Origin of the sequence: Veillonella parvula (assembly GCF_032472435.1) — a bacterium.
In the GTDB taxonomy this organism is placed as follows: domain Bacteria; phylum Bacillota; class Negativicutes; order Veillonellales; family Veillonellaceae; genus Veillonella; species Veillonella parvula_N.
This window is the reverse complement of sequence record NZ_JAWEGM010000001.1, coordinates 1-57,671: the sequence shown is the minus strand read 5'-3', so window position 1 is coordinate 57,671 and position 57,671 is coordinate 1. Positions and strand designations below refer to the sequence as shown.

Here is a 57,671-nt window from a genome sequence, read left to right as displayed (position 1 = left end):
CCTTTCACAAATATAAAATTGTTAGATGACGTGGCGCAGCCACGTCATACAACACTTGGTATTAGCCAAGAACAACCATGTCGTCACCAGTGGATACAGTTTGGTTAGCAGATACGCGAACTTCGGAAACTACAGCATCATGTGGAGCTGCGATTTCATTTTGCATTTTCATAGCTTCAAGGATCAACAAAGTTTCGCCTTTTTTAACTGCTTGACCAGCAGATACTGCTACAGATAAGATTTTACCAGGCATTGGAGCTTTTACAGTTTCAGCACCTGCTGGAACTGGAGCTGCTGCTGCAGCAGGAGCTGGTGCAGGAGCTGCTTTAGGAGCTGGAGCTGCTGCTGGAGCTGCTTTAGGAGCTGCTGCAGGAGCCGCTGCTTTTACTTCATTAACTTCTACATCATATGCTGTACCATTTACTGTAACGTTGAATTTTTTCATCTTAAATTCCTCCAAAATGTGTAGTTCCTACACAAAACTTATAAATATTTTTACACATATAAATTGAGTAATCCCACGGATTATCAAAATAGCCAATTATCTTATCGATTACCACGCAAACGGCCTTCCATTTTCCAATTGTAGCTTACGATTGGACGGATATGCGCGATTTGATCAGCGGAATAACCCATTGCCGCTAATGCACCAACGATTACTGCTACTACATCTTGAGATGGAGCTTTACCGTTAGTTGTTGTAGCATTGCTCATTACAAATGCCTCCTAAAAATATTTTAACCTCTACCGCTTAAGCGACCTTCCAAGCGCCATTTAGCACTGGTTGCTGTAGGTCGAATAGATGCAATTTGTTCAGATGAGTACCCCATCGCCACAATGGCACCTACGATAGCTGCTACTACTTCATCCTCATTTTGAGCAGATGCATTTGCTGGAGCTACAAAAGTAGCTGTTGGAGTAACAACAGGAGCAGTTGCTGCTGGTGCTTCTTTTTTCTTCCTAGTAGGATCGATTAAATGTACGATTTCCATAAGAATACCTAAAGCTATCAATACAGCAAATACAACTGTCATATTAATCGCCATGATTAACCAAGGATTGGTAGTAACTGCTTGTCCTTCCATAATCATTCCCCTTTCTAAAAAAGTAGTAAAGAAAGGTATCTCCCAAATTCGATGATATGTTTACCGAATCGAATTATAATGGAATATTACCATGTTTCTTTGGAGCACGGTTTTCGCGTTTACTTGCAAGCATTGCCAAAGCGTTGATAACTGCTGGACGAGTTTGTTTAGGTTCGATTACAACATCTACGAAGCCACGTTCTGCAGCTTTATAAGGAGTCGCAAACTCTTCTACATATTTAGCTGTTTTAGCATCTTTATCTTCGTCTTTCTTGAAGATAATATTAGCTGCACCAGCAGGACCCATTACAGCGATTTCGGATGTAGGCCAAGCATATACTTGGTCTGCGCCTAAATCTTGGGAACACATAGCGAGGTAGGAACCGCCATATGCTTTACGAGTGATAACAGTAATTTTTGGTACTGTAGCTTCAGAGTAAGCATACAACATCTTAGCACCATGACGAATGATACCGCCCCATTCTTGATTTGTGCCAGGCAAGAAACCAGGAACGTCAACGAAGTTAACGATTGGAATATTGAAAGCATCACAGAAACGGATGAAACGGGAAGATTTGTCAGAAGCGTTAATGTCCAAGCAACCAGCCATTACCTTTGGTTGGTTAGCGATGATACCAACGGATTGACCATCAAAACGAGCGAAACAAGTAATGATATTTGTAGCATAGAATGGTTGTACTTCATAGTATTCGCCATTATCTACAGTAGCTGCGATAACATCTTTCATGTCGTAAGGCATGTTACTGTTATCTGGCAACAAGCTATTCAAGCTTTCATCTTCACGAGTTGGATCGTCACCAGTATCTACCAATGGAGCATCTTCCATATTATTGGATGGCAAGAAGCCTAATAAGTAACGAATTTGAGCGATACAATCATCTTCATTTTCAGCTGCAAAGTGAGCAACGCCAGACACGGAGTTGTGCGCCATTGCACCACCAAGATCTTCAGCTGTTACTTCTTCACCAGTTACAGATTTGATTACTGCAGGACCAGTGATGAACATTTGAGAAGTGTTTTTAACCATGTAGATAAAGTCAGTCAATGCTGGAGAATATACAGCACCGCCTGCACATGGACCCATGATTACGGAAATTTGTGGAATAACACCAGATGCATTTGTATTTTCAAAGAAAATTTTACCGTAACCAGCAAGGGCATCTACTGCTTCTTGAATACGAGCACCGCCAGAATCGTTGATACCAACAATAGGAGCACCCATTTTCATTGCTAAACGTTGTACTTTAACGATTTTAGCAGCATGCATTTCACCAAGAGAGCCACCTTCTACAGTGAAATCTTGTGCAAATGCATATACTAAACGACCATCGATAGTACCATAACCTGTTACTACACCTTCGCCTGGTAATTCTTTCTTTTCTTGACCGAAGTTAACACAACGATGTTTAACGAATTGATCAAGTTCAACGAAGGAATTATCATCGAACAATTTAGCCAAGCGTTCGCGAGCAGTCATTTTACCTTGAGCATGTTGTTTCTCAACGCGTTTTTCACCGCCACCAGCTTTAACTTTAGCTAGTTTTTCGTGCAATAACTCGATTTTTTCCTGCACTGTTGCCATTATAGCACCTCCAAATAAAACTTGTTACAGTATCATTTTATTTCATAAATGAATAAAGTTCAAGAAGCATACATATTTAATATATAACGTAGGATTATATGTATATGTATATCTACAACTCATATATAATGATGTGAATTGGATACTGTATTATTTCATACGTTGACATAATTCAAGCAAAACACCGCCAGTTGCTTTTGGATGTAAGAAAGCAATTGAGGAGCCGCCTGCACCATAACGAGGTTTTTCGTCAATCATACGAACGCCTTTAGCCATCAAATCAGCAATAGCATTTTCAATATTATCAACGCGCAATGCAACGTGTTGGATGCCATCACGACCGCCATTTTTTTCGATAAATTTACCGATAGGGCCATCTGGAGTTGTAGTTTCTAAGAATTCAAGTTCAGCATCACCACAAGGGAAGAAGGATACTTTTACCTTTTGTTCTTCTACGATTTCGTCTTCAGGAAGATGTTCAATGCCTAATGCATTTTTATAGAATTCTTTAGTTGCTGCTAAATCATTAACACCAATACCGATGTGGTCCACTTGTAATACTTTAAAAGCCATTTTGATTATCTCCTTTTATAAGGCTAAATCTCTCATGCTATGTAGTCGCCGTCTACTTTAGCACATTTGACATAACGCCGTTAACAACTGTATATGGATCGCTCATGCGTTCATTTACAGCTGCCACTTGGCTATTAAATTCATCGCTAGTGACTATTTTTTCCGCCACATAACGACCAATTTGCTCATTAATCATTGCGATGATTTCATCACGCGTACGTTCTGCCCGGCGAGCATCCAACTCACCAGAGTCTTCAAGATACTCAAAATGTTCATCCAAGGCTTCGATGAGTTCATCTACACCTTGATCTTTGCTGGCAACAGTACGCTTAATCGGAGGTCTCCATTTGACTTCGCGAGAATCGAGATCAAGCATCATCTCGATTTCAACATTCAAACGATCGCAACCGTCCCGATCCGCTTTGTTGATAGCAAATACATCGCCAATTTCAAGAATACCCGCCTTGATAGCTTGGATATCATCACCGAGACCAGGAACTAGTACAACCAATGTAGTATCAGCATTTTTTACAATATCTACTTCAGATTGACCTACGCCTACAGTTTCAATAATTACTAAATCCATGCCAAAGGCATCCATGAGTTTTACAACGTCTGCAGTCTTTTTAGATAATCCACCAAGACTACCACGCGTGCCCATGCTTCGAATGAATACATTTTCATTTAATGTTAAATCATTCATTCGAATACGGTCCCCCAAGATAGCACCTCCAGAGAATGGGCTAGTTGGGTCGATGGCAACGATGCCGATTTTTTTACCTTGATCTAAATAATGTTTAACTACCTTATCGGTCAAAGTACTTTTACCAGCACCAGGGGCCCCTGTAATACCGAGAATACGTGCGTTCCCCGTTTTAGGGTAAATTGCCTTCATAATATCGATGGCATTATCATACTCGTTTTCTACAGCTGTTATGGACCGTGCTAAGGCTAGTCTAGAACCTTCAAAAAGGCCTTTAACTAAATCCATTCGCCTCACCACCTATCTTCGAATATGGGAATAGAGGGGAGCCAACTATTCGAGTTGCACCCCTCTTTGCCCAAGCAATTATTTTACGTTTTCTTTAATAAAGTTAACGATATCGCTAGTTGGTGTGCCAGGTGTGAATACTGCCGCTACGCCAGCTTTTTTCAAGCCAGGGATATCAGCGTCAGGAATAACGCCACCACCGATTACAAGAACATCCCCCATGCCTTTTTCTTTCAAAAGTTCAACAATTTTAGGGAACAATGTATTGTGAGCACCGGAAAGAAGAGATAATGCAACTACATTAACGTCTTCAGAAAGCGCTGCTTCAACGATTTGTTCTGGTGTTTGACGAAGACCAGTGTAGATTACTTCGAAACCAGCATCGCGAAGTGCGCGTGCTACTACTTTTGCACCACGGTCATGACCATCAAGACCTGGTTTTGCTACAATTACTCTAATACGTTTTTCTGCCATGATATATTACCTCCGAAATCAGCCGATATTATAATGTGGAATGAGCTTCGTATTCACCGAATACTTCGCGCAATACATTACAAATTTCACCCAAAGTAGCATATGTTTTAACTGCTGCAAGAATTAATGGCATCAAGTTAACAGATTCGTCAGCTGCACCAGCTTTCAAATCAGCTAAGGCTTTATCAACTGCGGCTTGATCGCGGTTAGCACGAACTGCTTGAGTTTTCTTAGATTGGTTAACACCTACGGAAGCGTCTACGCGAAGCAAGTCTTTTGGAGCTTCTTCTTCAACTTGGAATTTGTTTACGCCAACGATTGTGCGCAAGCCAGATTCAACTTCCATTTGCCATTTGTAAGCGGATTCTTGAATTTCTTTTTGGATGTAGCCTTTTTCGATTGCTACTACAGCGCCGCCCATTTCATCAATTTTCTTGATGTATGCCATAGCTTCGTCATAGATAGCGTTAGTCATAGCTTCAACATAGTAGGAGCCGCCCAATGGGTCAACTACGTCAGCCAAACCAGATTCGTAAGCCACGATTTGTTGAGTACGAAGGGCTACTTGTACAGATGCTTCTGTAGGAAGAGCCAAAGCTTCGTCACGGGAGTTTGTATGTAAGGATTGAGTACCGCCCATTACAGCAGCTGCAGTTTGAAGAGCAACACGAACGATGTTGTTATCAACTTGTTGTGCAGTCAACATGGAACCAGCTGTTTGAGTATGTACACGAAGCATCATGGATTTTGGTTTTTTAGCACCAAAACGTTCTTTCATGATTGTTGCCCACAAGCGACGAGATGCGCGGAATTTAGCAACTTCTTCAAGTACGTTATTATGAGCATTCCAGAAGAAGGAAAGACGACCAGCGAATGTATCAACATCAAGACCAGCTTTCAAAGCTGCTTCTACGTATGCGATACCATTAGCAATTGTAAATGCGATTTCTTGCACTGCCGTGGAACCTGCTTCACGGATGTGGTAACCGGAGATGGAAATAGTATTCCATTTAGGAACGTATTGAGAACAATATTCGAAGATATTAGTGATCAAACGCATGGATGGTTTTGGAGGGAAAATGTAAGTACCACGAGCTGCATATTCTTTCAAAATATCATTTTGAATTGTACCTTTCAATTCAGTGGAAGGTACGCCTTGTTTTTCAGCTACTGCAATATACATTGCCAACAAAACAGACGCCGGAGCGTTAATTGTCATGGATGTGGATACTTTACCAAGGTCGATGCCCTCGAACAAGATTTCCATATCTGCCAAGGAGTCAATAGCAACGCCTACTTTACCAACTTCGCCTTCAGCCATAACATCATCAGAGTCATAACCGATTTGTGTAGGCAAGTCAAATGCACAGGAAAGACCTGTTGCACCAGATTCGATTAGGTAGCGGTAACGTTTGTTAGATTCTTCAGCTGTAGCGAAGCCTGCATACATACGCATTGTCCAGAAACGGCCACGGTACATAGTAGGTTGTACGCCACGAGTATAAGGGAATTCGCCAGGCATTCCCAAATCGCGTTCATAATCAAAGCCTTCAATATCAACTGGTGTATACACACGGTTGTATTTTAAGTTTTGACGTTCTGGAGTTTTTGCGCATTTTTCGTCACAAAGTTTGTTGTACTCAGCAATTTGGGCTTTTAAGTTTTCGTAAGCCATGTTTTCATCATCCTCCTAAAAAAACAGGTTATTTTTTCATGCTTCCAGTTTCTGTGAAGCGTTTATGCCAAGAAAGAGCTTCATCAAGCAACATTGGTGTATGGGCATCCTTTGTTGCAGCTAATGCTTTTTCTAGGTATTCAGTTAACATAGGTTTGTAGTCTGGGTGAGCACATTTTTCAATAATCAAACGAGCTCTTTCCACTGGGCTCAAACCACGACAGTCAGCAACACCTTGTTCTGTACAGAAAATCATAGTGTCATGTTCTGGATGATCCACATGGGATACATATGGAACGATAGAACTGATGTCGCCATTTTTAGCAACGGAGTTGGTACAGAAGATAGTGAGATATGCACTACGTGCAAAGTCACCAGAACCACCAACACCATTCATCATTTTGCTACCCATAATATGAGTAGAGTTTACATTGCCAAAAATATCAAATTCGATAGCAGTATTCATGGCAATGACACCAATACGACGAGCAATACCAGGGTTATTGGAAATTTCTTGCGGACGAAGAATAATTTTTTTACGATATTCATCAATATTCGCATAGAAACGTTTCAATCCATCTGGAGAAGGACTCAATGCAGTACCGGAACATACAGTTACTTTACCAGCATCGATCAAGTCAAACATACCGTCTTGAATTACTTCTGTATAAATAGATAAATCTGTGAAAGGCCCTTGAGCCAAGCCACTGATTACCGCATTTGCTACAGAACCTACGCCGGATTGCAACGGAAGCAAGTTTTTAGGCAAACGACCTTCTGCAATTTCTTGTTCAAAGAATTTGATAAGATGTTGACTCATTGCCTTTGCATCATCATCAATAGCAGCTAAAGGTCTTGTTGTATCAGGTACATCACTTGGAACCACAGCAATAATTTTGCTAGGATCACAAGGTATTGCTTCTGTACCGATGCGATCGCCGGCCTGTTCCAACGGAATTGGTTTACGATGTGGCGGATCCAACGGTTCATAGATATCATGCATACCAACTAAGGATAATGGTTGAGATACATTTACCTCTACGATAACCTTTTTAGCTTGACTAACAAATGTTGGAGAATTGCCAACAGAGGTAGTCGGTACTAAAGAACCATCTTCGTTGATTTGACATACTTCAATAATTGCTACATCTAAATCTCCGAAAAATCCATAACGAATATTTTGTGCCATTGTGCTTAAATGCATATCGATGTATTTAACATCTCCACCATTTAAAGCCTTTCTCATATCTTTATTGGTTTGATATGGAAAACGGCGATTAATACCATTAGCACGAGTTAACGCACCATCAGCTTCATCACCTACAGAAGCACCTGTCCACAAATCGATTTTGAATGGTTCTTTTTCCATTCTTTCTGCCAATGCCAATGGCACAACTTTTGCATAACCCGATGGTGTAAAGCCGGAAATACCAACTTTATCATTAGGGTTAATCAACTGAGCTGCATCATAAGCAGTGACAATTTTACCTTGCAGGTCCACATTTTTTACGCGGTCTTTGATGTCTATCACCATAACCATCTCCTTTAAGAGTAACATTGTTAAACGACAATTGAATCTCTTTGGTCTAATACGTTCCTTAAACCGACTTCATCGTAGTCCACATCCAATGTATTGTCAACTTATATGACTAAAATGTATTTTTTATCACACTTCGGCTGTGCATTATGACTAAAACGCATAGGTTTTTACATTTTCACATAAGTTTTATTCACACCGATATAACTCACAGGAATTATCATTTTAATAGTATATATTGTTGTTTTTTATGCATATCGAACTATCTCAATACAACATATAGAGCCTTATCAATATAAAAAAAATAATATATACAAAACTGACTGCTACACCTCCTATAAAAATATAGATATACAAAAAACCGGTTTTCAAATGCAAGCAATAATGTTCAATTATCCTAACATTAGAAAACCGGTTAAATATACTTAAGCTTACCCTGCTAAGGTATATATAAATTATACCATACTATGAAATTATATCTCTACCATAAAACTTACTGATTATACAAAATGTACCTTTTACATATGTTTCTTTGTGGAAAGTTGTACTTTCACAAAGGCCCCAACCCAACCAAGGAGTTGCCAAAAAACAATAGTAACTTGATGGCTATAGAGCTCAAAATCAGACAATCCACTAAAAAGGACTCCGATAGCTAAAGCACCTATACCTATCTGTGCAGCTTGTCGGAACATATCCCCTTTCAAACGAACAGATGTAATAACATGACCGACGATAACTGCTAGGAATGATAGCAAGCCAGGAATACCTGTTTCAGCCAATATATTTAAATATAAATTATGGGCATGATACATCAACACATTAGGACCTTGAATGTAATAGTTATACTCTGGATAAACTAAGTAGAATGTATTCCACCCTATACCAAAGATTGGATTTTCTCGTACGATATACATTGTGCTGTCCCATAGAGCCCAGCGAAGATCTGATGACGTATCATGACCTTGGAATATAGACCAAAGTCGCGAAGCAACTTCCCCTTCATAGAAGTATAGAATTAGCGGTACCACTAACAAAGATAAGAATAGTCTTCGTTCTACGAAAATAGCCCAATACAGAATCATGGCCGCAAAACTAATCCAAATACCACGCGAATAGGTTAATAACATCGTTAAAAATAATACAATACCAATAATCAGCATTGTAACAACTTCACGAGTACGATTCTCTTTCATATAAACAAGAATATAGCTAATACATACACTTAATACCATCAATAGATAAGCCCCTAACAAGTTAGGATTTTGCAATGTAGACGCCATTCGACGCATCAATTTAGGAAATTGTGCTGCATCAACCCATTCTTTTATATGTATATTAGGAACAAATATATACTGATAGGCCCCGATTATGCATACAAGAAGGGCTGTACCTAAAAAGGCACGAAGAAAATAGTTCCACTGTTTAGGTGTTCGAATATAGGTACGAACTAAATAGTACATGCCCCCACCCGCCACAATTTGGTAGAACCAACTCTGAATAGACCAATCCCAGTTTGGTGACATTAACGACGATATACCTGTCCAGATAACAAAGATCATAACAGTCCAAGATAGATAACCGGTCGGCAGACTCAATGATTTACTAGAAATTAAATCATATAATGCTAGACCTATGGCCAACCAGAGAAGTACATCTCCCACCATTGGCTGAAGTGGCATCGCAATGACAACACCATAGATTAATCGTTCAATATAAAAAGTAATTCGTTTCTGATTAGGAATGAGTGAGAGCTCCATAATCTCACCTCAATGACTCATCTCATGGAAAAACCACTGACGAGCATCCCCTAGAATATATAAAGAACCACATACAGCAATGATATCACCATTCTTTGTATGTTTGTATGCTAAGGCTAACGCAGCCTCAACAGATTCTGCAGTTTGAGCCGTCACCTTAGGCACAGTACGGCGAATCACTTCAACCAAGCTCTCAGGTACCTCTGTTCTATCTGTTGGTGCAGGTACAACGAGGACTGTGTCGCCAGATTTAACCACTTCACGAATAATAGCCTCTTGGTCTTTATCTTTAAGGATAGCCATTACCACCGTTTTCGGTGTGTCCTTAAATAGTTCATTGTACGTCATGGCAAAAGACTCAGCCCCTGCCGCATTGTGAGCACCGTCAAATATAAAGGTACGATCTAAGCCTCGTTTAACTTCAAAGCGCCCCGCCCACGTAGTGCGGGCAAATCCTTCACGCATTGTTTCTTCACTGATGTTCGTATCCTCTTTCATCAACAGGCGTACGGCCATCAATGCACAAGCGAGGTTTACAGATTGATGAATGCCAGCCATCGTCGTAAACAACATAGCAGGTGCAGCATTGTTAGAACTAACCGTAATCATTTGACCACCCATTACAGCGCTGCGGCTATCAATACCAAAATCTTTATTAAAAACATAAAGCTTGGCATGTCGTTTTTTAGCTACGTCCTCAATGATATTAAGAGGTGTATCTTGTGCAGCTGTCACTACAGGCACCTTAGGTTTAATAATCCCCGCTTTATGGCGTGCAATTTCCTCGACAGTATCACCACAATATGCTTGATGATCTATTGTTACATTAGTAATAACAGATACTTTTGGAGTCACGATATTAGTAGAATCTAGTAAGCCCCCTAAACCAACTTCTACTACGGCATAGTCTACACCTTGCTCCTTAAAGAATAAAAATGCGGCAGCTGTTAATATTTCAAATTGTGTTGGCGCTTCTATTCCATTGTTAATAATAGTATCTACGGCAACCTTTACGCGACTAATTAATGTCCCAAAGGCTTCCTCTGTTATATTTCCATCATTAATTTGAATACGCTCCGTATAGGATTGAAGGTGAGGCGATGTAAATCGCCCCACCCGTAATCCACTTGTAAACAGTGCGTAGGAAATATATGAGGTAACCGAGCCCTTACCATTTGTACCTGTAACATGAACAATTTTATAATCTTCTTGTGGATTCCCTAACACATCCATAAGAGCCGTAATTCGTTCAAGGCCAGGTTTAATACCAAATGAAGATGCCTGCTCCAAATAGGCTAAGGCCTCCTGATATGTCATATAAACCTCCTATTATAAGGTTTCAAGGAACGCTTCACGTTCCAATAACGCTTGTTGTTTTTGTTTATATTCTTCTAACTTTTCTTTTTCTTTTGCTACTACAGCTTCAGGAGCTTTTGCTAAGAAGCCTTGGTTAGACAATTTACCTTCCAAACGAGAAATTTCTTTTTCCATTTGGATTTTTTCCTTTGCAATACGCTCTCTTTCTTTTTCACCGTCAATCAAGTCTTTAAGTAAGAGATATACTTCCATACCATTGACAACGGTTACAGTCGCATTTTCTGGTTTTGGATCATCGGTACCAAGAATTGTTACTTTCTCAGCCCAAGCCAATGTTACGAAGTAGTCACTATGTTCTGCTACAGTTTTAGCTAATGCTTCATCTGTTGGCGCTACGATAACCTCAGCTTTTTTACCTAAAGGCACATTCATTTCAGCACGCATGTTACGAATACCTTTGATAGCATCCATCATAACTTCCATTTGACGTGCTGCCCCTTCAAGATTATCGAATTTCAATGCTTCAGGCCATTTAGTAACAACGATGCTGTCCCCTTCGTGTGGCAAATGTTGCCAAATATGTTCAGTTACGAACGGCATGAATGGATGTAATAATTCGAGCATATGACGTAAGATTGTTACAAGTAAATATTGAACTGTACGACGATCACGTTCGTCGCTTTCACTATACAAACGAGGTTTCGCTAATTCAATGTACCAATCGCAGTACGTATTCCAAATGAAATCATATACGGAACTTGCCGCTTCACCAAGTTCGAATTTATCGAGATTAGATGTTACGCTTTGTACTGTTTCATTGTATTTTTGAACAATCCATTGGTCTGCTAATGTCAAATCATCTGCTGTTGGAACGAAACTTTCATCATAATTAGTAAGGTTCATCAATACAAATTTTGATGCATTCCAAATCTTATTGGCAAAGTTACGGTTAGCCTCAACACGTTCCATATAGAAACGCATATCGTTACCAGGTGTGTTGCCAGTTACAAGAGTAAAGCGCAATGCATCAGCACCATATTGGTCGATAACTTCAAGCGGATTAATACCATTGCCCAAAGATTTACTCATTTTACGGCCCTGGCTATCGCGAACAAGACCATGAATAAATACATGTTTAAATGGAATTTCATGTTCAAACTCAAGAGCCATAAAGATCATACGAGCAACCCAGAAGAAGATAATATCGTAACCAGTTACAAGCACACTTGTTGGATACCATTGTTTAAGTTCTGGAGTTTGCTTAGGCCAACCCATTGTGGCAAACGGCCATAAACCAGAGCTAAACCATGTATCAAGAACATCTGGATCTTGTGTAACATGACCGTGGCAATGAGGACATTCTGTAATATCTTCACGGCTAACGATAGTTTCACCACAGTCATCACAATACCATGCAGGAATGCGATGGCCCCACCACAATTGACGAGAAATCGTCCAATCGCGGATATTTTCAAGCCAGTTCACATATGTTTTTGTAAAACGTTCAGGAACGAACTCTACTTCGTGGTCTTTAACAACCTTAAGAGCGGGCTCTGCCAATGGTTTCATATCTACGAACCATTGTTTAGATACCATTGGTTCGATGATTGTATTACAACGGGAGCAATGACCTACTGCATGGTCATGATCATCAATTTTTTCAAGTAGGCCTAATTCTTTAAGTTCTGCTACTACTTGTTTACGCGCTTCTTCACGAGGTAAGCCATTAAATTTGCCAGCACCTTCATTCATTGTTGCATCATTGTTCATAACAACGATGGATTCCAAATTATGACGTTGGCCCATTTCAAAGTCATTAGGGTCATGAGCAGGTGTAATTTTTACACAGCCTGTACCGAAGCTAGCATCTACATAGTCATCGGCAATTACAGGAATTTCTCGATTAACAAATGGCAAGATCAATGTTTTACCAATGAGATCTTTATAACGATCATCATCAGGATTTACTGCTACTGCTACGTCACCAAACATTGTTTCTGGACGAGTTGTAGCAACAACAACAAAACGATTATCTTCACCTTTTACAGGATATTTAATATGCCATAAATGGCCATGTTCATCTTCATGCTCAACTTCAACATCAGATAACGCAGTGGCACAACGAGGACACCAGTTGATGATGCGTTCACCGCGATAGATCAAACCTTTTTCATAAAGACTTACAAATACTTCGCGCACTGCATGGTAATACCCTTCATCCAAAGTAAATCGCTCACGGTTCCAATCACAGGATGCGCCAAGGCTACGGATTTGTTTTACAATAGTATCACCATATTCTTTTTTCCATTCCCACACGCGCTCTACGAATTTTTCACGGCCCAAATCATAGCGAGATTTTCCTTCTTCTTTAGCAAGCATCTCTTCTACTTTGATTTGTGTAGCAATACCAGCGTGGTCTGTACCTGGCATCCACAATACATTGTAGCCTTGCATGCGTTTGAAACGGATGAGGATGTCTTGTAATGTGTTATCAAGGGCATGCCCCATATGCAACATACCAGTTACATTAGGAGGTGGTAATACGATACTAAATGGCTCTTTATTCGTGTCTACTTCTTCGTGAAAGTATCCTTGATTTTCCCAATAAGAATACCATTTGCCTTCTATTTCACCAGGATTATATGTGGTTAAATTTTCGTAGGTTTTCATCGTTCCTCCTAAAAGACTCCTTAGCGCTTCATAATTTTAGCCAATACAAATAGGCTTGTTTCATATAGCAATATCATAGGTAATGCAATCATCGTTTGCGAGAACATATCCGGTGTAGGTGAAATGACAGCACCTATGATAAAGGATATAAGAATAAATATCTTTCGCTTCGTTTTTAAAAAGCGTGATGTAATTAAGTTGAAATATCCCAAAATAATTAAGATCAACGGCAACTCAAAGATAAATCCAAAGGGCAGTACAAAGGATAATACAAAGTCCATATACTGACCAATAGAAAACATCGGCTGTAATTCATCTGTAGCAAAGCCCATAAAGAACCTCACTGCTGCAGGCAATACGAGAAAATAAGAAAATACAATACCTATCCCGAATAGACCAATTGCTACTGGTAAGATCCAGTTAGATAGCTGCTTTTCTCGCACAGTTAGTGCAGGCTTAACAAATAGCCAAATCTGATGCAATATAATGGGAGCGGCTATGACTAAGCCACCTACAACAGACACCTTCATATATGTAAAAAATGCTTCAGTAGGTCTCATATAATAGAGCTTGCCAGCCGGTTTTAGGAGTATTTCCAATAATAAGTCTACATAATAATAAGAAATACAAGTTCCCACAATAACTGCTACAGCTATTATAATCAATCGTTTTCGCAGCTCTGAAAGATGTCCTACAAGAGACAATTCCCTTGCTTCATCCATCATCTTCTGCTCTATAGCCGTATAAACTGGTTCATCTTCCACATCCTCAGGAATGTGTTGAGTTGCCACCTTATATCGTTCTTGCTCAGACTTTTGTTCTGCTTCACGCCGTTTTTGACGAACTACACTATCAAAAGAAGGTTTTTGCATGGGATATTCGAAATCCGATTTTGGTTCGAATGGTTCCATATTATACCTTTCTATCAGCCAGATTTTCTACAGCCATCACAAGAAATTCCTTCCCTGGGAAATCACGCACTGCAGCGAGTGCCGCTAGAGCATCTTTACAATATTTATCAGCTACAGCTAATGTATTATCAATTCCACCTTGAGCAATAACATAATCAATAATGTCTTGCTCATTACCACCATTATTTAAGCCTTTAATATCTTCAAGCAATTTATCTTTATTACCATCGTTAACGATGCTTAATAACGGATACGTCAATAGTCCCTCTCGAAGATCATTCCCTACAGGCTTTCCCGTTGTTTCCGCTGTTTCACGATAATCCATAATATCGTCTGTAATTTGGAATGCCATGCCTAATGCATGACCATATTTTTTCAACTCTATAATTTCATCCTCTTGCCAATCTCCTAAGAGACCACCAAGCTCCATACAGCCTTCCATGAAGTCTGCTGTTTTCTTTTGCGTCTTTGTCATATAACGCTCTATGCCTTGATCGATGCGATATACATCTTCCATTTGCATGAACTCACCTTCTACGAGGCATGTAATAATATGAGAGAATACTTGAAGATACTTCATATTCGTCATTTCAGATACGATTTTAAATGCTTTAGCAAATAAATAATCACCACTAAGGATAGCTACCTTATTACCTTTATGCATGTGAATTGTATCCTCCCCACGGCGAATTTCAGCTTGATCTAAAACATCGTCATGGATAAGTGTTGCTAAATGAAGCATTTCAACAGCCTCAGCAATTTTAATGCGTTGACGCTCTATAGATGTACCTGCATTAGCAATCAATAGACACAATTGAGCGCGCAAACGCTTACCACCTGCTGCTGATAACGGTCGAATCAGTGCATTGAAGTCCTCTGCACCGGTATTAAAAGATGATGCAAGAGACTCTTCGACATGCTCTAAATCTAGAGCAATGCGTTCCATAATCTCTAATTCGTTCGTTTGACTCATGCTTCATCTCCTACCAAAATTTTATTGATTCGTTGTTGTAAAAGCTCACGCCCAGTATGCTTTAAAGAGCTGTACAAAATCGGCGGGGTAGCCGTTGGATATAGCTCTTTAATAATAGACAAGTTTGCAGACTTTTCTTTAGCCGTCAATTTATCGGCCTTGGTCACTACAATTTGTAACGGAACACCAGCTTCGACGAGCCAATCAAAGGCCACCTTATCAATGGCCATTTCAGGATGGCGACCATCGATAAGTAAACACAACAACATCAATCGTTCAGAATGTAAAATATAATCGGCAATAAAGGAAGACCACAGATTGCGGTTTCCTTTATTTGTCTTTGCAAAACCATAACCAGGAAGGTCAACGAGAAACCAGTTATATCTGCGTTCCTCGGTTTCAGAAATATCCTCTTTTGATTCAATATCAAAGTAGTTTATCGTCTTAGTCTTACCTGGCTGACCACTAACGAGGGCTAACCCACGATAGTTACATAAAGAATTAATCAACGAAGACTTGCCCACATTAGAGCGTCCAAGGAAGGCGATTTCTACAGTATCCCCTTCAGGATATTGATCCGCCTTCACACAGGAAGTATTATATTTTGCAGCTATAATACGAGGCCCCTTTGGTTCTTTTCGTGTATATTGTGGTTTTGGGCCCATTGGTTTAGTGGATTTTTTCTTCTTTTGCATTACACAAGTGCCTTTGCTAATACTTCATCCATTGTCTTAACTGGCGTAATGATGAGGCCTTCTTTCACAATGTCAGGTAATTCTGCAATATCCTTTTCATTGCCTTTTGGAATCAACACCTCTTTTATACCATGAGACAAGGCTGCTAATAATTTTTCTTTTAAGCCGCCTATTGGTAATACACGGCCACGCAATGTGATTTCACCAGTCATGGCAATATCAGAACGAACCTTGCGGTTAGTCAAAATAGATACCATAGCTAATGTCATTGTAATACCTGCAGAAGGACCATCTTTAGGGGTTGCCCCTTCTGGCAAGTGAACGTGAATATCAAGCTTTTTATAAAAATCTTCTTCAATCTTTAAAGCTTTTGCATTATGGCGAATATAACTCATAGCCGCTTGACCAGACTCTTGCATAACCTTGCCGAGACTACCAGTTAAAGCCAATTTACCGGTACCATTCATAGTTGTAGCTTCACATGGTAATACTACACCACCAACAGATGTCCAAGCTAATCCATTTACATAGCCAACTTGTGCTTTCTTTTCTCGCTCTTGGTCAACAAAGATTGGTGCGCCTAAGAATTCGTGAAGATTCTTAGTAGTGACTTTTGGTGCGTCTCCGCCTTCTTCAACTACTTTGAAAGCAATCTTACGGCAAATCTTAGCAATTGTTTTCTCTAAAGTACGAACACCTGCTTCGCGAGTATATTCGGAAATTACCTTTCTTAACACAGCATCAGATAATTTAACCTTGTAATCTTCAAGGCCATTTTTCTTAATTTGCTTAGGTGTTAAGTAACGCTTAGCAATTTCTAGTTTTTCTTCTTCCATATAGCTGGACAACTCAATAATTTCCATACGATCTAACAATGGACCAGGAATATTAGATGCTACATTAGCCGTAGTAATCCAGAAAACTTCAGAGAAGTCGAACGGTACTTCGATAAAGTGATCACTAAATGTGCTATTTTGTTCTGGATCCAATACTTCTAATAACGCTGAAGATGGATCGCCTTTATAATCAGATGCTAATTTATCAATTTCATCCAATAAAAATACAGGATTCTTAGTACCTACATTTTTTAACCCCTGAATCATACGACCAGGTAAAGCACCAATATAAGTACGTCGATGTCCACGAATTTCAGCTTCATCACGAACACCACCTAAGGATGCACGGATAAACTTACGATTCATTGCTTTAGCAATAGAGGTAGCCAAAGAGGTTTTACCAACGCCTGGTGGGCCTACTAAACAAAGAATAGAGCCACTATTTTTACCGGTTAATTTACGAACCGCTAAAAATTCTAAAATGCGTTTCTTAACCTTTTCAAGGCCATAATGATCGGCCTCGAGCATAGCATAAGCGCCCTTGATATCTAAACGGTCTTCCGTTAATTCGTTCCACGGTAATGCCAATACCCAATCTAAGTAGTTGCGCAAAATTGTTGCTTCCGGCATCAATTGAGGCATGCGGCTGTAACGAGAAATTTCTTTATCAATACGCGTATGTACGTCTTCACTTAGGTTAAGTGCTTTTAACTTAACTCGTAGTTCTTCTGCCTCCTCCTCGGGATCTCCTTTATCACCCAACTCATCGTGGATAACGCGGATTTTTTCGCGCAAGAAATATTCCTTCTGCGCTTTTTCCATAGATTGACGCACTTGATTATTGATGGAATTTTCCAAATCAGAGATTTGTAATTCCATATTTAAAATGCCTACAATCATGTTAAGACGACGAGCCACAGATAATTCTTCAAGTAACTCTTGACGTTTCAAATTATTAATAGGCAATAGAAATGCAACTTGGTCAGCTAATTCACAAGGATTGCGTAATTCCATAACGCGCGTTACACCTTCATCAGTAACTGATTTAGCTTCTTCTGCCCATTCGCCAAATTTAGCTTGAACCAAACGACGATAAGCTTCAAGCTCTACATCGTCTTCAAATTCAGACGCCACTCGTTCATAGTCTCCTATATAATAAGGGTCCATGCTAGTAATATTCATAAGACGAATACGAGTGATGCCCTCTACAAGAACACGTACTATACCACCTGGTAAGCGCAACATTTGTTTAATTTTTACTAATGTACCCATTTGGGCTAAATCATGAACTGTTGGCGCATCTACAGCATCATCTTTTTGAGTTACGACGGCTAAAATGCGGTCCTCATTCATTGCGGCTTCCACCGCCTTAATGGATTTGTCTCGACCGATATCGAGGTGAATCACGATATTCGGGTATACTACCATGCCTCTGAGAGGTACGGTAGGGATCCCAACTTCGAGTAAATTCATACTTCCTCCAGGTATATATATTATGAAAAGAAACTCATTCCTACACAGAAATGAGTTTCTTCGAATTACGATTTCAACTGGATGTCTTGGTCTGCCTCATTTTTGAGTATAGGTTCACCTGTGCTTAATACGGATTCACGATTCACAATGCACTTAGTTACTTCCGGCATGGAAGGAACCTCAAACATTACGCGTTTCATCACCTTTTCAATGATAGCACGCAAACCACGAGCACCTGTTTTTCGCTGTAAAGCTTCATCAGCGATTTCTTCTAATGCATCTTCAGTGAAAGTTAATTCTACACCATCAAGGGATAGAATTTTTTCATATTGTTTTGTTAATGCATTTTTAGGCTTTGTCAAAATTTGAATTAACGCATCTCTGTCTAATTGATCTAATGTCACCATTACTGGCAAACGTCCAATAAACTCAGGAATCAAGCCAAATTTTAATAAATCTTCAGGTACAACATCTTTTAAGATAGCCGATACATTGCGTTCTTCTTTACGCTGTACATCTGCACCAAAGCCAAGTGTTTTCTTAGCGGTACGCTTAGTAATAACCTTATCCATACCATCAAATGCACCACCACAAATAAAGAGAATATTCGTAGTGTCAATTTGAAGCATTTCTTGATTAGGATGCTTCCTACCACCTTGTGGGGGAACAGAAGCGACAGTACCTTCTAAGATTTTGAGTAATGCTTGTTGTACGCCTTCACCAGACACATCACGTGTAATGGAAGGGTTCTCAGACTTACGAGCAATCTTATCAATTTCATCGATATAGATAATGCCACGTTCAGCCCGAGCTATATCATAATCTGCAGCTTGGATAATTTTGAGTAAGATGTTTTCTACATCTTCCCCTACATACCCAGCCTCAGTTAAGCTTGTAGCATCTGCAATAGCAAATGGTACTTCTAGCATTTTCGCTAAGGTTTGAGCCAATAGTGTTTTACCACTACCAGTAGGACCAATGAATAAAACATTAGCCTTTTGTAATTCTACGTCATCAACTACATTATCTGTTTGTAAACGTTTGTAGTGATTATATACAGCCACGGCTAAGGAGATTTTAGCATCATCTTGACCAATGACATATTCGTCAAGATGAGCTTTAATTTCTCTAGGCGTTGGCAATTCTTTTAAATTAAAGTCGTCCGTCTCAACCGCACCCAACTCATCTGCAATGATGCGTTCACAAACTTCAACGCATTCATCACAAATATACACGTTAGGCCCCGCCACTAATTTGCGGACTTCCTCGCTTGTGCGTCCACAAAAACTGCAGCGCATAGTGTCTTTATCTTTTGCCAAGGGGCGCCTCCATTACTTGCTTTCTACAGGTTCTCTTGTGAGCACCTCATCAATTAAGCCGTATTCAACGGCATCCTGAGCACTCATGAAGTTATCGCGGTCTGTATCGCGAGCTACTACTTCAATATCTTGTCCACTGCGAGAAGCTAAGATACCATTTAACTCTTCACGCATGCGAAGAATCTCACGGGCATGGATTTCAATTTCAGATGCTTGTCCTTGTACACCACCTAATGGTTGGTGAATCATGATGCGCGCATGAGGCAATGCATATCGTTTACCTTTAGTGCCAGCTGTTAAAAGCACAGCGCCCATGCTCGCTGCAGAGCCTACACAAATAGTAGACACATCTGGTTTAATATATTGCATCGTATCATAAATAGCCATACCTGCGGTTACAACACCGCCAGGGCTATTGATGTACAAATGGATATCCTTATCAGGATCCTCTGCTTCTAGGAATAACATTTGCGCAATAACCGCATTTGCCACATTATCATCGATGGGGCCACCAAGGAAAATAATGCGATCCTTTAACAAGCGAGAGTAAATATCATAGGAACGCTCTCCGCGTTCACCTTGTTCAACTACGATTGGTACATACATGTAATCACCTTTTCATGTACCCAGTTGAGCAAACTATTATTCAGCCGCTTCAGCGCCTTTTGCATTATCAATAATGAATCGAGCTGCTTTTTTGCGAGCTACAGAGCCTGCCAACATAGCTACACGACCTTCTTTTGCAATAATATCCCAAACTTCTTTAGGATCTGCCCCAAAGTTTTGAGCCATAATGAAGATTTCACGGTTCATATCATCTGGAGTTACTTCGATACCTTCAGCAGTTGCAATAGCATCCAATACTAAATCAGCGCGTACGTTTTCAGCTGCGGAATCTTTGTATTCAGAGCGTAAATCTTCGATAGTTTTATTGGAGAATTTCAAGTAGTCATCAAGTTTCAAGCCACGGCCTTCCATATTCATAGCCAATTCTTGAATCATTTGTTCTACGCGATCTTTAATCATTACTTCTGGGATTTCTACAGTTGCATTTTTAACAGCTGTTTGAATCAAGTCAGCATTGTAAGTATCGATTGCACGACGGGAAGCTTCTTCCTCCATTTTAGTGCGAAGATCTTTTTTCAATTCTTCAATAGTTTCGTAAGAGCTTGCTTCTTTTGCGAATTCATCATTCAATTCAGGCAATTCTTTACGTTTAATATCATGGATATGAGTTTTGAATTCTGCTTCTTTACCAGCAAGTTCTGCTACGAAGTAGTCTTCAGGGAATGTTACTTTTACAGTTACATCATCACCAGCTTTAGCGCCAATCAATTGATCTTCGAAGCCAGGAATGAAGCTACCAGAACCGATTTGTAATGGATAGGATTTACCTTCACCACCATCAAAAGGTTTACCATCAACGGAACCAGCAAAGTCGATTACTGCGAAGTCATCTTTTTGAATTGTAGCGCCTTCTTCAGCAACAACCATTTTTGCTTGTTGTTCACGAATATTGTTCAACTGTTCTTCGATTTGTTCATCAGATACTGTAGCATCTTGTTTATCTGCTTCTAAGCCTTTGTAATCGCCAAGTTTAACTTCAGGGCGTTTAGTTACAGTAGCTTTGAAAATCAAATCTTTGCCTTCTTCGAATTGTTCGCGTTCGATTTCAGGTTCAGATACAGGCACGATATCATTTTCACGAAGTGCAGCACTATAGTTTTGGCTAGCCAATACTTCAAACGCTTCTTCCAAGATAGCTTCTTTACCGAAGTTCATTTCCAAAATACGGCGAGGCGCATGTCCTTTGCGGAAGCCAGGGATGTTCACTTGACCTGCAATGCGTTTTACAGCTTGTTTAATGCCCTTATCTACTTCTGCTGCAGGTACTTCAATAGTTAACGTTACTACGTGTTGATCAACAGGATTTACAGTTGCTTTCATTTAAAATATGTCCTCCTCGAAGGGCAATATGCCCAAATTTCTGTAGTATATTATGCACTCCTAATAATAACATAAATGCAAGGTCAATGCAATTCTTCTCAATATACACTAAAAGACCACCCCAAAACGGGTGGTCTTTACATATTTAACATAATTATGCCAATTAGTTATCTTTAGCAATCAATTTGATAATGTCCCGACGAGACAAAATTCCAATCAAACGGTACTCTTTATCTACAACTGGCACATTTTTCAAATGTTGGTCAAGCATAACAGATACAATTTCTTCTACATCTTTATCCGGTGTGGTTGTAATTACTTCATCAGTCATCAACTCATGAACGTGAGATGCCAATAATTTTTTAAATTGAGCATTGTATTCACCGATGCCATTGTAATAGATGCTAGCGCCTAATACATTAACATAATGAGGCACATGAGGACGTACTTTTTTATAAAGTAAATCACCTTCAGAGATAATACCTAACAACTTATTATCATCATCCACTACGGACACAGCTGTTAAATTATATTTAACCAATAAATCAGCTACATCAGAAATCGGCGCATCTTTGCCAACAGTAACAGGGTATTTATTCATTACTTCTTGGATTTTCATAGTGAATTCCTCCTTACAAATACATCTTGCTTTATTATACTATTCGCCACAATATAATAAAACTCCTTTTTTCTGAAAGTATTATACAAATAATTTTTAAGTCTACGTCTTTTACCAATGATAAGGTTCATTACGATTGATTTTTGATGCTCGATAAATTTGTTCTACAAGTAGCAATCGAACCATTTGATGAGTAAAAGTCATAGGGCTAAAAGATAATTTATAATTTACAGCCTGACGTAATATATCACTCACCCCAAAGGCACCACCAATAATGAAAGCCATATCGCTAACACCATCCACCTCAAGCTTAGATACCGTCTTAGCGAGTTCTTCAGAGGACATTGGTTTGCCATACACGTCAAGTAATACGGTATACGCATTTTTAGGGACCGCTTTTAATAAACGGTCTCCTTCTTCTGCAACGACTTGTTTGCGATCCGCATTACTCGGCTTATCTCCAATTTTACTTTCATTCAGCTCTGTAATTGTAATGCCACCATAGGGGCGCATGCGTTTCACAAACTCTGCTACGCCCTCACGTAAATAAACATCCTTCAATTTGCCGATACAGACTACATAAAATCTCATTTTTACCTCTTCACAGATTGGATGGACACAATTTCATTAGGCTGACCATGTTGTAACTTCATTTCAGGTCCAATACGAACACCACCATCAACAAGCATTTTGCCAATAGTTTGGGTAACAAGGACAGAGTTATTATTATTTTCAGAACGATGGGCCAATATAACTTGCATAAAATCAGGACGTTTCATCATGAGTAGTGCTTGCGCAGCCATTTCATTACTCAAATGACCTTCATCACTAGCCACCCTTTGTTTCAAAAACGGCTGATATGGTCCGAATCGCAACATATGAGGATCATAATTCGCCTCTAGCACTAACAGAGTCGTATCATCAATTCTACGTAAAATATCATCTGAAATCACGCCTGTATCAGTGACAATAGTTGCCTTATCGTTCCCAGCAAACACATTTATACCAATTGGATCAGCCGCATCATGACTTACCGAAAAAGGTTCCACAATTAGACTCCCCAACGTCAAACTGCCCTTTGTAAGCTCGATTAATCGATTCTTTGGCACGATTAACTTATCTTGGATTTCACGCCAGGTGCCTTGCTTCGTATACACAGGAATATCAAATCGTTTTAGTAATTGTTGTAGTCCCGCAATGTGATCACTATGTTCATGACTGACAAATATACCCTCTACCTGTGCCATATCAATTTGTAATTCTTTTAACCCATTGACAATGCGTCGACAACTGATGCCTACATCATGTAATATGACGGAGTTCCCTTTTTTTATCACTGTACAATTGCCCTTACTACCACTGGCAAGGACATGGACCTCCAACGGTGAGGATTCACTCATCAAAACACTCCATATACTTAATCATAAATCTATTATTTCTGTAAAAGTCAATAGCTTAGTTATTTAGTTAAATATTGTATTAACTCATTTAAATTCAAGCTATTATTACGTTCTTTCAGATAATTTAGTCAAACGCTCTACAAAGTACGACATATTAGCCTCAATATCTGATCCTCGACGGAACATGTCACCGCCAACGAGGAACATAGTATCATTTCCGTACAGCTCAACGAGTTCATTAAGACGAGCATCTGTAACACCACCACCCGGTGCCGGGCAAGCTGCTTTCATCAAACCTAATGGCTGTTTAATGTAAGAGGAAATCCTCTTGCATTGTTCCTCTGTAAAAGTAAAGCGTCCACCATAAGATACGAAAATTGGCATATCAGCCCCAAAGATACGAGGTAATAAACCTAGTTGTAAATAGTCAGCTACTCCAGATACACCAGGGCTTACAAATCCACCAGAATAAGCTGGATGATGAATAATGGGCAATCGTAAGTTTTCATCAGTAGCTAATTTGTGTAACCAACCGAAACCAACGAGACCTGCAGCCACCATGAGAGCTGTAGCACCAGCCTCTTTGGCAAAATAAGCGCGTTCTAACACATCTGTACCATCACCTGATACGTTTGCAGCATATAAAGTATGTGTACCATGTACAGCATTCATTTCCTGTACCATAGCAGCACATCGTTTTACACGATCTTTATATTGAGAGAAGGACTGATTAGAAATACCATGATCATCCTTTATGACATCTGCACCACCACGTGTGTAAGCGCCACACATACGAGCCAATTCTACATTCGGTGTGCCCATCGGCTTTACAACGGCTTGAATCATTGGACGCGTCGGGGTTTCCACTAATCGACGAATTCCTTGTAAGCCAAATTGTGGTCCCTTAAACACATCGTAAAGTGTTGGACATAGTTCAATATCTACTACCCAAATATGTGGCTGTAACGAAGAATTACCAAAGACAACATTTAAAAATTGTGTAGCCTCTAAGGCCGTGGTATCTACGTGATATGAAATACGAGCCAAATAGTAACGAGAGGTGTCAATTACAGCATTTGGCATCACACCTACATTGATATAAGGAGAGTCTTCTACTATAGGTTCAAGAGATTCTAGTCGACCAGTAATAGTTTCTTTAATGTATGGATCCGTTACAAACTCATAAGGAAATTCTATAGTTTGCTCCACTTGAACAGCCCAAGCAATTGATTTTGCTTCTTCATATGTACTCGCTTCTATTCTATATGTAACTATAAATCGCTCGTCTTTCATAATGCGTCTCCTTTGCAATAATATTATTTAATTATATACCAAAGTAGTATACGATTCCATAAAAAAAGACCTCACTCCAAATCAGAGTGAGATCTTTTTAACAAACGAAACCATATATATTGATGTTTTACCTATACTAACAAGGTTTCTACTGTGAGAGACAATACATATAATCGCATGAGAGTAAACTCGTCTAACTATATCTTATTGGTAGAAATGTTTAGGATAACCTTTGAATCGTGTGAAGTGGCGATATTTACGAGTCGCACGATTAGGTTCGTTAACAGTTTTATAACCAAAACCATTAAACATTACATTTAAAATAACAGCTACTATACTACCAGCTGTGATACCAGATTTCAACAGAATTTGAGCCCATGCTGGAAAGTGTGTATAGAATTGAGGTGCTGCAAGAGGAATCATGGATACCCCAATACTAATGGCAACTAGCATCAGGTTATAGTTACCATCGAAACTAACTTTACCAAGAGAACGAATCCCACTGGCGATAATCATGCCGAACATAGCAATCCCTGCGCCCCCTAGTACAGCATTTGGAATACAAGCTACGATAGCGGCTAATTTAGGGAAAAGGCCTAATAAAATTAAAATTACACCAGATGCTGCTACAACGAAACGACTCTTAACACGTGTTACAGCAATAAGACCTACGTTTTGAGCAAATGCTGTATACGGAAAACTATTAAGGATACCACCAATAATAGTAGACAAGCCATCCGCGCGAAGTACCGCAGCCAATTCATTTTGACCAATAGGTTTATCTACAATTTCACCTACCGCAATACTATCACCAGTTGTTTCTACCATAACTACGAGCATTACAATAATCATAGATACAATAGAAGCAAAGTCAAAGGTTGGAAGACCAAAATAGAATGGTGTTACAACAGAAATCCATTGAGAACGTCCTACCTCTGAAAAATCTGTAATACCAACAATCATAGCTAAGGCTGTACCGAGAATAAGGCCAACTAAGATTGCCAAATTACCAAGGAAACCTTTACCAAATCGATAAGTTAATATAACGAGAACAAATGTAGCTACACCAAGAGCTATGTATAGTGGATCGCCAAAGTTTTTATTGCCTACGCCACCCCCCATCCAGTTAACAGCTACTGGCATCAAGTTGATACCAATAATAGTAATGATAGTACCTGTTACTACAGGTGGGAATAGCCGAATCAAACGACTGAAAAATGGTGCCACAAGGAATGTAAAGAGACCAGCTACGATAATCGCACCGTAAATCGTATTGATATCATGCTGTTGACCAATCATAATCATAGGGCCTACAGAAGCAAATGTAACACCTTGAATAAGAGGAATACGCCCGCCAACTGATCCGAATCCTAATGTTTGAATCAATGTAGCTACACCACATGTAAATAAGTCAGCTGTAATCAAACGAATTAAATCTTCAATTGGCAAATGCATAGCTTGTGCAATAATAATTGGTACAGCTACTGCCCCAGCATACATAGCCAGAACGTGCTGTAAACCATAAGCGAATAACTGCGGGATTGGCAGCATACCATCTACATGGTCGACACCAGATGCACCTTTACTCATAAGAATCACCTCATATCTTACGTTTTAGTTACTAGTTAAACAATATAGTCATACTATCGTACATGATAGAGTTTAGAAATCTCATCGACTTCACGTGGGAACCTTGATGGCTAGGGGCAAAAGCCCCTACCATTAAGCAAATATTCTATTTTTTATAACCTGTATGTTTAATCGGCAAGGACCTACGTGGTTCTCCGTCGATACGACGATACGCATTTGCAATAGCCGGTGCAATCGGAATGCTAGAGATTTCGCCAATACCTTTAGCACCGTATGCATATTGTTCTGGTGTCCCTTTTTCGATAAGACTTACATGAATTGGAGGACATTGGGTAGCTCTAAGAAGTCCTAGCGTACCGTATTTAGATGTTACATACCCTTCTTTATAAGGGAAGTCTTCTGTAACGGCATACCCCATTCCCATAATGGCACCACCTTCGGCCTGACCTGTACAGGATTGAGGGTTCACTACACGACCTACATCGTATGCTACATGTAAATTAGCAACCTTATTGTCTTCACCAATTGTTGCTACACATGCACCATAACCATAGGCAACGTGATTTTTTGGATGCGATTTATCAGAATTAAATGGATCTGTTTCACCGAGAAACTCTTCATAAATCTCTACGCCATTCAGTTCTTCTAATGTTTTAGTATCTAACATTTCTTTTAAGCGAAGACTTGCTTTACGCGTTGCTTCACCGGTAAAGAGCGTTTGGCGAGATGCAGTAGTTGTACCAGAATCTGGTGTACGTACTGTATCAGGTCGTTCTACAAATACTTTATCCGCCGTTAAGCCTGTCGTTTCACAAAGTACTTGTGTTGCCATAGTAGCCATGCCTTGACCAATACAAGCGGCACCCGTACGAATACGAACTTTACCATCACGTACTTCTAAAATAACGCGACCCGTATCAGGTAGTCCTACACCAATACCACTATTTTTCAAACATACCGCAAGGCCAGTACGATCAGAGGCATAATATGCATCTTTTACAGCTTCCAAACATTCTACTAAAGCGGTTTCTTTGGAACAAATTTGGCCGTTTGGTAATGAGTCACCAGGGCGTACAACATTTTTGTAGCGGAATTCCCAAGGATCCATGCCTACCAACGCAGCTAATTCATCAATATTTTGCTCTTGACCAAAGATAGTTTGTGTTACGCCAAACCCACGGAATGCACCACCAGGAACAGTATTTGTATAAACACATACACCATCAAAGGCAAAATTATCAAAGTGATAAGGGCCACAAGAATGAGTACCAGCACGTTGAAGTACAGGACCACCTAAAGATGCATACGCGCCACAATTAGAAACGATATTTACCTTACTTGCTACCAAATTACCTTCCGCATCACAAGCTGTTGTAATATCCATTTCCATCGCATGACGTTTAGTATGAATATTGAGACTTTCTTGACGGGAGAAAAGTACCTTAGTTGGTTTTCCTGTAAGCCAAGCTACGAGTGATGCATGATGTTGTACGGTCATATCTTCTTTACCACCAAAGCCACCACCTACGAGCATACTGTGAACCTTTACAGCCTCATTCGGAATACCAAGCATACGAGCAACTTCACGACGATCATCATAAACATTTTGGCTACCTGAATGCAGATGAATTTCATCACCCTCACGATATGCAACGGCACATTCTGGTTCCATAAATGCATGGTCGGTTTGAGGTGTGGAATAATGATTTGTTACTACAAAAGCAGCCTCTGCAATAGCCTTATCTACATCGCCACGAGATAATGTTTGACGAGATAATACATTTCCCTCTGGATGTAACTGAGGAGCATCTGGTTTTAGTGCTTCCAATGGATCTAGTACGGGTTCTAATTCAGTATAATCAACTTCAACTAGAGCCAATACTTCGTCTAAGTATTTCTTTTCTGTAGTTGCAACAAGTGCAATTGCATCGCCTACATAACGTGTAATATCACCTTCGGCGATAAGTACATCCCAATCCGGTACTAAATGACCAGTCTTATTGAATGGTACATCCTTAGCAGTCAATGCCGTTACACATGCTGGATGTTCAAGAGCTTTAGACACATCAACACGATCAACTCTAGCTCGTGGGTATTTAGAACGCAATGCTTTGGCATAAATCATGCCATCCATATAGATATCATCAGAGTATTGTCCAGTACCTAATGCTTTTTCCTCAGCATCTACACGGTGTAAACGAGCGCCTACATTACCATTTGTATCCTTTTCTGGAACTGGTAAGTTCTCACGGAACATTTTTGCAGCTAGCATAATGCCCTCTTCAATTTTTACATAGCCTGTACAACGGCAAATATTACCTAATATCGCCTTTTTAACATCGTCAGGTGTAGGGTCATTATTTTCGTCAATCAATACTTTTGCACTAATAATCATACCTGGTATACAGAAACCACACTGCACCGCTCCGCATTCACCAAAAGCATAGGTGTATACTGCTTTTTCTCGTTCAGATAAACCTTCAATCGTGACAATTGATTTACCGTCTAATTGAGATAGTTTGCTTACACAAGCCTTTGCTTTTTTTCCGTCTATAATTACTGTACACGTACCACATGCACCAGCACTACAACCTTCTTTAGTGCCCGTCAACTTTAAATCAGCTCGCAAGAAATCAATTAAACGTTGATCCTCTTGAACCTCATATTGGGTGCCATTCACTTGAAAGCGGTACATATATAGCCCTCCTCTCATTAAGGAATACATTCACCAAGATACGATTCTGTTAAGGATCCATCTTGTACCACATGGTGACCTCTAAGGATAACATCTCGAACCTTGCCAGTTACAGATATTCCTTCGTAAGGTATATAGTCAGCCTTTGTATGGGCGGACTCTTTTGAAAGCATATGTTCTATATGCTTATCTACAATTGTTATATCCCCATCACTACCTACAGCTAATGTACCCTTCTTGGGATACATGCCATATAGCTTTGCTGGGTTTTCACTAACTAATTTCATAAAATCTACAGCACTCATATTGCATTGGTTAACCAACACATCATAAGCAATGATGCCCCGTTCTTCGGCTCCAGGAATACCTCCAGGAATTCGGGTAAAGTCATACCGACTCTTTAATTTTTGATCATTAAAGGTAAAGCTACAATGGTCGGAACCAATGGTTTGGAATACACCATTTACTAGTGCATGCTTCAATGCCATTTGGTCTTGTATCGTTCTAAGTGGAGGACTCATCACAAATTTAACCCCTTCAAAATCAGGTAATTTATATCGTGATTCATCAAGCACCAAATACTGTGGACATGTTTCACAAGTCACTTGATGTCCTAATGCCCGCTCACGTAGAACTTCATCTACGCCTTCTTTAGAACTTACATGCACAATATGCACGGGATACTCTAATGCAGCACCAATTGTACTAAATCGCTTAATCGCTTCCGATTCAATCATGGCCGGTCTTGTGAGTGGATGATTGTCTACATCTAATTCACCACGTTTACGTTTATCTGCTACAAAGGCATCGATAAGATCACCGTTTTCACAGTGAGCCCCTACAAGCGCACCCGTTGGTTTTATAGCTTCAATAGCATCATAAATTTCTCGATCTGTTAAACGGAAGCCATACGCTAAGTACACTTTAAAGGACGATACACCAGCTTCTACAACCTTTGGTATTTCATGAGATACCTCTTCATTCATTTCTACAAGCTCCATATGGAATTTGTAGTCACAGGAGCAGCGCCCTGCGGCACGCTCCTTGTGAACTTCTAAACCTTTACAAAGGGAGCCATCCTCGGGAGAAGCAAAATTGATGATTGAAGTAGTCCCACCAAGTATAGCAGCCTTCGTACCACTATCAAAATCATCCGCAGTCGATGCTAAAGTATTGGTCATTTGAAAGTGCGTATGAGGATCTATAAATCCTGGGAATACGTAGCAACCTTTTGCATCAATTACTTTAGCCCCTTCTGGAACAGGAACGTGTTCATCGATGGCGACAATTTTGTCGCCATCAATTAATAAATCTCCGGTAAGGATTCGATCAGCTAAGACCAATTCCCCTTGTTGTATGATAATCATGATACATAGTACACATGCTCTTTACAGAAGGCATGTACAACTCCTTTCAATTCTTTAGGTAATGCATCAATGTCACATACGGCTTCTTCACCTTTGAAGCGATAACCACAGCTAGTGCCTTTGATGTAGAAACCATCATTTGTACTATCTGCTAAAGCTTCAGCATTGTGGAAGAATGTAATGCGATCCTTGTATGGTTGACAAGGTTCTACGCAATGACATGCACAGTTACCACACTCATTACAGCTTTGATCAACATGGACGATCAATTTAGCATCATTTACAGTAACGACTTCATTACATCTATTAGGACATACGCGAACACAAGCGCCACAAACTACGCGGCAGTGGTAGTCAGAGCTACGTGTACCTGGGAAAGATGGCATTGCTTCACGTTTTTTCTTCATAGCATCGCTCTTTTTGAAAATTTTGTTCTCAGCGATATCTTTAGCAAGTTCAGCGATAAGTTCTTTATGAACTTTTAAAGCAGCATTGTAATCAGTAGATTCTACTTCGTCTGCTAAGCCTTTGAAAGTATTGTAACCTTCACCTTGTAGAAGAATTGTACATACTGTTACAGGCCAAATACCACAATCAAAGATAGCTTTGATATTTTGTTTTACAGCACCACCGCTATAAGACATAGGTAAACGTTTGCCGAATTGAGCACTTAAGAGCTCAGCTACACCAATTGTTACAGGTAACAAGGATTTACCAGACATATACATTTGCTCGCCTGGCAATTCATTGTTGTGAATTTGTACAGGGAATGTATTTGTCAATTTAACACCGAAAATCTTATTGTGTTTTTCACCAAGAGCGATAAGACGCTCTAACATTGGAACAGCTTTATCGAATTGAAGGTCAACTTCAAATTGATGATCTTCAAAGTCAATGTACTCAAAACCAGCGTTATCCAATAATTCTCTAATGCGTTTTGGACCTAACAATGTAGGGTTGCATTTTAAGTATAGGTGAAGACCTTTTTCACTGATAAGGTACGAACAAATGGATTCGATTTCTTCTGCTGGGCAACCGTGCATTGTGGACAATGTAATTGCTTGGCAAAGTTCATCACTAATAGAGTTGATATAATCAGCATCAATATGCTCAAATTCATCTACATGGTCAAGACACCATTGTTTACAAGTATCCCACATTTGGGATTGAGATGCACTGCGCATTGTGTTAATGAATTTATCAACCATAGGGCTCTTGATACCAGCCAAGTTGTAGCCAACACTCATGATGAATAAGAAGCCATCTGGATCCCCTAAATCTAATTCTTTAGAGATTAATTTCAATGCGAACCAAGCTTTGATGTATTCATCAGCAGCTTCATCACAGCTATATTCAGAAGACCACTCTACGTTGTAGGCTTCGTCTACAGAGTAGATACAAGGTCTAGGAATACCTAGTTCTTCACCATACATAATTTGTACGGTTTTTAATTCGATGCAACGAGCACCAGCTACATAAGATGCCACAATGTTTTGTGCCAACTGTGTATTAGGGCCAGCTGCTGGACCTACAGGATTTTCAATAGATTTACCAAAGATAGATAAGCGTTGATCATGATTCGTACGATGAATTTTATTTACATTGTAAATACGATTGTACATCTTGTACTCAGTCATAATGTGGTTCATCAAATTTCCGAAACTTACCGGATACATAATGTCACTCATAATGTCACACTCCTTTAAAGCGTTTGCGTTATGGGTTTAGTCGTTTCCATAAACCTTTAGATGTTGCTAAAACTTCGTCCATTACTTCAGCTTTATCAATGCCTTGTAATTTACGATCAATCATGCGTGGTACACCATCACTAATAGTTGTTACCACATACATACCATTAGCACCGAATAGTAAGTGACCATTGATGTTGTTTTCATCAAGTGGTGTTGGTGCTGCGTAATCAAGAACAATTACGTCAGCTGCGGCACCTTTTTTAAGGATGCCTACCGTAGTATCGAAGAATTCATTAGCCATTTTGCGGTTGTTTTCAAATAGCATATGAGGTACTTCGCCCCAGCCTACATATGGTTTATGTTGCTCATGTTTCACGAGACAATTCGCTACTTTATAAGATTCGAGCATATCATTTGTATAACCATCTGTGCCAAGCCCAACAGTGATCCCTGCATCTAATAGTTTTAAGATATCTGTCGTGCCTACTGCATTACCCATGTTACTTTCTGGGTTATGTACGACCTTAGCTTGAGATTTTTTCAATAATGCCACATCTTCGTCAGTTACGTGTACACAGTGACCAGCGATGCTCTTAGGGCCTAAAATACCTGCCTCTACGAGGCGTCTAACAGGTGTCATGCCATACTTTTCTTTACTATCGGCCACATCTTCAGGCCCTTCTGCAACATGAACATGATAACCTAATTGATCTTCATTGTGAGCTTTCACATAGTCTAATGTATCAGAGCTTAGTGTGAAAGATGCATGCAAGCCCATCATAGCAGCAAGTCTAGATGAATCTTGCTTGGCTTCTTTACCAAAGCGTACGTTTTCTGCAACAGCGGCTTTCATCTGATCAACACCGTTACGGTCAGACACTTCGTAGCACAAGCAAGAGCGAACGCCAAATTGCTTAGCTACATCTGCAATGATGGATAAGCTGTTAGGAACTTCACCATAACTTGCGTGATGGTCAAAAATAGTAGTTACACCATTTTCGATACAGCCTAAATACGTAAGTAATGCACTTGCTTTTACATCAGGAGCGGTCAATTTATTATCTAAGTAGAACCAAAGTCCTTCCAAGATTTCACCGAAGTTAGTCGGTGCCGGACCTGGCAATGATAAACCTCGTGCAAGAGCGGAATAAATATGGTGATGTGCATTAATGAAACCTGGCATAATTAGGCCACCATGAGCATCAATGATTTCTGCATTTACATACGTTTTACATAATTCATCATATATACCAATATCAACAATTTGAGTCCCGTCGATAGCAACAGCACCATCATAAATGATAGGTCTATCAGCGTCGCGAGTAATAACAGTACCTTTTCCTAATATAATCATGTGGGCACCTCCTCAACGATTCGTTGAAATGCATACTTATAAACTTATATATTATTATAATACGATACGTGTTCCTGTTTTTCCTGCTATACCATCTTTAGATTTCTCTAATAATGTGATAATTGAAACACGGCCTTTTTTAGATTCTGCAAATGCTATAGCGGCTTCTACCTTTGGTTTCATCGAGCCTTCTGCAAACTCACCAGCTGATACATATTCTTTAGCTTGTGTAACGTTTATTTCATCAAGCCATTTTTCATTTTCTTTACCAAAGTTAATGGCAACCTTTTCAACAGCTGTTAAAATAACGAGAACATCAGCATCAATTTCTTGGGCCAATAAACTACTAGTCCAATCTTTATCAATAACAGCAGCTGCACCATGAAGTTCATTACCTTCTTTAGTTACTGGGATACCTCCCCCGCCACAAGCAACAATTAATTGTTTACCTACTAAACCTTTAATTGCTTCTAGTTCAATAATTTCTTTTGGTGCTGGAGATGCCACCACACGACGATAACCACGTCCCGCATCTTCTTTTACCACATAATCGTAATTCTTTTCTGCGTATTCAGCTTCTTCCTGAGTCATAAAGTGTCCAATTGGTTTTGTAGGATTTTGAAAAGCTGGGTCATTTTGATCAACAAGTACTTGTGTAACCATAGTCATTGTTGGCAAATCTTTTATACCACGATTTAAGAGCTCTTCGTGAAGAGCATTTTGTAAGTCATAACCAATATAAGCTTGGCTCATTGCTACACATACAGATAATGGAGTGTTTGGTTGACCTTCTACTTCACGAGTCAATGCAGCCATCGCATTGTTGATCATACCAATTTGAGGTCCATTACCATGTGTTACCACTACGTCACAATCAGCTTCTACTAAATCAATAATCGTTTTAGCTGTACTTTTTACTGCAATTTTCTGTTCTGGTAAGGAATTGCCTAATGCATTCCCCCCCAGTGCTACTACAACTCTCTTTTTCATGTTATGCCTCATAACAAACTATTAAGAATAAAAGGAGCCATCAATACGGATGGCCCCTAAACTTTACTTTACGGTTGAACTCGTTCGGTTCCCTTCCGTTCTAATTCTTTTAAGGTTTCTACAGGATTTTTAAATTTGCTAAGGAAAATCATAGCTGCAATAACATATGGTTTGTAGCTTGCTTCCTTATAAAGAGGTATGCGGTAGCGATCAAATACTGTTGCATCTACTTCGCCTTCTTCACAACTTACACCTGTAATATCTGCTGGTAAGCAATGTAAGTAAAGAGCTTTGCCGTCCTTTGTGAGACTCATCATCTCTTCCGTACATGCCCAATCTTTATGTTTACCATTTTCTTCAAGAAGAACTTTTTCTAATGCTTTAATACCTTCATGATCATTTTCACCATACAGTTTTGTACGTTTTTCCATTGCACCGAATGGAGCCCAGCTCTTAGGATATACGATGTCTGCATCTTTGAAAGCATCCTTCATGTCGTTAGTTCTACGGAATGAACCGCCGCTAGCTTCAGCTTGTTTCTTAGCGATTTCTTCAACTTCCGGCATTACTTCATACCCTTCTGGATGTGCTAATACAACTTCCATACCGAGACGAGTAAATAAACCAATAGCACCTTGAGGTACGGATAAAGGTTTACCATAAGATGGGGAGTATGCCCAAGTCATAGCAATCTTTTTGCCTTTAAGGTTTTCTACACCGCCGAATTCTTTGATGATATGAGCTGTATCAGCCATGATTTGTGTAGGATGGTCAATATCACATTGTAGGTTTACAAGTGTTGGGCGTTGCTCTAGTACACCATCTTCGTGACCTTCTTTAACTGCATCGGATACTTGATGCATATAAGCATTACCTTTACCGATATACATATCATCACGAATACCGATAACATCTGCCATAAAGGAAATCATATTAGCTGTTTCACGAACTGTTTCACCGTGAGCGATTTGAGATTTGCCTTCATCTAAATCTTGAACTTCAAGGCCTAGCAAATTACAAGCGGAAGCAAAAGAGAAACGAGTTCTTGTAGAGTTATCGCGGAATAAAGAAATGCCAAGACCGCTGTCAAATACTTTAGTGGAGATATTGCGTTCTCTAAGAGCACGCAATGCATCAGCTACTGCCCAAACACCTTTTAATTCGTCATCAGATTTTTCCCAAGTTAGGAAGAAATCTTCGCCGTACATTTTACTAACATCTAAGCCTTGTAGTGTTTCAATACTTTTATTGAAGTCTGTCATCTGTAAGTCCTCTCTTTCAATTCCCTAAAGGGCTACTTAGGATCTAACTTTATACGATGCCTCATCAAATGTTGAGGTACCATATGAAATTCTTAATATCAACTATTTTCAGTTATTTTCGTTAAAATAGATCTAATTCAATATATGTGATATTAGTCTTTGCAGTATACGGATGGTAACAATGCATATACAGCGGCACATGTTACAAGATCTTGTTTCCATGTAATTTCGTTAGGAGCATGTGCTTGTGCTTCTGCGCCAGGACCGAAGCCGATGCAAGGAATACCATTACGACCCATGATAGATACACCATTTGTGGAGAATGTCCATTTATCAGTTAATGGGCGAGCTTTACGCATTTCAACTGTATCTTCTGCACCAATACGTTCGTTGCCATATAAGCTAGTGTATGCTTCTTCCAAAGCTTCTGTTACTTTGTGATCTTTAGGAATTACCCATGTTGGGAAGTAGCATTCAATTGGATAGGTTAAACCAGTCCAAGATGGACGAGCATATTCGTACATGGATACTTTCGCACCATATTCTTTAACATGTGGTAATTCTTCGATTTCTGCCAAGCAACTTTGCCAAGTTTCACCAGCAGTCATACGACGGTCCAAGGAAATAGCGCAGGAGTCAGCTACTGCACAACGGCTTGGAGAAGTATAGAAAATTTGGGAAGTAGTTACTGTACCGCGACCTAAGAAGCGAGCTTCTTCATAGTGGTCAGGGTTAAATTTTGGATCAAGCATTTTAACAAGGCCCTTAATTTTTGTGCTTTCATCAGCAGAGTTAGCATTCAATTCACGGATGTCTTGAAGTATATCTGCCATTTTATAAATTGCGTTGTCACCGCGTTCAGGAGCAGAACCATGGCAAGATACACCTTGTACATCTACACGAATTTCCATACGACCACGTTGCCCACGATAGATACCGCCATCAGTTGGTTCTGTAGATACTACAAATTCAGGACGGATATTACGTTCTTTAATCATGTATTCCCAGCAAAGGCCATCGCAGTCCTCTTCTTGTACGGTGCCTACAACAAGTACACGATATTTATCACTTAGAAGTCCTAAATCTTTCATAATCTTAGCGCCGTATACAGCGGATACGATACCACCCAATTGGTCAGATACGCCACGACCACCAATTTTAGTTTCGTCTTCGAAACCATCGTATGGATCAAAATCCCAATTATCACGATTGCCAATACCAACTGTATCAATATGTCCATCAAAGGCAATGAGGGTTTTTCCTGTACCCATATATCCAAGAATATTCCCCATAGGATCTACTTCAACTTCATCAAATCCTAGATCTTTCATCTCTTGTTCTATACGTTTTACATGATCTTTTTCTTCAGCACTTTCACCTGGGAATGCTACGATCTCACGTAAAAACTTTGTCATCGCTGGGCCATAAGTTGCCGCTGCTTGTTTAATTGCTTGTAAATCCATAATTAATGCCTCCTAACGATCTTCACCATACCACATAATATTTTTATATCTTTCAGGGTCCGTATCACCTTCAGTGGAGAAACAGAGTACCTTTGAAGACGCATCTAGTTCTAACTCTTTCCGTAAGTCTTCATATTCCGGCATTGTCATAATTGCCATTACAAGACCTAATGGAACTGCACCAGACTCTCCAGTAGTAATTGGAGTATCGCCTTTAATCGGTGCACCGCCAACGCGCATGCCTAAACGTGCCACCCAGTCAGGCGCAGAAACGAATACATCTGCATGATTTCTCAAAATATCCCAAGAAACTGTGTTCGGTTCACCACAAGCTAAGCCTGCCATGATTGTTTCTAAATCACCCTCTACGATACGAGGTTTACCATCATCAGCTACAGCACCTTTGTATAAACAAGCTGCAGCTGCCGCTTCTACAACAACTAATTTAGGTTTTTTAGCCACATTGCTGTATAGATTAGTGAAGTAACCCACTACAGAACCGGCAAGGGAACCTACACCAGCTTGTACAAATACATGAGTAGGAACTTTACAATTATCAGCTTCTAATTGATTGGCTGTTTCCATAGCCATTGTGCCATAGCCTTGCATAATCCAGTTTGGAATTTCTTCATAACCTTCCCAGGCAGTATCTTGAACTACAACACCATTAGGAACTTCTTTAGACTTTTTAGTTGCTAAGCGTACACACTCATCGTAGTTGAAGTCTTCGATTGTTACAGTAGCGCCTTCGTTTTCGATTTGTTTTCTACGATATTCTGTAGAGCCCTTTGGCATAAATACTACAGATTTTTGACCTAATTTATTGGCTGCCCATGCTACACCTCGACCGTGGTTACCATCAGTGGCAGTAAAGAATGTAGCTTGACCAAACTCTTCTTTTAATTTTGCTGATGTTAATACATCATATGGTACATCCTCAACAGCTTTACCAGTTTGTTGCGCCACATATTTTGCCATCGCATAGGAGCCGCCTAATACCTTAAATGCATTAAGGCCAAATCGGTAGGATTCATCTTTTACAAAGAGTGCATCAACACCGATATAAGACGCTAAATTCTTAAGCGATACAAGTGGAGTAACGCTATATTGTGGAAAACTTTCATGAAACGCTTTAGCTTTCTTAACCTCTCTAACATCCATAACGGACAAAAACTTGTCACTTGATGGTACCATTGTATTACGTTTCCACTGAATTCGTTCCATATTTGCCTCCTAGGATTCTTCCTTTACAGTATTTAAATCACTATAAAGAGTAAACTTAGAAATATTAAAATACTCTGCTATCTTCTCAGAAGACTTCGAGATAAGAAAAGCCCCTTTTTCGTTTAAATAGGAAATAGCTTTTAAGCGTTCCACCTTATTCATCAATGGTCCTGGTTTACCAACTAAACGTTCTACGTCTAGTAATAAATCATCTAATAGTTCCGATACACTCGTCGTAATTTTTTCAACAGATCCTGCATCTTCCTGACCTGTATTGACCAAACTATCCAAAAGTCGATGCATCATAACAAACTCTGTTATATCTTGGTTAATCCCCAACAAGTATGCTATACGACCTGTATCATCACGAATATACATGGTAGAAGATTTTAATATTCGACCATCTTTAGTCTTTGTGAGATAACCAAATCTGCCCTCGCTACCATCGTCATGACTCAGCACATCTAAAACCACATGCGATGGGCCATCACCAACATGTCTATTAGTTATAGTTCCATTCTCAATATATACAAGAGAAGAATTAATATCCCCTTGTAAATCATGAATCAATACTTCACAGGATGGTCCAAATTGTACCGCTAATCCATGGGCTATGACTTTTATTCGCTCTAATGTACTCATTGAAATAACCCCTCTTTCAATGTCATAGATTAACCTTTCCCGTTTAAATTACGCTAGCCCGGTTAATAGCTAATATAAAATTAACCCTAACTATTTTTGTATCAACCTAAATTTTTGTTAGGTTCTTTAACTAAATTATAGGACTATGTGTACAAAAACGCAATATAATTATGTATTAAAGTTATTTATAATTATGCGCTTATATACACAAATAGAGATAAAGATAAATAAACATTATGATTTTCATCACATTTACTTATCGATATCAAAATTTTTAATGACCTTTGCTCCATCATATCAATCATAAGTACATACAAAAAAGGCTGTAATAACGAATTATCGTCATTACAACCTTTTATTATTAACTATTAGTATTTATGTTAGTAATTAAAATCAAATTAAGCGTTTGCTAATGTTTTACCTAATTCTTGGCATTGTGCATTACCATCATCATCAGGTTCGCCCAAGATTGCTACGCCATCAGCCACTAATTCGCCACCAGCATCTTTAATTCGAGTGCCCCAGTCTTCCAACCAAGTACCACCCCAACCATAGGAGCCAAAGATCGCTATTTTTTTACCACTCAACTTGCCTTCTAGTTCAGTGTAGAATGGTTCAAATTCGCCTTCTTCTAATTGTTCTGCACCCATATCAGCACAGCCAAGAGCTAATTTTTCATAAGCGGCTGCTTCATCAACAGATACTTCAGAAACGGATTTTACTTCAACTTCTTGACCTGCAGCTTTAATACCTTCAGCTACTTCATAAGCCATGCGTTCTGTATTGCCTGTACCGGACCAAAAAATTACACCAATCATCTTGTACCTCCTAGGCCGTTCTTGCGACCAATGAACTAAATGTTTTTCCCAACATCAATTGAGTTTGACAAAATTCACGACATGCTTTGTAACACAAGAAAGAGCGTTGTGCATTTACCACATCATGGTAAACCTTCCACTCTCCGCACATTCGGTATCCCCCACCACGATAGGAAATAAAACATTTCACATCCTTTAATGGGTAACCTAGAAAAATGCCGATTTCATGTGGAAACTCAATGCTTACTTCCATACGATATCTAAGATGTTCGAGCATCTCCATAATGCTCATTCGATCATGATAACCGTAGGCTTTCAAAAATAACATCACCGCAGGTTGCCGTACATAGTCTCTTAATTGCTTCTCACGGAATACCAATAATAGTCTTCGCGCTTTACAACGACATAATTCAAAGAAGAACAATCCTTTTTCATTGAACGCTTTATTATACTCTATCAATACAAATTGGATTTGTTCATTCATGTCCCGTGGAATAGAAACCAAGTTCGATAGCTTAATACCTCGAATTGCCGGTGCACAATGATATCCAATGATATGGTCAATTGAATTCATCATAATAGTACCTGCCTGTTGCACATCGTTAGAATTTCCTCTAATGAGAATAATTCCTATAGGCTCATAGTACTCTTGATGAGAAAAATTGTCAAGAATAATTGATATATATTTTCAATAATTATTTATTATTTGGTATGTAATAAACCTTTAACTTTAGAGAATACAACACTATCATTAGCTTCGTCAACAGCAATTAAATGAGCATTTGGTCCTGTATATTTATCTTCAGAAATACTAATATGTAATATCTCATTATAAGAATTATTATTAGCTATACTTTTATATTTCAATGTGCCTTTATAGGCATTGCCTTGTTTTACTAATGGGTTTATTACCGTGAAAGTACCAAGTACAGGACTATCGCCATTGTTAATAGCCGCAGCTAATACTCCAAGAGATGAAGAATCTGTATTCAAATGTTTTGTTTCACTCATGCGACCAAATAATTGTTTACCTAACACAACATTCGCATAAACAGCATATTGCATTTCATTCTCATTTTTAATGTTTAATGTATATACGTCTGCAGAAGACGCGCCCAACCCAAGAAGTACAGACTTAATATCTTTTTTACCCTCCCCAGCAAACAACGCTTTAGGATTATTTTGATACATAGTAACACCTTCAGGCAATTTAACACCTTGATATGTTATAGTTTGACTTCTATTTAAAATGGACTTTATGTTTGCTGCAGAACCCGTAGCAGGCATAGATACCAACGCAGCCGCTACCGTAGCAAGTAGTACTATTTTTTTCATTTTTCTCCTCATGAAAGCATTAATATAATAAACTAGCAATACAACATCTAGAGATTAAAGCCAAACAATGGCTTAGGCTATTCTAAACATCTATTGTCATTAAAGTATTTATAGTAATAACCCAGTGTTAAAGAACCGCCCACCAAGGAGCGGTTCTTTAACATTATAGTAATATAAAATAAGCGTTATATTATTTCTTTTGTGCCTTAGCCCAACTATCGCGTAAACCAACAATACGGTTCATCACAATATGGTCTGAAGTACTGTCTTTATCAGTTACAAAGTAACCTTGACGCAAGAATTGGAAATGATCACCTGGTACAGTTGTAGCAAGACTTGCCTCACCTTTACTATGGAATACTTGTAAAGACTCATGATTAAAATCACCTAAGAAATCTTTGCCATCAGAATCTTCTTTGAGCAGGTAATCATATAAACGGGATTCAATATCTACTGCAGTAGATGCTTCAACCCAATGTAATGTGCCCTTAACCTTACGTGTACAACCGCTACCGCTCTTAGTTTCAGGGTCATATGTACAGTGAATTTCTGTAATATTACCATTTTCATCTTTAATAACATCAGTGCATGTAATGAAGTAAGCTCCTTTCAAGCGTACTTCTTTACCTGGTGCCAAGCGGAAGAATTTCTTAACTGGTTCTTCCATAAAGTCATTGCGTTCAATGTAGATTTCACGACCGAATACAACTTCACGGTTACCCAACTCTTCATTTTCTGGATTGTTTTCAACTGTGCAAAGTTCAGTTTGACCTTCTGGATAGTTCGTAATAATAACTTTCACAGGATCAATAACTACCATAGGGCGTGTAGCTTTGAGTTTCAAATCTTCACGGATACAGAACTCAAGCAAAGCAATATCAACAACGCTATCAGCTTTAGCAACGCCAATACGATCACAGAAGTCACGAATAGATTCTGGAGTATAACCACGACGGCGCAAGCCTGAAATAGTTGGCATACGAGGATCATCCCAACCAGCTACGAGACCAGCTTCAACAAGAGCACGCAATTTACGTTTGGACATAACCATTTTAGTTACATTCAAGCGAGCAAACTCAATTTGTTGAGGAATTTCAGTATCATCCCATTCCTCTAACACCCAATCATATAATGGCCGGTGAACTTCAAATTCTAATGTACAAATAGAATGCGTAATGCGTTCAATAGCATCTTCAATAGGATGGGCAAAATCATACATAGGGTAAATTTTCCACTCATTACCCGTATTATGATGCTCTGTATTTACAATACGATAAATAACAGGATCACGCATTACGATATTAGGATGCGCCATATCGATTTTTGCACGCAATACCTTTTCCCCATCTTTATACTTGCCAGCTTTCATTTCTTCGAAGAGCATCAAATTTTCTTCTACACTACGATCACGGTATGGACTATTGACACCAGGAGTAGAGAAATCGCCACGATTTTGTTTAATTTCATCTGCAGTTTGATCATCTACATAAGCTTTGCCAAGCGTGATTAATTTCTTAGCATACTCATACATTTGGTCAAAATAATCAGATGCATAACGTGGTTGTTCATTCCAATCAAATCCAAGCCATTTAACATCTTCCATGATGGAGTTTACATATTCGACATCTTCTTTTACAGGATTTGTATCATCAAAGCGAAGATTTGTTAAGCCATTGTATTGTTTACCAATACCAAAGTTGAGGCAAATAGATTTAGCATGTCCAATATGCAAGTAACCATTTGGTTCTGGTGGAAAGCGAGTCAATACACGGCCACCGTATTTGCCAGTTTCGTTATCTTTGTTGATAATAGCTTCAATAAAGTTAACAGATACAACTTCTTCAGGAGCTACATCTTTTTCAATGTCTTTATGTTCCAACGTTCTTACCTCCATAGGAAAAATATTCTTTTATTTTACCATATTTTGTATAAAACCGCATATCTTTTAATGTCTTCCACTTTTAGTCGAAATCAGTTAAATCAACGCCAGCCTTTTTAAGCTCTTCTAGCGCAGACTCTACATCCATTTGAGGTTTCTTATAATTTACTTCTTCATTTACACATGTTTTTAAAGGTTTCTTATAAACGCCGGCAATAATATTGTCTGCTGTCAAAATAGACATATCTAAACGAGTTCGATCTGTATAAGAACCAATATGTGGTACAATGAGGCAATTTTCTACATCTAATAATGGATGATCCACTGGTAATGGTTCTGGATCCGTTACATCAAGGGCTGCATAATCGATTTCACCCGTTTTAAGGGCATTGATAAGTGCCTCTGTATCTACTATAGGTCCACGACCAACATTAACAAATAAAGCGGTATTCTTCATTTTCTTGAAAAACGCTTCGTCACACATATGATATGTTTCATCTGTCAATGGAGCCATAACGCATACTACATCACTAATGGCTAATAAATCATCTAACTCCATATAAGTAGTCTTATGAATCTTATCATCCAAACGTTGATTACGATTATGATACACAACAGTCATACCAAACGCACGGGCACGTCGAGAAATGGATACGCCGATAGCCCCCATGCCAATGATACCAAGAGTGCGACGACTTAAATCAAAACCTTTAATATTAGAAGGTCTTTGAGCCCAACGACCGTCTTTTACAAAGTTAGCATTTTCTATAATACGACGACTAGCCGTGGCAATCAACGTAAACGCAAGTTCTGCTACCGTTTCATTGAGAACACCTGGCGTATTGCCATAAGGAATACCTGCCGCTGTTAGTTCATCAATATTTACATTATCATAACCTACGGCCGCTTGTGCTATAACCTTTAAATTTGGCGCATTCTTTACAAGATCACCATCTACATCTAAAGGTCGTACACACCACAAACCATCCGCATTAATGAGCCATTCCTTCAGTACCTCACGAGGCATCACTGTTTTTTCAGTCCATTGGCGCACATCTACATGCTCTTTTAAATATGCAATCGCATCTTTGCGAACCAGTCCATTTACTACTACTAGAGGTTTCTTTTCCATGTATATCCCTCCCTAAAAAATTCTATATATTATAATTATATTTTATACTAGAAAGCTAACGTAATACAACAAAAAGGAGTAAGGCCAAAACCTCACTCCTTTTATGTATAATTTAAATTTGAACTAGTTCAAATCTGCAGTACAGTTAGGACATTTAACTGCATTAATATTGATTTCAGATTTACAGAATTGACATTCTTTCGTTGCAGGTGCTTCTGCAACTTCCTCTTCTTTCGCGGATTTCATCATTTTAGCCAAACCACGAACCATCAAGAATACAACAAATGCCAAAATCAAGAATTGAATCAAATCAGTAATAAATGTACCATATGGCAATACAGATCCAGCTGCACGAGCTGTAGCAATATCAGCGCCAGCCATGAATGCATCTTTAGAACCTGTGCTCAATGGCAAATACAAATTACTAAAATCAATACCACCTGTGAATATACTGAGAACAGGCATGAATAGGTTGTTTACAACAGAATTAACCAATGCTGTGAAAGCAGCACCAATAATCATACCAATAGCTAGGTCCATCATATTGCCTTTGAAAGCAAATGCTTTAAAGTCGTTTAAAAAGTCTTTCATTTTCATACTCCTAGATACGTTTAATTGAGAATGCATTAATAACAGTACTAATCATAAAATAAAGATAAAAAGATGTCAAGAAATTTCGATGTAGTTTTTAAAATTTAGTTAATATAGTTTTTCATAATTCTATCTATTATTGTAATAAATCACGTATTATGCGTATTTTTTGCACCATATTTTCTATGCCTACACTCTAAAACGCTTTGATACATACTAGAAAATAGAGCCTAACCAAACTTTGGTCAGACTCTATTAATTAGAAGTATTAATGTATTGTTCCATTAACCTAAACCTAGTGAAAGAAGTTTAGCACGCTCTATTACTGCAATAAATGCAGGTGGTATCATGGAAGCATCTAAGAATTGACTAATACGACGCCCTACAATTACCCCTTTATTGGCATAGAACCAAGAGAAGTAATAAATATGTAAATCATCTAACTTACGATCCGAAATATTCGATAAACATCGTTGTACAATTTGACTTTTAGTAATACCTAGTTTCGCATAACCACGACGTGCCATGTCCTTTGTTACCATTGGCCGAGCATCATCAATAATATCCTTGATAATGGCATCCATTATGGAACGCTTGTGCATCGCAAGCAAATACGATACAAAATCCATTTCAAAACAAATTTCTTGTGTGTAAAATATATTGCTATGTGCTTTTGCATACTTTCCCTCTACATCTCGATCATAGAGAGCTACTGTTGGAATAGAGAATCTATTAAATAATTTTTGTAATTTACTAATAGAAGACTCTCCTCGGGCATTGATAAGACAGATGCCAAAGTAATCAAAATCTACCCCCAATCGTTTACCAAAACCTGCAAAGCTACCGTACTCTGTCTCTCCTTCTACAATGATAATACACCGAGCGTAGAGCGCCTCCTTAGCCTCTGGAAAATGCATAATCAAATGTTTCTCTACCTCTTTAGGGAAGTTAAACGTAACCCCACAAGCTGCACAGACCATATTATTTTCATCCCGATAAAGGCGAATAATGTGCCGATAATCATCAACAAGCGCATCTGTACTATGTGTAACTACAAAAAGTTGTCCTAACAATCCATCAATTTTAAATACATCTCGCAACAACGATAAAAACTCTTCATTTTCATTAGTTGCAATTTGGCGGTAATAATTGAGCACAGCCCGTTGCAAATAAGGGCTTAAATGTAGCTCTGGCTCATCCACACTGATAAAGATTGGTAAAAACTTGCGACCCTTTCCATCATATACAAGTAAAGCTTCTAGATTTGTAGTCGCACTACTCACCTTCATATAGATTTGAGCTAAAATTTTAAGAGCCACAGCCATTATTAAACGCACATTATCAGCAGAATACTTGCGTTCTATAGCAGAAGATGTAGACAACACCTCTATAAGGTGTTGAATATTGAGCATACAATAGGGATCTAAATCCTTGCGTAAACTGACAATTTCACGCTGCAAATCATCAGTCGCCATTTCTAATCGAGATACATAAGCTTGTAAGAGATGTCCTAATTCAATATATACAGCAGAGGGTATAGAAAATAGCTCTTGCTCTGATGTATCGCGATGACACACATATAAGGCATGACGAATCATAGATAACGCCATAGGTTCAATCCCTGCATCAGTGACTCTGTATAATCGTGGATATACCTCTTGTACAACTTGTTCAAGTCGTAAACGGTAGGTGGGGCCTTCATCAGCAGTATACATGCTTTTATAATTTAACTCACCTAAAGATATTTCAAAATCAATGCGGATAGGCTTGTTTACATCCGTGAAATCACTTTCAATGAACCCATGGCACTCCATGATAATTTCTAAGAGATCTAGAAAATTAGACTTACCTACTGCATTCTCACCGACAAAGTAATTAATATCATTGTGAAAGCTTAGTGTTACATCGGCTAAGTTCCTATAGTTTTCAATATGCATCCATTTTATATACATAGCTCCTCCGTCTGTAGCTACTTTCAAAATGAAAGAGCTCTAGTATATTTCATTACCACAAATCACTAACTAATACCCTTGTATTATCTCTTTTATGTAAAAAGGTGCTAATCACGAATGTAATCAGCACCCCACTGTCATATACAATCTGATATTGTATATATTCGACATTTATTTGATTTTATCCTCTATGACCTTGCCCTCTCTTAATGGACCACTCTGTTCTTTAAGACGCGCCAACATAACAGAAGATATAAACATGGCAATACCAGCACCCACTGTGGCTATGGATAAACTTTCACCAAAGATCAAGAACCCGTAGAAGGAACTAATAAATACGCCAACGTATTGCAAGAATTGAGCCACTACAGCATTGGTCGTAACAAAGGCTCCGGTCAAGAAAAACTGAGCCACTACACTAATACCACCGATAGCAAAGATAATTAGCCAGTCTGTACCTTGAGGCATAACGAGCTGTTCTGTAGTGACGAGGCCCGCAATCATACCAGTAATCATAAAATAGGCCATAATTTCAAAATTACTATGTTGTCCGCGTTTACTAATAGTTCGTATTGTCGTATAAGCCGCCGCAGCTAGAGCAGCACCTAAAATTGCTAACAAGGCATACCAAGAAAATGATTCATAACTAAAAGGATTTACCATTACTAAGACAGCAATCAAAATAACTCCGAGCCATTTGCCAGCCCCTTTAGGTATCGATTCCTTCAGAAACAGAGCACTAAAGATAAAAACAAATATTCCTGTCGTCTGAAATAGAATTGTTGCATCAGATAATTTTATGTGTACCAAAGCAATAAAATTACAGACCATACCAAAACCGCCGTATAGGCCACGCATGACAAGGAGCCCCCGATCCTCTTTTGAAAATCGGATTCCCTTCACATACATGATAATGAGCACCGCAACAGTCCCAAAGAATCCACGGGCAAAAGCGATCTCCCCAGGTGGAATATTCGTCCCCAACAGTTTTACGAATACATTCATCGTACTAAACAAAAGTGCAGATAACAATGCATATATAAGGCCCTTTTTAGCCATAGCCCCTCCTATAATTATATTTCTCTATATAATTATAAACCCATATTTCTATAAATAATGGATACATCAATACATACTAACAAAATTCCATATCATATATGATGAATGTTAATTTAATGAGAAAATGAATTAAATTGGTTAATCAATAAAAAATGGTTACTCAATAAGAAACATATAGATATGCCGCCCTTCTAATGAAAGGCGGCATTGTATTATTTAGAGAATGTATCTACAAAATCTAAGATTTCTTGTTTCATATTCTCTTTGTCGATTGCTTTTGTAAAGCGCAATGGTTTGGATTGTAAGGCTTCCAATTGTTTAGGGAAGGCAACACCCGTTACAGTAGAGATATTATCTAAGCTTTCATAAGGAGTCTCGCCTACCTTGATATCCAATGCCTCACAGATTGGTGTAGGGAATTTAAATGGATGTGCTGTAGATGCAATCACTGTATGACGAGCGCCATCTTCAGGATGTTTCTCCAACTCCTTCATATAGGCCCCCATAGCAACCGCCGTGTGAGGATCCATTACATAACCGTAAGAATTGTATACTTGTTCAATGATTGCTTTCGTTTCTTCATCATCCACATAGGCACCAGCAAAATCAGTCTTAATACGTTTGAACTCTTCTTCATTAACAGTTAATTTGCCTGTTGCTTTAAGATCTTTCATCCATCCTGCTGTACGTTCGCTATCTTCACCAGAAATATAATATAAGAATCGTTCAAAGTTAGAGGACTCAAGAATATCCATAGATGGAGAAATCGTCGTATAGAATGGGCGGTTCATATCGTAGGTACCGTTTTCAAAGAAGTCAGTAAGTACGTTGTTTTGATTGGACGCACAAATCAATTTGCCGATAGGAATCCCCATTTTTTTAGCATAGTAAGCAGCCAAAATATTACCGAAGTTACCAGTTGGAACTACAACATTGAAAGCTTCGTCTTCATGGATTGCACCTTGTGCAACCAGTTCAGCATAGGCATTTACATAGTAAACTACTTGTGGAGCTAAACGACCAATATTGATAGAGTTCGCACTAGAGAACATAACCCCTTTTTCAGCAACCTCTTCTGCAGTTACTTTATCAACAAAGAGACGTTTCAAGAATTGTTGCGCATCGTCAAAGTTACCATGAATGGCTGTGACATTGACATTCGCCCCTTCTTGTTTTTGCATTTGTTCCGCTTGCATAGGACTAACGCCATCAGTTGGGTAAAATACCTGAATATGAGTGCCAGGTATATCCTTGAAGCCTTCAAGAGCTGCTTTACCAGTATCACCAGAAGTAGCCGTTAAGATAAGAACTTCTTTTTTCTCACCTTCCGCCTCTTTAGCTGCCACTAACAAATATGGGAATAAGGACAACGCCATATCTTTGAAAGCTTGTGTGCGGCCATGGAATAGTTCCAATACGGAAACCTTTTCCAATAAAGAGTGTAATGGTGCAATATCACGGGTGCTGAAATTAGCATCGCAGTAAGCAGAATTAATCATTTCATTTAAATGAGCTTCAGAAAAGCATGGAAACAACTTTGCTAAAACAACGGCTGCTACTTCTTGGTAGTTTTTATCTTTCACATCATTATAAGTTAAGCAGTTTGTAGGGAATAAAGATGGTACATATAGGCCACCATCCTCTGCCAATCCGTGCAACAATGCATATGTTTCATTTACCGCAACGGTACCGCGGGTGCTAGTATAATTCATAGAATACCTCATTTATAACTACAATGGATTTTTACGAGTTTAATAGATTTATTATAGCATAAAAGCGCCCACTTGGGGCGCTTTCTATAGAATTATATAATAAATTTTAATCTTGTAGATAGAACTAAACATTACTAGCTAATTAGATAAATGTTTAGTCTCCACCATCAATTAGAAATCGATTATAGTTCACCGTCTGCAATAGCATCCAATGTATCAAGAGACGGAATGAAAAATAGCATGCCCGTAATAGGCTTAGAATAATCAAGCAATTTATCATTTTGTGTAAACATATTGGTAAGCATTGTTTTGGTCACATCCCAGTAACGAGCATAACCTATAAAGTATGTGCCTCGAACACCTTGACCAGGTTGAGCAAATGGAACATTCATACGAACGATCTTATGTTCTTCATCATCACGATTGTCTTGAGCCACTACATTGTGAGCTGCCGGGTCTTTTTCGTCATCCTCTAATTCGATATCACTAAATTTGCGGCGGCCAATGAATTTCTCTTGCATTTCTGTAGGAAGTGCACGCCATGCATCAAGATCATGTTCATATTTCTGTGCAAATGCATAAGAGCCATTAGTAAATTCAGGATCTTCATCTCCAATAACGCCCCACTCTACAGCCTCTTGGCCAACAGGGTTTTCCGTACCATCAACGAAATCAATAATCGCACGACCTTGTTCGTAGTGGAAGCCATGGGTTTCATCTACAACAGATGTAATAGGGCGTAAGAACTCCATAATTTGATCTACTACAGTATACGTAACAGATTCATCATTAGAGCGGACATGCAAAAATAAGTCAGCTGCTACAGCGGGTACATCTTGTTTATCACCTTTTATGCCTTCGAAGTCTTCTAACTCTTTTGGTACCGGTGCATTAGGGAACAAATAATCCCATGCCTTACGGCTAAAGCCAAAGGCAATGCCCAAACCTTCCCCATTAGCGCGAATACTAACAGAACGTTTAATGGCTTGAATACGATCTGCCATATCTTGAATCACTTCAAGCTCTGCCTCATGATCTTTACGGTTTAATAACAAAGTGGTGAAGTTGACACTTTGGCCAGCATCTTTATACACATCTTGTGTTCTAGAAACATCTACTGCCATTTGGTACCTCCTAGTGAGAAAACTATTATAAAACCATCATAAGCTATTATAGTTTTACTGTCTATAAAATATATTATATTGTATCAATACTATATTCAATTAATATCAAAGTTTATAAACTTAATTAAATCAATGACTACTCGTTTGAGAAAAATAGGATTAAACCACAACGTATTTTAACCATGTAAATAACTATATAAAGGCTAAAAAGATATGTAAAAAGCTAAAAGAAAAATATTTACACAAAAAAAGAACTCACACAAAATGTGAGTTCTTTACTCTGGTGGACCACCAGGGGTTCGAACCCTGGACACCCTGATTAAGAGTCAGGTGCTCTGCCAGCTGAGCTAGTGGTCCATGACATGAATAATTATATGCTTATTTTATAGGAATGTAAAGAAAATTTATTACACTCCTATAAAATATCAACATTCATATTATTAATATTGTAATACCCAATCCTTCATAATATTACAGGCCTCAGTAGGGAGTAGATCACTAGTCCCTACGCAGTTTTCACCACTATATAGTTGAAGCACACTATGAGTGCGACTTACTTCTTTTACAATAACATTCGTCAAATTAGACTTAGGAACGCTAAACTGTAACCCATAACGACCAAAATAAGTAAATACGGTTTCTTGTGTATTGTATTCTATATGGACTTGAAGCATCTTGCCTCCAGGCCAGCATGATTCAACATTCTCCTTTGATCTAGGCTTTAAAAAATCAAAAAATCCCATACTACCCTCCGATTCGCCACATTGGACGCTCAGGTTGATCCATACCTATACCATCATGTCGTTCTTGTTTTCGTTGCAAAGCACGTTCAATATGATTAGCTAAGTCCTTTATAGATACACCTTTGCGTACGAGTGATACGAGATCAGCCTCATCATCTCGCAACAAGCACAATCGCATTTGACCGTCAGATGTAAGACGTACACGATTGCAAGTGTCACAATAGCTATGAGACATAGAGAATATAAAGCCTACAGCCTTACCACTAGGTAGTGCCAAATATGTAGCAGGACCAAAGCCATAAACAGAATGAACCTCTGTGAGAGATCCGCCACTAACGCGTTCTAGTTGTTCCTTCCATTCATCAAAGGTAGGCCCATGAAAGGCATCACCTTGGAACGGCATGTATTCAATAAATCGCCAAACAACAGGCCATTTTTCAACATATTGTAATAAAGATTTAACTTCATCATCGGACCAATAACGAGATAAAACCGTATTAATCTTAACGGATTTAAAGTTAGCATTAATAGCACTACGTATACCGTCGAGGACGGACTCCAACTGTCCCACTTTACCAACACAGGTGGCAAAAGCTTCAGTTTCAAGAGAGTCCAAACTAATATTCACACGATTCAAGCCAAGTTTTTTTAACCGTTGCGCTCGTGAGGCTAATAAACTACCATTGGTAGTCATAGAAATATCTTCAAACCAACCTGTTTCTTTAATACGACCTAGTAACTCTTCGATATGTGGATAGAGCAAAGGCTCACCGCCTGTGAGGCGTACTGCCTTCACACCAATATGATGGAAGGCCCCTAATATATTCATCCATTCATCAACAGATAATAGTTGTGTTTGACTTTGAGGAGTAATTTCTGCAGGTCGGCAGTAGGGACAACAAAAATTACACGCATCTGTCAACGACAGACGTACATATTCAATTGTACGGCCCCATGCGTCTTTCATAATACACCTCGTTTACCAACTCAAAATTATTTAATAATAGATACTTCATCACCTACGCGAATCGTACCGTTTTTAAGAACCTTACCAAAGATACCTTGTGTAGGCATAATGCAAGAACCAACTTGTTTCATGATTTCGCAACCATGATGGCATTCCTTGCCAATTTGAGTAATTTCAAGAATAACATCAGTCCCTACTTGTAAGTGAGTCCCTACAGCTAATTCATAAAGAACCATACCTTCTACTGTAATGTTTTCAGCAAAATCACCAGGTTTTACATCTGCCCCTTGTGCCCGCATATGTTCAATACTAGCGATACCAAGTAAGCTGATTTGGCGGTGCCAATTTCCTGCATGAGCATCTCCCTCCATCCCATGATCTACAATGAGATTGGCGGATTCAATATTATGTTTTTTTTGCCCTTTTTTCTCACTAATGGAGATAGCAATAATCTTTCCGTCTGCCACGTGCCCCTTCCCTTCTTATAGGAACATTCCATATACATAACTTTTTATAAACACTTAATTGTAAATCCAGACTGTATTCCTATTTTATGAAAGTATCACAAAATAGTTCTACAATTATCTATATATTATAACATAGTATTCATACATTTTCCCTGTGAATTTAATCACTAAAAAGAACTCTATTCTATAGGAATAGAGTTCTCGTATGTATTATTTAGCGACGACCCATTTCTTGAATTTCATCGCCATGATTAACACCATTGAGTAATAAGTTAAGCAAGATTGCCGTAATACTACCAAAGGTAATGCCAGATTTTAAAATAATTTGTGCCCAATCAGGGAAATTAGCATAAAAGTTCGGCGCCGCAATAGGGATCATAGCCACTCCAATACTAATCGCCACAAGCATCAAGTTATGATTACCATCAAAACTAACCTTGCCAAGAGAGCGGATACCACTGGCAACAATCATGCCAAACATAGCAATGCCAGCACCACCGAGTACTGCATTTGGAATACTAGCAACAATAGCGGCTAACTTAGGGAATAAACCTAACAAAATTAAGATTACTCCAGATGCAGCTACTACAAAACGACTTTTAACACCTGTAACCGCAATAAGTCCTACATTTTGAGCAAAGGCTGTATATGGGAAACTATTAAGAATTCCCCCTATTAAAGTAGAGATACCATCGGCACGAATAACAGAGGCTAATTCTTTTCGACCTATTGGCTTATCCACAATTTCACCAATAGCAATACTATCACCTGTCGTCTCTACCATAACAACGAGCATGACGATAATCATAGATAATACAGAAGCCCAGTCAAAGGTTGGCAAACCAAAATAGAATGGTTCAATGAAAGCAACCCATTGAGATCGACCAACTTCATCAAAATTAGCAACACCCATTGCAAAGGCAATTGCTGTGCCTGCGATCAAGCCTATTAATACAGAAAGATTACTTAAGAAACCTTTAGCAAACTTGTATACAAAGACAACAATTAAGAACGTAAGAAATCCAAGTCCTATGTTCGTATAACTTCCAAATTCTGGATTTCCTACACCGCCCCCCATCCAATTAATGGCAACTGGCATCAAATTAATCCCAATAAGAGTAATTATTGTTCCCGTTACAACAGGGGGAAACAGTCGAATTAGACGGCTAAAGAATAGAGCTACTATAAAAGTAAATAGACCTGCTACAATAATGGCACCGTAAATGGCAGTCATACCATGCTGTGCCCCAATCATAGTCATAGGTCCGACAGATGCAAAGGTAACACCTTGGATCATAGGAATACGCCCACCTATATTACCGAAGCCTAATGTTTGAATTAAGGTCGCAATGCCGCAGGTAAACAAGTCTGCTGTAATAAGTCGAATCAAGTCCTCCACCGGTAAATTCATCGTCTGTGCCACAATAATCGGTACCGCAACAGCTCCAGCATACATAGCAAGTACATGCTGTAAACCAAAGGCAAAGAGCTGTGGTATGGGCAGCATGCTATCGACCGTATTCATTTGTTTTTGATCTGTCATAATGTCTCCTACATAAAATCTCGAAATATCACCCGTTTATTTTACACTATCGTTCGGATTTTAACAATACAAAAAAGAGAGTCTATTATTTTATATGTATTAATAGGCTCTCTTTATATTATTTCCCGAACTTTTATAGTTTGCTCGGTTATATTATTGGATTTATATTATAATCTCTTATTATTCATATAACCCTATGATAGACGACTCTTTAACATCAAGATCTTTTTCAATGGCATACATCTTAGATGTTAGTTCTGCTACAAAACTTTCATCTTTAATACCAGATAAATTAATACGCACATTCAAAAAAGCTGATTTCACCGCAGCACGCGCATTAATAGCAGCAATAATACCATCTGTAATAAGGTTTTGATTCCCCTTACGAGAGGCTAGTTCTGCTAAATCAAATATTTGATTCGCTAATTCTCCAATCTCAAAAGGTACCATAGCCGCATCTTTGTAAGCTTGTTGAATAGCAGCTGTACGCGCAGCCTTTTCTTCATCTGTATTCTTTGGCAATCCTAAGGCGTTCATAAAGATGTTAAATACATCTGCATCAGCTTGAGATAATTCGAGCATGCGCTCGCGAATCGCTTCTGCTTTAGCTTGAAGCTCCTCCATTTCGGTCTGAACCGCTTCATAACCTTTTTTACCAAATGTAAGGTTTGCTACCATTTCTGCTAAAGCCGCACCTGTTGCGGCAGTTAGTGCTGCAATAGCACCACCACCTGGTGTTGGCTCTTTAGATGCAGTAGCAGCCACAAAATCTATCACTCGTTGTTCCACTAATTTCATAACAAGGCCTCATGTAAAAGCGATAACAAGATATGTCTTGTTATCGCTTTGTAATTACTATAAAAATCTACAAATATTGAACACAATAAAAATATAACTAATTATAGCAGACACTATAAATCTCCAGTTAAGAAACGTTCTACTATAAACAATATCTATTAAAATAAGCCTTTAATTGTGCCGTCTGCTTCAATATCCATATTAAGAGCAGCAGGACGTTTAGGAAGACCTGGCATTACCATTACATCACCTGTACGACATACAATAAAGCCTGCCCCATTGGCAACACGAATATCGGATACAGTAATAGTGAATCCTGTTGGAGCCCCTAATAATGCTGGATTATCAGATAAGGAATATTGCGTTTTCGCCATACATACAGGCAAACGATCCAGTCCCCAATCTGCTAATTGTTTAATTTGCTTTTTGGCTTTGTCCGTAAAGATAACTCCATCGCCACCATAAATAGTTTTAACGATTTTATTAACTTTATCCTCTAAACTATCTTCCAAATCATATACGAATTTAGGTGCTGGCTTAGGGCCTTCAAGTAACTCTACAACTTTTTTCGCCATATCAGTGCCGCCTTCGCCGCCCTTTTCCCAACATTCATTAAGCTCTACAGGCACGCCAAACTCATCACATAGGCGAGTCAACTCAGCAATTTCTGCATCTGTATCGCTAGCAAATTTATTGATTGCCACTAATACAGGCACATTGAAATAACGCATGTTTTCAATTGCTTTTTGCAAGTTACTGAAACCTTTAGTTATGGCTTCAACATTTTCTGTATTCAACTCTTGTTTTGGTACACCACCATGCATTTTAAGAGCTCGTAATGTAGCTACGATGACGATTGCATCAGGGAAAATATCGCCGTATCGGCATTTAATATCAAGGAACTTTTCAGCACCCAAGTCAGCGCCAAAACCGGCTTCCGTAACTACGATATCACCAAGCTTAAGTCCTAGTTTTGTAGCTACAATGGAGTTACAACCATGAGCGATATTGGCAAAGGGACCACCGTGAACAATAGCTGGTGTATGTTCCAATGTCTGTACAAGATTCGGCTTGATAGCATCTTTCATAAGGAGAGCCATTGCCCCTTGGCAACCAAGTTGATGAACATAAACAGGATCACCTGCTAAGTTACAACCGATAACGATGCGACCAAAACGTTCTTTCAAATCTTCTAAATCCTTAGCTAAGCAAAGAATAGCCATGATTTCAGAAGCTACAGTAATCATAAAATGATCTTCCCGAGGGAATCCACATACTTTGCCACCAAGAGCCACCGTCACATTGCGAAGAGCACGATCATTCATATCCAGAACACGAGTCCATGATAATTGACGCAAGTCAATTTGCAATTCATTGCCTTGATGGATGTGATTATCAATCATAGCGGATAATAAATTGTTAGCCGCTGTAATAGCATGCATATCACCTGTAAAGTGAAGATTGATGTCATCCATAGGTACAACTTGAGCATAACCGCCACCTGCTGCACCACCTTTAATCCCAAAAACAGGTCCTAAGGATGGCTCACGTAATGTAGCAATTGCATTTTTACCGATTTTTTGTAAACCTTGTACGAGACCAATGCTCGTTGTAGACTTACCTTCCCCTGCTGGTGTTGGCGTAATCGCTGTGACTAGCACTAACTTACCATCTGGCTCAGATTCTAAACGACGAATAGCATCAAAAGAAATTTTAGCTTTATAATGACCATATTGTTCAATGTCATCAGGTGTTAAACCACATTTATTGGCAATAACCTGAATCTTTTCCATTCTATTCTGTTGGGCAATCTCAATATTGCTTAACATAAAGCCTCCTCGGCACCATGGCCAGCTCAAAAACTATATAACAACTATGAAACCACATTCAATGTCTACTGTAGATGTATATTTGTACAACTACAGTAATCTATTATATATGAAAGTAGCCCTTATGTCTAATCAATTCTTACCTATCTATACATTATATTAACTTATTACTAAAATATTCTCTCCCAATAGTACAAAAATCAGAACCACCCGTAAAACGGGTGGTTTGCTCACGGGCTATAAGCCCGTAGTACTAGGCCAGCGTCTAAAGGCGCTGGCTTTCACTACGTTCAAGC

Annotated in this window: 49 protein-coding genes and 1 tRNA gene; all 50 read right to left on the bottom strand. The window is 38.9% G+C overall.

What is annotated here, in order from left to right:
* Window positions 1–61 precede the first annotated feature (61 nt).
* The 50 genes from mmdC to E7A03_RS00005 all read right to left on the bottom strand — a co-directional run bounded on the left by mmdC (window position 62) and on the right by E7A03_RS00005 (window position 57,375).
* Window positions 62–445, bottom strand: coding sequence for a methylmalonyl-CoA decarboxylase subunit gamma (mmdC, locus tag E7A03_RS00250; RefSeq protein WP_008601436.1), 384 nt, complete (start codon window positions 443–445; stop codon window positions 62–64).
* Window positions 446–546: 101 nt separating this feature from the next.
* Window positions 547–714 (bottom strand): methylmalonyl-CoA decarboxylase subunit epsilon, encoded by a 168-nt coding sequence (gene mmdE, locus E7A03_RS00245; RefSeq protein ID WP_004696483.1) that lies wholly within the window; start codon window positions 712–714, stop codon window positions 547–549.
* 23 nt (window positions 715–737) lie between these two features.
* On the bottom strand, window positions 738–1,085 hold the full coding sequence (gene mmdD / locus E7A03_RS00240; RefSeq protein WP_024061998.1) for a methylmalonyl-CoA decarboxylase subunit delta: 348 nt from the start codon (window positions 1,083–1,085) through the stop codon (window positions 738–740).
* A 73-nt stretch (window positions 1,086–1,158) separates the two neighbouring features.
* Window positions 1,159–2,688 (bottom strand): methylmalonyl-CoA decarboxylase subunit alpha, encoded by a 1,530-nt coding sequence (mmdA, locus tag E7A03_RS00235; protein WP_004696486.1) that lies wholly within the window; start codon window positions 2,686–2,688, stop codon window positions 1,159–1,161.
* A gap of 150 nt (window positions 2,689–2,838) precedes the next feature.
* Window positions 2,839–3,261 carry a methylmalonyl-CoA epimerase gene (gene mce / locus E7A03_RS00230; protein WP_004696488.1) on the bottom strand — a complete coding sequence of 141 codons (423 nt, stop codon included), beginning with the start codon at window positions 3,259–3,261 and terminating at the stop codon, window positions 2,839–2,841.
* 52 nt (window positions 3,262–3,313) lie between these two features.
* Entirely contained in the window at window positions 3,314–4,252 is a 939-nt protein-coding gene (meaB, locus tag E7A03_RS00225; protein WP_024061999.1) for a methylmalonyl Co-A mutase-associated GTPase MeaB, read from the bottom strand.
* A 78-nt stretch (window positions 4,253–4,330) separates the two neighbouring features.
* Complete coding sequence (locus E7A03_RS00220) at window positions 4,331–4,726, bottom strand: cobalamin B12-binding domain-containing protein (RefSeq protein ID WP_004696492.1); 396 nt, start codon at window positions 4,724–4,726, stop codon at window positions 4,331–4,333.
* Between the two features lie 28 nt (window positions 4,727–4,754).
* Window positions 4,755–6,401, bottom strand: coding sequence for an acyl-CoA mutase large subunit family protein (locus E7A03_RS00215; protein ID WP_024062000.1), 1,647 nt, complete (start codon window positions 6,399–6,401; stop codon window positions 4,755–4,757).
* Between the two features lie 28 nt (window positions 6,402–6,429).
* Window positions 6,430–7,935, bottom strand: coding sequence for an acetyl-CoA hydrolase/transferase family protein (locus tag E7A03_RS00210; RefSeq protein WP_101928845.1), 1,506 nt, complete (start codon window positions 7,933–7,935; stop codon window positions 6,430–6,432).
* Window positions 7,936–8,456: 521 nt separating this feature from the next.
* The gene (locus E7A03_RS00205) at window positions 8,457–9,695 is read right to left on the bottom strand and encodes an O-antigen ligase family protein (protein ID WP_101928844.1); all 1,239 of its coding nucleotides are present in this window, start codon (window positions 9,693–9,695) and stop codon (window positions 8,457–8,459) included.
* Between the two features lie 9 nt (window positions 9,696–9,704).
* On the bottom strand, window positions 9,705–11,012 hold the full coding sequence (locus tag E7A03_RS00200) for a bifunctional folylpolyglutamate synthase/dihydrofolate synthase (RefSeq protein WP_101928843.1): 1,308 nt from the start codon (window positions 11,010–11,012) through the stop codon (window positions 9,705–9,707).
* Between the two features lie 12 nt (window positions 11,013–11,024).
* Window positions 11,025–13,682, bottom strand: a complete 2,658-nt coding sequence (locus tag E7A03_RS00195) for a valine--tRNA ligase (RefSeq protein ID WP_101928842.1) — start codon at window positions 13,680–13,682, stop codon at window positions 11,025–11,027.
* Window positions 13,683–13,702: 20 nt separating this feature from the next.
* On the bottom strand, window positions 13,703–14,593 hold the full coding sequence (gene tatC, locus E7A03_RS00190) for a twin-arginine translocase subunit TatC (RefSeq protein WP_101928841.1): 891 nt from the start codon (window positions 14,591–14,593) through the stop codon (window positions 13,703–13,705).
* 1 nt (window position 14,594) lies between these two features.
* The gene (locus E7A03_RS00185) at window positions 14,595–15,566 is read right to left on the bottom strand and encodes a polyprenyl synthetase family protein (protein ID WP_004698598.1); all 972 of its coding nucleotides are present in this window, start codon (window positions 15,564–15,566) and stop codon (window positions 14,595–14,597) included.
* The gene (gene yihA / locus E7A03_RS00180) at window positions 15,563–16,261 is read right to left on the bottom strand and encodes a ribosome biogenesis GTP-binding protein YihA/YsxC (RefSeq protein ID WP_024062006.1); all 699 of its coding nucleotides are present in this window, start codon (window positions 16,259–16,261) and stop codon (window positions 15,563–15,565) included. The genes E7A03_RS00185 and yihA overlap by 4 nt, the downstream gene beginning before the upstream one ends.
* Window positions 16,261–18,570 (bottom strand): endopeptidase La, encoded by a 2,310-nt coding sequence (gene lon / locus E7A03_RS00175; RefSeq protein ID WP_156697640.1) that lies wholly within the window; start codon window positions 18,568–18,570, stop codon window positions 16,261–16,263. The genes yihA and lon overlap by 1 nt, the downstream gene beginning before the upstream one ends.
* A gap of 65 nt (window positions 18,571–18,635) precedes the next feature.
* Window positions 18,636–19,889: an ATP-dependent protease ATP-binding subunit ClpX gene (gene clpX / locus E7A03_RS00170; protein WP_008601448.1), complete on the bottom strand. Its 1,254-nt coding sequence runs from the start codon at window positions 19,887–19,889 to the stop codon at window positions 18,636–18,638.
* Window positions 19,890–19,901: 12 nt separating this feature from the next.
* The gene (gene clpP / locus E7A03_RS00165; RefSeq protein WP_004696517.1) at window positions 19,902–20,495 is read right to left on the bottom strand and encodes an ATP-dependent Clp endopeptidase proteolytic subunit ClpP; all 594 of its coding nucleotides are present in this window, start codon (window positions 20,493–20,495) and stop codon (window positions 19,902–19,904) included.
* A gap of 36 nt (window positions 20,496–20,531) precedes the next feature.
* Entirely contained in the window at window positions 20,532–21,836 is a 1,305-nt protein-coding gene (tig, locus tag E7A03_RS00160; protein ID WP_008601449.1) for a trigger factor, read from the bottom strand.
* Between the two features lie 163 nt (window positions 21,837–21,999).
* Window positions 22,000–22,455, bottom strand: coding sequence for a CBS domain-containing protein (locus tag E7A03_RS00155; protein ID WP_004696521.1), 456 nt, complete (start codon window positions 22,453–22,455; stop codon window positions 22,000–22,002).
* 111 nt (window positions 22,456–22,566) lie between these two features.
* Complete coding sequence (gene rlmH, locus E7A03_RS00150) at window positions 22,567–23,046, bottom strand: 23S rRNA (pseudouridine(1915)-N(3))-methyltransferase RlmH (RefSeq protein WP_077708586.1); 480 nt, start codon at window positions 23,044–23,046, stop codon at window positions 22,567–22,569.
* A gap of 2 nt (window positions 23,047–23,048) precedes the next feature.
* The gene (locus E7A03_RS00145; RefSeq protein ID WP_008714316.1) at window positions 23,049–23,855 is read right to left on the bottom strand and encodes an MBL fold metallo-hydrolase; all 807 of its coding nucleotides are present in this window, start codon (window positions 23,853–23,855) and stop codon (window positions 23,049–23,051) included.
* Window positions 23,856–23,960: 105 nt separating this feature from the next.
* A complete protein-coding gene (locus E7A03_RS00140) occupies window positions 23,961–25,148 on the bottom strand; it encodes a RuBisCO large subunit C-terminal-like domain-containing protein (protein WP_077708587.1) in 1,188 nt (395 codons plus the stop codon).
* A 204-nt stretch (window positions 25,149–25,352) separates the two neighbouring features.
* Window positions 25,353–26,738 (bottom strand): nucleobase:cation symporter-2 family protein, encoded by a 1,386-nt coding sequence (locus E7A03_RS00135; protein WP_021148373.1) that lies wholly within the window; start codon window positions 26,736–26,738, stop codon window positions 25,353–25,355.
* A gap of 145 nt (window positions 26,739–26,883) precedes the next feature.
* On the bottom strand, window positions 26,884–29,433 hold the full coding sequence (gene xdh / locus E7A03_RS00130; RefSeq protein WP_004696528.1) for a selenium-dependent xanthine dehydrogenase: 2,550 nt from the start codon (window positions 29,431–29,433) through the stop codon (window positions 26,884–26,886).
* A 17-nt stretch (window positions 29,434–29,450) separates the two neighbouring features.
* Window positions 29,451–30,800, bottom strand: coding sequence for a dihydropyrimidinase (hydA, locus tag E7A03_RS00125; protein WP_077708588.1), 1,350 nt, complete (start codon window positions 30,798–30,800; stop codon window positions 29,451–29,453).
* On the bottom strand, window positions 30,797–32,488 hold the full coding sequence (locus tag E7A03_RS00120) for a selenate reductase (RefSeq protein ID WP_316073538.1): 1,692 nt from the start codon (window positions 32,486–32,488) through the stop codon (window positions 30,797–30,799). The genes hydA and E7A03_RS00120 overlap by 4 nt, the downstream gene beginning before the upstream one ends.
* A 28-nt stretch (window positions 32,489–32,516) precedes the next feature.
* Window positions 32,517–33,845 carry a putative aminohydrolase SsnA gene (gene ssnA / locus E7A03_RS00115; RefSeq protein ID WP_077708590.1) on the bottom strand — a complete coding sequence of 443 codons (1,329 nt, stop codon included), beginning with the start codon at window positions 33,843–33,845 and terminating at the stop codon, window positions 32,517–32,519.
* 54 nt (window positions 33,846–33,899) lie between these two features.
* Entirely contained in the window at window positions 33,900–34,835 is a 936-nt protein-coding gene (arcC, locus tag E7A03_RS00110) for a carbamate kinase (RefSeq protein ID WP_316073536.1), read from the bottom strand.
* A gap of 68 nt (window positions 34,836–34,903) precedes the next feature.
* Window positions 34,904–36,097, bottom strand: coding sequence for a knotted carbamoyltransferase YgeW (ygeW, locus tag E7A03_RS00105; protein WP_004698646.1), 1,194 nt, complete (start codon window positions 36,095–36,097; stop codon window positions 34,904–34,906).
* Between the two features lie 152 nt (window positions 36,098–36,249).
* Window positions 36,250–37,560 carry a YgeY family selenium metabolism-linked hydrolase gene (locus E7A03_RS00100; RefSeq protein ID WP_004698551.1) on the bottom strand — a complete coding sequence of 437 codons (1,311 nt, stop codon included), beginning with the start codon at window positions 37,558–37,560 and terminating at the stop codon, window positions 36,250–36,252.
* A 12-nt stretch (window positions 37,561–37,572) separates the two neighbouring features.
* Complete coding sequence (gene dpaL, locus E7A03_RS00095) at window positions 37,573–38,784, bottom strand: diaminopropionate ammonia-lyase (protein WP_195394637.1); 1,212 nt, start codon at window positions 38,782–38,784, stop codon at window positions 37,573–37,575.
* 9 nt (window positions 38,785–38,793) lie between these two features.
* Entirely contained in the window at window positions 38,794–39,426 is a 633-nt protein-coding gene (locus tag E7A03_RS00090; RefSeq protein ID WP_004696542.1) for a helix-turn-helix transcriptional regulator, read from the bottom strand.
* Window positions 39,427–39,824: 398 nt separating this feature from the next.
* Window positions 39,825–40,244: a flavodoxin gene (locus E7A03_RS00085; RefSeq protein WP_004696544.1), complete on the bottom strand. Its 420-nt coding sequence runs from the start codon at window positions 40,242–40,244 to the stop codon at window positions 39,825–39,827.
* A 10-nt stretch (window positions 40,245–40,254) separates the two neighbouring features.
* Window positions 40,255–40,842 carry a DUF3793 family protein gene (locus tag E7A03_RS00080; protein ID WP_008714331.1) on the bottom strand — a complete coding sequence of 196 codons (588 nt, stop codon included), beginning with the start codon at window positions 40,840–40,842 and terminating at the stop codon, window positions 40,255–40,257.
* 104 nt (window positions 40,843–40,946) lie between these two features.
* On the bottom strand, window positions 40,947–41,579 hold the full coding sequence (locus E7A03_RS00075; protein WP_316073531.1) for a hypothetical protein: 633 nt from the start codon (window positions 41,577–41,579) through the stop codon (window positions 40,947–40,949).
* A gap of 190 nt (window positions 41,580–41,769) precedes the next feature.
* Window positions 41,770–43,458 carry a glutamine--tRNA ligase/YqeY domain fusion protein gene (locus E7A03_RS00070; protein WP_195394635.1) on the bottom strand — a complete coding sequence of 563 codons (1,689 nt, stop codon included), beginning with the start codon at window positions 43,456–43,458 and terminating at the stop codon, window positions 41,770–41,772.
* A gap of 82 nt (window positions 43,459–43,540) precedes the next feature.
* Complete coding sequence (locus E7A03_RS00065) at window positions 43,541–44,590, bottom strand: 2-hydroxyacid dehydrogenase (protein ID WP_195394634.1); 1,050 nt, start codon at window positions 44,588–44,590, stop codon at window positions 43,541–43,543.
* A 123-nt stretch (window positions 44,591–44,713) separates the two neighbouring features.
* The gene (gene mscL / locus E7A03_RS00060; protein WP_278604567.1) at window positions 44,714–45,181 is read right to left on the bottom strand and encodes a large conductance mechanosensitive channel protein MscL; all 468 of its coding nucleotides are present in this window, start codon (window positions 45,179–45,181) and stop codon (window positions 44,714–44,716) included.
* A 284-nt stretch (window positions 45,182–45,465) separates the two neighbouring features.
* The gene (locus tag E7A03_RS00055; protein WP_004696557.1) at window positions 45,466–47,133 is read right to left on the bottom strand and encodes an ATP-dependent nuclease; all 1,668 of its coding nucleotides are present in this window, start codon (window positions 47,131–47,133) and stop codon (window positions 45,466–45,468) included.
* A gap of 171 nt (window positions 47,134–47,304) precedes the next feature.
* Window positions 47,305–48,192 carry a DMT family transporter gene (locus tag E7A03_RS00050; RefSeq protein ID WP_278617782.1) on the bottom strand — a complete coding sequence of 296 codons (888 nt, stop codon included), beginning with the start codon at window positions 48,190–48,192 and terminating at the stop codon, window positions 47,305–47,307.
* 212 nt (window positions 48,193–48,404) lie between these two features.
* Window positions 48,405–49,904, bottom strand: coding sequence for a threonine synthase (gene thrC, locus E7A03_RS00045; RefSeq protein WP_278617783.1), 1,500 nt, complete (start codon window positions 49,902–49,904; stop codon window positions 48,405–48,407).
* A 182-nt stretch (window positions 49,905–50,086) separates the two neighbouring features.
* On the bottom strand, window positions 50,087–51,028 hold the full coding sequence (locus E7A03_RS00040; protein WP_316073527.1) for a Dyp-type peroxidase: 942 nt from the start codon (window positions 51,026–51,028) through the stop codon (window positions 50,087–50,089).
* 281 nt (window positions 51,029–51,309) lie between these two features.
* A tRNA-Lys gene (locus E7A03_RS00035) sits at window positions 51,310–51,385 on the bottom strand.
* An 83-nt stretch (window positions 51,386–51,468) separates the two neighbouring features.
* The gene (locus E7A03_RS00030; RefSeq protein WP_008714343.1) at window positions 51,469–51,771 is read right to left on the bottom strand and encodes a hypothetical protein; all 303 of its coding nucleotides are present in this window, start codon (window positions 51,769–51,771) and stop codon (window positions 51,469–51,471) included.
* Between the two features lies 1 nt (window position 51,772).
* Entirely contained in the window at window positions 51,773–52,738 is a 966-nt protein-coding gene (moaA, locus tag E7A03_RS00025; protein ID WP_278617784.1) for a GTP 3',8-cyclase MoaA, read from the bottom strand.
* Window positions 52,739–52,764: 26 nt separating this feature from the next.
* Entirely contained in the window at window positions 52,765–53,205 is a 441-nt protein-coding gene (locus E7A03_RS00020; protein WP_278617785.1) for an MOSC domain-containing protein, read from the bottom strand.
* A gap of 214 nt (window positions 53,206–53,419) precedes the next feature.
* Window positions 53,420–54,748 (bottom strand): nucleobase:cation symporter-2 family protein, encoded by a 1,329-nt coding sequence (locus tag E7A03_RS00015; protein WP_316073522.1) that lies wholly within the window; start codon window positions 54,746–54,748, stop codon window positions 53,420–53,422.
* A 180-nt stretch (window positions 54,749–54,928) separates the two neighbouring features.
* Window positions 54,929–55,546: a cyclodeaminase/cyclohydrolase family protein gene (locus tag E7A03_RS00010; protein WP_195213091.1), complete on the bottom strand. Its 618-nt coding sequence runs from the start codon at window positions 55,544–55,546 to the stop codon at window positions 54,929–54,931.
* A gap of 158 nt (window positions 55,547–55,704) precedes the next feature.
* Window positions 55,705–57,375, bottom strand: coding sequence for a formate--tetrahydrofolate ligase (locus tag E7A03_RS00005; RefSeq protein WP_316073519.1), 1,671 nt, complete (start codon window positions 57,373–57,375; stop codon window positions 55,705–55,707).
* Window positions 57,376–57,671 lie beyond the last annotated feature (296 nt).

Excerpts from the sequence above, each read along its gene's own strand:
- mmdC (WP_008601436.1), bottom strand. The coding sequence starts at position 445 with ATGAAAAAATTCAACGTTACAGTAAATGGTACAGCATATGATGTAGAA.
- mmdE (WP_004696483.1), bottom strand. The coding sequence starts at position 714 with ATGAGCAATGCTACAACAACTAACGGTAAAGCTCCATCTCAAGATGTA.
- mmdD (WP_024061998.1), bottom strand. The coding sequence starts at position 1,085 with ATGGAAGGACAAGCAGTTACTACCAATCCTTGGTTAATCATGGCGATT.
- mmdA (WP_004696486.1), bottom strand. The coding sequence starts at position 2,688 with ATGGCAACAGTGCAGGAAAAAATCGAGTTATTGCACGAAAAACTAGCT.
- mce (WP_004696488.1), bottom strand. The coding sequence starts at position 3,261 with ATGGCTTTTAAAGTATTACAAGTGGACCACATCGGTATTGGTGTTAAT.
- meaB (WP_024061999.1), bottom strand. The coding sequence starts at position 4,252 with ATGGATTTAGTTAAAGGCCTTTTTGAAGGTTCTAGACTAGCCTTAGCA.
- E7A03_RS00220 (WP_004696492.1), bottom strand. The coding sequence starts at position 4,726 with ATGGCAGAAAAACGTATTAGAGTAATTGTAGCAAAACCAGGTCTTGAT.
- E7A03_RS00215 (WP_024062000.1), bottom strand. The coding sequence starts at position 6,401 with ATGGCTTACGAAAACTTAAAAGCCCAAATTGCTGAGTACAACAAACTT.
- E7A03_RS00210 (WP_101928845.1), bottom strand. The coding sequence starts at position 7,935 with ATGGTGATAGACATCAAAGACCGCGTAAAAAATGTGGACCTGCAAGGT.
- E7A03_RS00205 (WP_101928844.1), bottom strand. The coding sequence starts at position 9,695 with ATGGAGCTCTCACTCATTCCTAATCAGAAACGAATTACTTTTTATATT.
- E7A03_RS00200 (WP_101928843.1), bottom strand. The coding sequence starts at position 11,012 with ATGACATATCAGGAGGCCTTAGCCTATTTGGAGCAGGCATCTTCATTT.
- E7A03_RS00195 (WP_101928842.1), bottom strand. The coding sequence starts at position 13,682 with ATGAAAACCTACGAAAATTTAACCACATATAATCCTGGTGAAATAGAA.
- tatC (WP_101928841.1), bottom strand. The coding sequence starts at position 14,593 with ATGGAACCATTCGAACCAAAATCGGATTTCGAATATCCCATGCAAAAA.
- E7A03_RS00185 (WP_004698598.1), bottom strand. The coding sequence starts at position 15,566 with ATGAGTCAAACGAACGAATTAGAGATTATGGAACGCATTGCTCTAGAT.
- yihA (WP_024062006.1), bottom strand. The coding sequence starts at position 16,261 with ATGCAAAAGAAGAAAAAATCCACTAAACCAATGGGCCCAAAACCACAA.
- lon (WP_156697640.1), bottom strand. The coding sequence starts at position 18,570 with ATGAATTTACTCGAAGTTGGGATCCCTACCGTACCTCTCAGAGGCATG.
- clpP (WP_004696517.1), bottom strand. The coding sequence starts at position 20,495 with ATGTATGTACCAATCGTAGTTGAACAAGGTGAACGCGGAGAGCGTTCC.
- tig (WP_008601449.1), bottom strand. The coding sequence starts at position 21,836 with ATGAAAGCAACTGTAAATCCTGTTGATCAACACGTAGTAACGTTAACT.
- E7A03_RS00155 (WP_004696521.1), bottom strand. The coding sequence starts at position 22,455 with ATGAAAATCCAAGAAGTAATGAATAAATACCCTGTTACTGTTGGCAAA.
- rlmH (WP_077708586.1), bottom strand. The coding sequence starts at position 23,046 with ATGAGATTTTATGTAGTCTGTATCGGCAAATTGAAGGATGTTTATTTA.
- E7A03_RS00145 (WP_008714316.1), bottom strand. The coding sequence starts at position 23,855 with ATGAGTGAATCCTCACCGTTGGAGGTCCATGTCCTTGCCAGTGGTAGT.
- E7A03_RS00140 (WP_077708587.1), bottom strand. The coding sequence starts at position 25,148 with ATGAAAGACGAGCGATTTATAGTTACATATAGAATAGAAGCGAGTACA.
- E7A03_RS00135 (WP_021148373.1), bottom strand. The coding sequence starts at position 26,738 with ATGAGTAAAGGTGCATCTGGTGTCGACCATGTAGATGGTATGCTGCCA.
- xdh (WP_004696528.1), bottom strand. The coding sequence starts at position 29,433 with ATGTACCGCTTTCAAGTGAATGGCACCCAATATGAGGTTCAAGAGGAT.
- hydA (WP_077708588.1), bottom strand. The coding sequence starts at position 30,800 with ATGATTATCATACAACAAGGGGAATTGGTCTTAGCTGATCGAATCCTT.
- E7A03_RS00120 (WP_316073538.1), bottom strand. The coding sequence starts at position 32,488 with ATGAGTGACATTATGTATCCGGTAAGTTTCGGAAATTTGATGAACCAC.
- ssnA (WP_077708590.1), bottom strand. The coding sequence starts at position 33,845 with ATGATTATATTAGGAAAAGGTACTGTTATTACTCGCGACGCTGATAGA.
- arcC (WP_316073536.1), bottom strand. The coding sequence starts at position 34,835 with ATGAAAAAGAGAGTTGTAGTAGCACTGGGGGGGAATGCATTAGGCAAT.
- ygeW (WP_004698646.1), bottom strand. The coding sequence starts at position 36,097 with ATGACAGACTTCAATAAAAGTATTGAAACACTACAAGGCTTAGATGTT.
- E7A03_RS00100 (WP_004698551.1), bottom strand. The coding sequence starts at position 37,560 with ATGGATTTACAAGCAATTAAACAAGCAGCGGCAACTTATGGCCCAGCG.
- dpaL (WP_195394637.1), bottom strand. The coding sequence starts at position 38,784 with ATGGAACGAATTCAGTGGAAACGTAATACAATGGTACCATCAAGTGAC.
- E7A03_RS00090 (WP_004696542.1), bottom strand. The coding sequence starts at position 39,426 with ATGAGTACATTAGAGCGAATAAAAGTCATAGCCCATGGATTAGCGGTA.
- E7A03_RS00085 (WP_004696544.1), bottom strand. The coding sequence starts at position 40,244 with ATGATTGGTGTAATTTTTTGGTCCGGTACAGGCAATACAGAACGCATG.
- E7A03_RS00075 (WP_316073531.1), bottom strand. The coding sequence starts at position 41,579 with ATGAAAAAAATAGTACTACTTGCTACGGTAGCGGCTGCGTTGGTATCT.
- E7A03_RS00065 (WP_195394634.1), bottom strand. The coding sequence starts at position 44,590 with ATGGAAAAGAAACCTCTAGTAGTAGTAAATGGACTGGTTCGCAAAGAT.
- mscL (WP_278604567.1), bottom strand. The coding sequence starts at position 45,181 with ATGAAAGACTTTTTAAACGACTTTAAAGCATTTGCTTTCAAAGGCAAT.
- E7A03_RS00055 (WP_004696557.1), bottom strand. The coding sequence starts at position 47,133 with ATGTATATAAAATGGATGCATATTGAAAACTATAGGAACTTAGCCGAT.
- E7A03_RS00050 (WP_278617782.1), bottom strand. The coding sequence starts at position 48,192 with ATGGCTAAAAAGGGCCTTATATATGCATTGTTATCTGCACTTTTGTTT.
- thrC (WP_278617783.1), bottom strand. The coding sequence starts at position 49,904 with ATGAATTATACTAGCACCCGCGGTACCGTTGCGGTAAATGAAACATAT.
- E7A03_RS00040 (WP_316073527.1), bottom strand. The coding sequence starts at position 51,028 with ATGGCAGTAGATGTTTCTAGAACACAAGATGTGTATAAAGATGCTGGC.
- E7A03_RS00030 (WP_008714343.1), bottom strand. The coding sequence starts at position 51,771 with ATGGGATTTTTTGATTTTTTAAAGCCTAGATCAAAGGAGAATGTTGAA.
- moaA (WP_278617784.1), bottom strand. The coding sequence starts at position 52,738 with ATGAAAGACGCATGGGGCCGTACAATTGAATATGTACGTCTGTCGTTG.
- E7A03_RS00015 (WP_316073522.1), bottom strand. The coding sequence starts at position 54,748 with ATGACAGATCAAAAACAAATGAATACGGTCGATAGCATGCTGCCCATA.
- E7A03_RS00010 (WP_195213091.1), bottom strand. The coding sequence starts at position 55,546 with ATGAAATTAGTGGAACAACGAGTGATAGATTTTGTGGCTGCTACTGCA.
- E7A03_RS00005 (WP_316073519.1), bottom strand. The coding sequence starts at position 57,375 with ATGTTAAGCAATATTGAGATTGCCCAACAGAATAGAATGGAAAAGATT.